Origin of the sequence: Flavobacterium faecale, assembly GCF_048320115.1 — a bacterium.
GTDB lineage: Bacteria > Bacteroidota > Bacteroidia > Flavobacteriales > Flavobacteriaceae > Flavobacterium > Flavobacterium faecale_A.
On record NZ_CP182943.1, the window covers coordinates 57,672 to 115,342 of the forward strand.

The 57,671-nt window shown below is 34.0% G+C and carries 52 protein-coding genes and 3 tRNA genes (2 of these 55 cut by a window edge); 14 read left to right on the top strand and 41 right to left on the bottom strand.

What is annotated here, in order from left to right; genetic code table 11:
• Both ACNH59_RS00200 and ACNH59_RS00205 read right to left on the bottom strand, forming a co-directional pair.
• A protein-coding gene (locus tag ACNH59_RS00200) for a hypothetical protein (RefSeq protein ID WP_418263455.1) crosses the window boundary here: on the bottom strand, positions 1-29 show its start. 844 nt of this gene lie to the left of the window's left edge; the window shows 29 of its 873 coding nt (coding positions 1-29); the start codon lies at positions 27-29; its stop codon lies beyond the left edge, outside the window.
• Between the two features lie 16 nt (positions 30-45).
• Positions 46-1,110 carry a hypothetical protein gene (locus ACNH59_RS00205; RefSeq protein WP_418263456.1) on the bottom strand — a complete coding sequence of 355 codons (1,065 nt, stop codon included), beginning with the start codon at positions 1,108-1,110 and terminating at the stop codon, positions 46-48.
• A gap of 497 nt (positions 1,111-1,607) precedes the next feature.
• Between ACNH59_RS00205 and ACNH59_RS00210 the strand changes: the two genes are divergently transcribed.
• Positions 1,608-2,057, top strand: a complete 450-nt coding sequence (locus tag ACNH59_RS00210; protein WP_418263457.1) for a response regulator — start codon at positions 1,608-1,610, stop codon at positions 2,055-2,057.
• 241 nt (positions 2,058-2,298) lie between these two features.
• The gene (locus ACNH59_RS00215; RefSeq protein ID WP_418263458.1) at positions 2,299-7,251 is read left to right on the top strand and encodes a T9SS type B sorting domain-containing protein; all 4,953 of its coding nucleotides are present in this window, start codon (positions 2,299-2,301) and stop codon (positions 7,249-7,251) included.
• A 132-nt stretch (positions 7,252-7,383) separates the two neighbouring features.
• Here the strand turns inward: ACNH59_RS00215 and typA are convergent, their stop codons facing one another.
• Positions 7,384-9,180 (bottom strand): translational GTPase TypA, encoded by a 1,797-nt coding sequence (gene typA / locus ACNH59_RS00220; RefSeq protein ID WP_418263459.1) that lies wholly within the window; start codon positions 9,178-9,180, stop codon positions 7,384-7,386.
• A gap of 170 nt (positions 9,181-9,350) precedes the next feature.
• On the opposite strand from typA, the gene ACNH59_RS00225 reads away from it, so the two are divergent.
• Both ACNH59_RS00225 and ACNH59_RS00230 read left to right on the top strand, forming a co-directional pair.
• Positions 9,351-11,063 (top strand): PAS domain-containing sensor histidine kinase, encoded by a 1,713-nt coding sequence (locus ACNH59_RS00225; RefSeq protein WP_418263460.1) that lies wholly within the window; start codon positions 9,351-9,353, stop codon positions 11,061-11,063.
• Between the two features lies 1 nt (position 11,064).
• Positions 11,065-11,466, top strand: a complete 402-nt coding sequence (locus ACNH59_RS00230; RefSeq protein ID WP_418263461.1) for a response regulator — start codon at positions 11,065-11,067, stop codon at positions 11,464-11,466.
• Positions 11,467-11,867: 401 nt separating this feature from the next.
• Here ACNH59_RS00230 and rpsT read toward each other — a convergent pair whose 3' ends face one another.
• The 5 genes from rpsT to proS form a co-directional block, all read right to left on the bottom strand.
• A complete protein-coding gene (gene rpsT / locus ACNH59_RS00235; protein WP_418263462.1) occupies positions 11,868-12,119 on the bottom strand; it encodes a 30S ribosomal protein S20 in 252 nt (83 codons plus the stop codon).
• Positions 12,120-12,156: 37 nt separating this feature from the next.
• Positions 12,157-12,228: transfer RNA gene (locus ACNH59_RS00240), tRNA-Glu, on the bottom strand.
• A gap of 52 nt (positions 12,229-12,280) precedes the next feature.
• Positions 12,281-12,352: transfer RNA gene (locus tag ACNH59_RS00245), tRNA-Glu, on the bottom strand.
• Between the two features lie 46 nt (positions 12,353-12,398).
• Positions 12,399-12,470, bottom strand: a tRNA-Glu gene (locus ACNH59_RS00250).
• A gap of 76 nt (positions 12,471-12,546) precedes the next feature.
• Positions 12,547-14,025 carry a proline--tRNA ligase gene (gene proS, locus ACNH59_RS00255; RefSeq protein WP_418263463.1) on the bottom strand — a complete coding sequence of 493 codons (1,479 nt, stop codon included), beginning with the start codon at positions 14,023-14,025 and terminating at the stop codon, positions 12,547-12,549.
• 100 nt (positions 14,026-14,125) lie between these two features.
• On the opposite strand from proS, the gene ACNH59_RS00260 reads away from it, so the two are divergent.
• The 5 genes from ACNH59_RS00260 to ACNH59_RS00280 all read left to right on the top strand — a co-directional run bounded on the left by ACNH59_RS00260 (position 14,126) and on the right by ACNH59_RS00280 (position 19,574).
• Positions 14,126-15,055, top strand: coding sequence for a hypothetical protein (locus tag ACNH59_RS00260; protein ID WP_418263464.1), 930 nt, complete (start codon positions 14,126-14,128; stop codon positions 15,053-15,055).
• Between the two features lie 46 nt (positions 15,056-15,101).
• Complete coding sequence (locus ACNH59_RS00265) at positions 15,102-16,604, top strand: OmpP1/FadL family transporter (protein WP_418263465.1); 1,503 nt, start codon at positions 15,102-15,104, stop codon at positions 16,602-16,604.
• A gap of 207 nt (positions 16,605-16,811) precedes the next feature.
• Positions 16,812-18,125, top strand: coding sequence for a 30S ribosomal protein S12 methylthiotransferase RimO (gene rimO / locus ACNH59_RS00270; protein ID WP_418263466.1), 1,314 nt, complete (start codon positions 16,812-16,814; stop codon positions 18,123-18,125).
• A 44-nt stretch (positions 18,126-18,169) separates the two neighbouring features.
• Complete coding sequence (locus tag ACNH59_RS00275) at positions 18,170-18,634, top strand: hypothetical protein (protein WP_418263467.1); 465 nt, start codon at positions 18,170-18,172, stop codon at positions 18,632-18,634.
• A 37-nt stretch (positions 18,635-18,671) separates the two neighbouring features.
• Positions 18,672-19,574: an N-acetylmuramoyl-L-alanine amidase gene (locus tag ACNH59_RS00280; protein WP_418263468.1), complete on the top strand. Its 903-nt coding sequence runs from the start codon at positions 18,672-18,674 to the stop codon at positions 19,572-19,574.
• 606 nt (positions 19,575-20,180) lie between these two features.
• Here the strand turns inward: ACNH59_RS00280 and ACNH59_RS00285 are convergent.
• From ACNH59_RS00285 to ACNH59_RS00295, 3 genes are all read right to left on the bottom strand, one after another.
• Positions 20,181-21,215, bottom strand: coding sequence for an outer membrane beta-barrel protein (locus tag ACNH59_RS00285; RefSeq protein ID WP_418263469.1), 1,035 nt, complete (start codon positions 21,213-21,215; stop codon positions 20,181-20,183).
• Positions 21,216-21,759: 544 nt separating this feature from the next.
• Complete coding sequence (locus ACNH59_RS00290) at positions 21,760-22,719, bottom strand: aldo/keto reductase (protein WP_418263470.1); 960 nt, start codon at positions 22,717-22,719, stop codon at positions 21,760-21,762.
• Between the two features lie 4 nt (positions 22,720-22,723).
• Positions 22,724-24,958, bottom strand: coding sequence for a B12-binding domain-containing radical SAM protein (locus tag ACNH59_RS00295; protein WP_418263471.1), 2,235 nt, complete (start codon positions 24,956-24,958; stop codon positions 22,724-22,726).
• A 139-nt stretch (positions 24,959-25,097) separates the two neighbouring features.
• On the opposite strand from ACNH59_RS00295, the gene bshC reads away from it, so the two are divergent.
• Complete coding sequence (gene bshC / locus ACNH59_RS00300) at positions 25,098-26,687, top strand: bacillithiol biosynthesis cysteine-adding enzyme BshC (protein WP_418263472.1); 1,590 nt, start codon at positions 25,098-25,100, stop codon at positions 26,685-26,687.
• A gap of 80 nt (positions 26,688-26,767) precedes the next feature.
• Complete coding sequence (locus tag ACNH59_RS00305; RefSeq protein ID WP_418263473.1) at positions 26,768-27,187, top strand: nucleoside-diphosphate kinase; 420 nt, start codon at positions 26,768-26,770, stop codon at positions 27,185-27,187.
• 77 nt (positions 27,188-27,264) lie between these two features.
• On the opposite strand, the gene ACNH59_RS00310 is transcribed toward ACNH59_RS00305, so the two are convergent.
• The gene (locus tag ACNH59_RS00310) at positions 27,265-27,561 is read right to left on the bottom strand and encodes a DUF721 domain-containing protein (RefSeq protein ID WP_418263474.1); all 297 of its coding nucleotides are present in this window, start codon (positions 27,559-27,561) and stop codon (positions 27,265-27,267) included.
• On the bottom strand, positions 27,542-27,982 hold the full coding sequence (locus tag ACNH59_RS00315; RefSeq protein ID WP_418263475.1) for a lipocalin family protein: 441 nt from the start codon (positions 27,980-27,982) through the stop codon (positions 27,542-27,544). Before ACNH59_RS00315 ends, ACNH59_RS00310 begins: the two co-directional genes overlap by 20 nt.
• Positions 27,983-28,268: 286 nt before the next feature.
• On the opposite strand from ACNH59_RS00315, the gene ACNH59_RS00320 reads away from it, so the two are divergent.
• Positions 28,269-29,327, top strand: a complete 1,059-nt coding sequence (locus ACNH59_RS00320) for a serine hydrolase domain-containing protein (protein WP_418263476.1) — start codon at positions 28,269-28,271, stop codon at positions 29,325-29,327.
• A gap of 216 nt (positions 29,328-29,543) precedes the next feature.
• Entirely contained in the window at positions 29,544-29,984 is a 441-nt protein-coding gene (locus ACNH59_RS00325) for a hypothetical protein (RefSeq protein WP_418263477.1), read from the top strand.
• 523 nt (positions 29,985-30,507) lie between these two features.
• Here ACNH59_RS00325 and ftsY read toward each other — a convergent pair.
• The 10 genes from ftsY to ACNH59_RS00375 all read right to left on the bottom strand — a co-directional run bounded on the left by ftsY (position 30,508) and on the right by ACNH59_RS00375 (position 38,229).
• On the bottom strand, positions 30,508-31,488 hold the full coding sequence (gene ftsY / locus ACNH59_RS00330; protein WP_418263478.1) for a signal recognition particle-docking protein FtsY: 981 nt from the start codon (positions 31,486-31,488) through the stop codon (positions 30,508-30,510).
• Between the two features lie 99 nt (positions 31,489-31,587).
• On the bottom strand, positions 31,588-31,740 hold the full coding sequence (locus tag ACNH59_RS00335; RefSeq protein ID WP_073244765.1) for a DUF4295 domain-containing protein: 153 nt from the start codon (positions 31,738-31,740) through the stop codon (positions 31,588-31,590).
• A 41-nt stretch (positions 31,741-31,781) separates the two neighbouring features.
• Positions 31,782-31,964 (bottom strand): 50S ribosomal protein L33, encoded by a 183-nt coding sequence (rpmG, locus tag ACNH59_RS00340; protein ID WP_007805817.1) that lies wholly within the window; start codon positions 31,962-31,964, stop codon positions 31,782-31,784.
• A gap of 29 nt (positions 31,965-31,993) precedes the next feature.
• Positions 31,994-32,230, bottom strand: a complete 237-nt coding sequence (rpmB, locus tag ACNH59_RS00345) for a 50S ribosomal protein L28 (protein WP_320889499.1) — start codon at positions 32,228-32,230, stop codon at positions 31,994-31,996.
• A gap of 75 nt (positions 32,231-32,305) precedes the next feature.
• Positions 32,306-33,556 (bottom strand): competence/damage-inducible protein A, encoded by a 1,251-nt coding sequence (locus ACNH59_RS00350; RefSeq protein ID WP_418263479.1) that lies wholly within the window; start codon positions 33,554-33,556, stop codon positions 32,306-32,308.
• A gap of 92 nt (positions 33,557-33,648) precedes the next feature.
• Complete coding sequence (locus tag ACNH59_RS00355; RefSeq protein ID WP_418263480.1) at positions 33,649-34,002, bottom strand: Hpt domain-containing protein; 354 nt, start codon at positions 34,000-34,002, stop codon at positions 33,649-33,651.
• On the bottom strand, positions 34,002-34,613 hold the full coding sequence (locus ACNH59_RS00360) for a fumarylacetoacetate hydrolase family protein (RefSeq protein ID WP_418263481.1): 612 nt from the start codon (positions 34,611-34,613) through the stop codon (positions 34,002-34,004). The genes ACNH59_RS00355 and ACNH59_RS00360 overlap by 1 nt, the downstream gene beginning before the upstream one ends.
• A gap of 90 nt (positions 34,614-34,703) precedes the next feature.
• Positions 34,704-35,474, bottom strand: coding sequence for an exonuclease domain-containing protein (locus tag ACNH59_RS00365; RefSeq protein ID WP_418263482.1), 771 nt, complete (start codon positions 35,472-35,474; stop codon positions 34,704-34,706).
• Between the two features lie 185 nt (positions 35,475-35,659).
• Positions 35,660-36,979 carry a dihydrolipoamide acetyltransferase family protein gene (locus ACNH59_RS00370; RefSeq protein WP_418263483.1) on the bottom strand — a complete coding sequence of 440 codons (1,320 nt, stop codon included), beginning with the start codon at positions 36,977-36,979 and terminating at the stop codon, positions 35,660-35,662.
• Positions 36,980-37,062: 83 nt separating this feature from the next.
• Positions 37,063-38,229, bottom strand: a complete 1,167-nt coding sequence (locus ACNH59_RS00375) for a glycosyltransferase family 2 protein (RefSeq protein ID WP_418263484.1) — start codon at positions 38,227-38,229, stop codon at positions 37,063-37,065.
• 72 nt (positions 38,230-38,301) lie between these two features.
• On the opposite strand from ACNH59_RS00375, the gene ACNH59_RS00380 reads away from it, so the two are divergent.
• Complete coding sequence (locus ACNH59_RS00380) at positions 38,302-39,255, top strand: T9SS C-terminal target domain-containing protein (protein WP_418263485.1); 954 nt, start codon at positions 38,302-38,304, stop codon at positions 39,253-39,255.
• 217 nt (positions 39,256-39,472) lie between these two features.
• On the opposite strand, the gene fbp is transcribed toward ACNH59_RS00380, so the two are convergent.
• From fbp to ACNH59_RS00470, 18 genes are all read right to left on the bottom strand, one after another.
• On the bottom strand, positions 39,473-40,510 hold the full coding sequence (fbp, locus tag ACNH59_RS00385) for a class 1 fructose-bisphosphatase (protein ID WP_418263486.1): 1,038 nt from the start codon (positions 40,508-40,510) through the stop codon (positions 39,473-39,475).
• 385 nt (positions 40,511-40,895) lie between these two features.
• Positions 40,896-42,293, bottom strand: a complete 1,398-nt coding sequence (locus ACNH59_RS00390) for an exopolysaccharide biosynthesis polyprenyl glycosylphosphotransferase (protein ID WP_418263487.1) — start codon at positions 42,291-42,293, stop codon at positions 40,896-40,898.
• A 3-nt stretch (positions 42,294-42,296) separates the two neighbouring features.
• Positions 42,297-42,710: a VanZ family protein gene (locus ACNH59_RS00395; RefSeq protein ID WP_418263488.1), complete on the bottom strand. Its 414-nt coding sequence runs from the start codon at positions 42,708-42,710 to the stop codon at positions 42,297-42,299.
• A 70-nt stretch (positions 42,711-42,780) separates the two neighbouring features.
• Positions 42,781-45,102 carry a polysaccharide biosynthesis tyrosine autokinase gene (locus ACNH59_RS00400; RefSeq protein WP_418263489.1) on the bottom strand — a complete coding sequence of 774 codons (2,322 nt, stop codon included), beginning with the start codon at positions 45,100-45,102 and terminating at the stop codon, positions 42,781-42,783.
• A gap of 13 nt (positions 45,103-45,115) precedes the next feature.
• A complete protein-coding gene (locus ACNH59_RS00405; protein ID WP_418263490.1) occupies positions 45,116-45,877 on the bottom strand; it encodes a polysaccharide biosynthesis/export family protein in 762 nt (253 codons plus the stop codon).
• Between the two features lie 44 nt (positions 45,878-45,921).
• On the bottom strand, positions 45,922-46,668 hold the full coding sequence (locus ACNH59_RS00410) for a glycosyltransferase family 2 protein (RefSeq protein ID WP_220764382.1): 747 nt from the start codon (positions 46,666-46,668) through the stop codon (positions 45,922-45,924).
• A 241-nt stretch (positions 46,669-46,909) separates the two neighbouring features.
• Positions 46,910-47,851 (bottom strand): UDP-glucuronic acid decarboxylase family protein, encoded by a 942-nt coding sequence (locus tag ACNH59_RS00415; protein ID WP_220764384.1) that lies wholly within the window; start codon positions 47,849-47,851, stop codon positions 46,910-46,912.
• A gap of 7 nt (positions 47,852-47,858) precedes the next feature.
• On the bottom strand, positions 47,859-48,677 hold the full coding sequence (locus ACNH59_RS00420; RefSeq protein WP_418263491.1) for a glycosyltransferase family 2 protein: 819 nt from the start codon (positions 48,675-48,677) through the stop codon (positions 47,859-47,861).
• Positions 48,670-49,209, bottom strand: a complete 540-nt coding sequence (locus ACNH59_RS00425; RefSeq protein WP_418263492.1) for a putative colanic acid biosynthesis acetyltransferase — start codon at positions 49,207-49,209, stop codon at positions 48,670-48,672. The genes ACNH59_RS00420 and ACNH59_RS00425 overlap by 8 nt, the downstream gene beginning before the upstream one ends.
• A gap of 100 nt (positions 49,210-49,309) precedes the next feature.
• Positions 49,310-50,086 (bottom strand): hypothetical protein, encoded by a 777-nt coding sequence (locus ACNH59_RS00430; RefSeq protein ID WP_220764390.1) that lies wholly within the window; start codon positions 50,084-50,086, stop codon positions 49,310-49,312.
• Between the two features lie 110 nt (positions 50,087-50,196).
• The gene (locus ACNH59_RS00435; protein ID WP_418263493.1) at positions 50,197-51,276 is read right to left on the bottom strand and encodes a glycosyltransferase; all 1,080 of its coding nucleotides are present in this window, start codon (positions 51,274-51,276) and stop codon (positions 50,197-50,199) included.
• A gap of 63 nt (positions 51,277-51,339) precedes the next feature.
• Positions 51,340-52,506, bottom strand: coding sequence for a glycosyltransferase (locus tag ACNH59_RS00440; protein ID WP_220764394.1), 1,167 nt, complete (start codon positions 52,504-52,506; stop codon positions 51,340-51,342).
• A complete protein-coding gene (locus ACNH59_RS00445) occupies positions 52,507-53,799 on the bottom strand; it encodes a hypothetical protein (RefSeq protein ID WP_418263494.1) in 1,293 nt (430 codons plus the stop codon).
• A 13-nt stretch (positions 53,800-53,812) separates the two neighbouring features.
• Positions 53,813-55,054, bottom strand: a complete 1,242-nt coding sequence (locus ACNH59_RS00450; protein WP_418263495.1) for a glycosyltransferase family 4 protein — start codon at positions 55,052-55,054, stop codon at positions 53,813-53,815.
• Positions 55,051-55,641, bottom strand: coding sequence for an acyltransferase (locus ACNH59_RS00455; RefSeq protein WP_418263496.1), 591 nt, complete (start codon positions 55,639-55,641; stop codon positions 55,051-55,053). The genes ACNH59_RS00450 and ACNH59_RS00455 overlap by 4 nt, the downstream gene beginning before the upstream one ends.
• Positions 55,629-56,765 (bottom strand): hypothetical protein, encoded by a 1,137-nt coding sequence (locus ACNH59_RS00460; RefSeq protein WP_418263497.1) that lies wholly within the window; start codon positions 56,763-56,765, stop codon positions 55,629-55,631. The genes ACNH59_RS00455 and ACNH59_RS00460 overlap by 13 nt, the downstream gene beginning before the upstream one ends.
• A 58-nt stretch (positions 56,766-56,823) precedes the next feature.
• Entirely contained in the window at positions 56,824-57,102 is a 279-nt protein-coding gene (locus ACNH59_RS00465; RefSeq protein ID WP_418263498.1) for a hypothetical protein, read from the bottom strand.
• A gap of 91 nt (positions 57,103-57,193) precedes the next feature.
• Positions 57,194-57,671, bottom strand: partial view of a hypothetical protein gene (locus ACNH59_RS00470; protein WP_418263499.1) — the 3' portion only. 56 nt of this gene lie beyond the right edge of the window; 478 of the gene's 534 nt are visible here — the last part of the coding sequence; the start codon falls outside the window, past its right edge; the stop codon is at positions 57,194-57,196.

Sequence of the window (57,671 nt, forward strand, 5' to 3'; positions counted from 1 at the left end):
ACCAAAAAGAGTTTACAATATTTTTTCATTGATTGTAAATAAAAATCAAAAACCAGTTTTAAAAACATTAGCATTTTTATAATTTCTGGAAACAAATTCAAAAGCTGCTTCTAACACTTTTCCCATTGAGGCGGCATTTTTGAAATTCAAATCATTCGTATATCGGTACAATTCTAATTTCAACCTTTTGATATGCTCATCAGGTGCAATGACATCTTTACTCATAATTTGCAACAATCTATTTATTCGTTTGTTGGCAGAGTGTAATCTTTTGGCCAGAGCGGCTCGTTCTTCATTTTTATATTGTTCGATGGAAGAATCTTGTAATTTGGTTTTTACCAATTGTACCATGGGATTGTTTTCTTTAAAAAACTGTGGTCGGTAAATTTTAAAATTTCCTTCATAACATTGCTGATCAAAATCGATTGGTCTAATTTTATAGACAACTTGATCAAAATCGTGAATAGGCAACACCACATAATTATAAGCACGCATATCTCCTAATAACCGAATCATACAACGTTCATTGAATTTCACAAACTCTTTGGCAATTTGAGATTTTTCGGTTTCGGTACAGTTTTTCAATATGGTTTCCATAAAAACATCTCCCGGAATACCAATAATATGTTCCTCAATCAAGGTATCGTTATAAACCAAAAAATTTATTTTATCAGGTGATAGTATATCTTCCAATTCTAACCCATAAATACGAGAGGCATCTGCTTTCTTGATATAAAAATGCACATAATTATCGTTGAGTATGTTTCGTACTTTGATTCGAAAAGGCTTCGAATTCCCAAACGTACAATAATCAATAGCGTCAATATTCAAAAACTTGGTGATTTCCAAATTACCATCAGAATGCAATAGCGTATAGATTTTTTTTAAATTTAAATCAATTTCTTTTCTTTCAAATTCACTGTAATACACTCTTACCCATAATGTATCTTGATCGTTTTTATCAAACACACTAATCGATCCTGAAAAACGCAATAAGTCGTCATAACAAATAGAAACGCTAGAAATACGATCAAAGCGTTCTAAATAACCAGATAATGCGTCGTTAATTGGATAAGTAGGTTTTTTAAATAATACAGAAGAGTCGCTCATGGTCATTGGGTATTTGATACAAATTTACATTAATTAAATTAAAGCGTAATTAATTTGCAAAAAGCATTACTATCTAAACATCTACCATATTGCAGTTAAATCTTTCAAAAAACATCCATATTTATTAAAAAAAAGACTTTCATCGATAAAATTTGCTTTTAAACCTTTTTACAACGTATTCTTGTGAAAATAAATTTAAACATAAGTATTTTTACTTACTATAAATCTGTATTTTTATATAAATACTTACAACTAACATTTAGTAGAGACTGACAAAAGTTAATAAATTAATAATCAAATAAATTATTAACAATTTATTTCATACAGTTACAGTAATTAGTTTTAAATTTATAGTATTATTAGGATTAATTATAACTATGAATGGATTTTAAAAAAACAAGCTTAAACATGATAGCAAAGCCATTAAATTAGCTAAGATAGGAGTTTGAATACGATATTCGTTAAAACCCGATTGAATGGGATGATGAATCGAAAAATTGAAATTACAAGCAAAGAAGGAATTGGGACAACACTTAAATGATACTTTCATGAAAAATAAAATCACCTACATCATTGACGATGATAAATTAACTTTAAAGCTAACAAGTATCATTATCAATAAAAATAATTTCTGCAAAGAAGCAATCCCTTTTAGCAACCCACAAATAGCATTAGACAGGCTAAAAGAGAACTTCAACGATGCATTAAACTTACCTGATATTATATTTTTAGATTTAAATATGCCTATCATAGATGGATGGCAATTTCTAAATGAATTCATTCAAATTCCATTTATTAAAGAAATTGCAGTTTTTATTGTTTCCTCATCAATAGATCCAGCCGATATCGAAAGGGCAAGAAATTATAAAATTGTAAAAAATTATATAGCAAAACCTTTGACTGCTAATAAATTAAAAGAAACATCAGAACTACTACTTGTCATCTAAATCGAAACTCAAGTACCAACCTTAAGAGGTACTTACAAAAATTCAATTATATAAAAACAACTAGCTCTCTATGGTATTATGTTTTATTGTTTCCTTTTTTTTTTACAGAATTAACATAACACACTAATTTTAACACTAAAAAGATTATTTACAAAAGATTATTTTTTTTTCATAACTAATATCTCAATTAATAGTGGTTTTTTTTATCATATAGAAAAAAAATTATTATTAATTTTATCATATGAAAAAAATACCACTAGTATTACTAATACTATTATCAATTAGTGCTTTTGCACAATTTAGTAAAACGCATTACATACCACCTATAAGTTGTAACAATAATTTAGCTTACGACCACTATTTTTACATATCTACTCCAAGTACTACCAATGTCAATTTCAAAATTATTGAAATAGGAGGCTCTACAATAAATGGCTTTGTGAGTAGCAGTACTCCTTACATCTACACTATAGGATCAGGAGCTAACACACAATTAATGACCCCTAAGACTGTCATTGGAAAAATCTCAAACAAAGGTTTTATTATAGAAGCCGATGACTTAGTATATGTAAGTATGAGAATCAATTCAGCCTTAAACAATAACAACACTGCTTTTAACCACGCAGGAGGATTAGTCTCCAAAGGAAATAGCGCACTAGGAACAACATTTAGATTAGGAGCTATGTTTAATCCCGTTTATGACAGCTCGGTACTAAATTTCTCATCTATTCTGGCTACTGAAAACAATACCAAAGTTACTATTTCCAACATTCCTGCTGGGGCCATTCTTACAGACGGAACCGTAGTTAGCGGTCCCATTGTGGTTAATTTAAATAAAAATGAAAGTTACGTCATAGCGTTAGAAAACTACACAAACACTACCTCTAATAGTTCTAACTTAATAGGTGGATTAGTTCAAACCGATAAGCCAGTAGTTGTTAACTCAGGTTCATTTGCAGGAAATAATAGTACCTCTTCAGGAAGAGATGTGGGTTTTGACCAAATTGTTTCATTTGAAAAAACAGGTAAAGAATACATTTTCGTTAAAGGACTAGGAACAAATGAATTAGAAAGAGTCCTTTTAATTGCACACAAAGACAATACCTCCATTTACATCAACGGAAGTAGCACTCCTTTCAAGACAATAAATGCAGGACAATATGCTGACATCAATGGAAGTTATTTTAATAACGGAAATTTATACATCACGACTACCGAGCCCGTTTTTGCATACCAGAGCATCGGAGGAACAAATAGTGCTGCCAATCAAAATTTATTTTTTGTACCGCCAATAAATTGTACGACTCCAAGAACAGTTAACAATATCCCTTTAATACAATCCATTGGAACCGTAACTTACACAGGAGGACTCAATATTGTCACAGAAACTGGAGCAACAGTCACTATCAACAACAATACAATTAGCTCTAGCCCAGTACCCGTTACAGGTAACCCAGGCTTTGAAAGGTATACCGTAAATGGACTTTCTGGTAATATCACTGTAATATCAACCAAACAAGTTTATGTTTCTTACTTTGGAACAAATAATGCTGCCACTTATGGAGGATACTACTCTGGTTTTGACACCAAACCTGAAGTGGTTTCTAATAAAATATCAACAACAAACTCTTCCTGCATTCCAAATATTGTCTTACAAACCAGTACTGTTTCGTCATACGATGCCTTTCAATGGTTTTTTAATGGCAACCCAATCATCGGAGCAATCAGCAATATTTACACCCCTACTTCTCCTGGTTATTACAATGTACAAGGAAGCATCTCAGGTTGTCCCAGTACTGCGCCCTTACTTTCTGACAAGATACCAGTGAGTGAATGTCCATCAGATCACGATGGAGACAACATCAATGATAATAAAGACCTTGACAACGACAATGATGGTATCTCAAATTGTACCGAATCCTACGGAAATCAAAACCTAAACTTATCTAGCAACAGTGGTGTAGTTGCTGTAGGATCCTATTCCAATTCATTCACAGGAAACACAACCACTTCTATTGCCACATCGCCAACACCCTATTTAGGAAATTCTGACGGTAGTTTTACCACTGAAATCCCTACTGGTCTAAATAGTTTCATGACACGCACCCTAACTTTTAACCAACCCATAACTATTGGTATGGAATATATTGAAACGGGAAACAGTGCTGATTTGATAAATGCCGATGCAGAATACATAGTAAACTCAGATATCAACAAAACTATAACCGTAACCAACCCATCAAACCAACTTTTAATTGACACCAATTATGACGGCATATACGAAAGTGGTGTAACAGAATATTCATCATTTGAAATCCGCTTCAGACTCAATAGCACCACTCCCCTAGCAGCTGGAACCGGTGATTTTAAATTTTCATCTTATCTAACCAATACATTCAGCATCACTCATAAAAATTTATCAGAAACTAATAGCAATAAATCCTCATTTAAACTTTTTGCTATTTGCGTACCTAAAGATACCGATGGCGATGGAATCCCAGACCAAATTGACGAAGACAGTGATAACGATGGAATCCCAGACCGAATTGAAGCTCAAGCTAACACACCTTTAGCATTGACCAATGCAGACACTAATAAAGACGGCATAGACAACGCTTTTGGCAATGGCTTAACACCAATTGATACTGATAATGATGGCGTTCCTGATTACCTAGATTGGGATAGTGATAACGATGGCATCAATGATATAAATGAATCAGGAACTAACGCCACCAATCCAGACATTGATAATGATGGAATAAAAAATTACAGAGAACTCGACAGCGATAAGGACCTCTGTTTTGATGTAATTGAAGCAGGTTATCTTGACCCAAACAGTGATGGTATACTTGGAAACGGCCCGATCTCAATTAATTCAAAAGGACAAGTTACTAGCGCTGTAGGCTATACCATCCCTAACAACAATTATACAATAGCCGCTCCAATACTTATTACAAATCAACCTCTTGCACCAGCTACATGTGAACTAGAACCCGCTCAGATAAGCATCACTGATAACGGAGACAGTTACCAATGGGAAATTTCAACCAATGGGACTACATGGACTACACTAACTAACAATACAACTTATAACGGAACAACTACCAATAGTTTAAGCATTTCGACTGTTGCAAATAATATGAATGGTTACAAATACCGAGTATTCATTAATAAAAACGGCAATAGTTGCGGGTTAATGTCTGCCGAAACAAGTTTGACTGTTTATACTTTACCTAGTACCAATAACATTACCATAGTACAATGTGACGATGATCTAGACGGTTTTACAGCATTTAATCTTACGGTAAAAAACAATGACATTTCAGCCAATGCTACCAACGAAACCTTTACATATTACACTTCCCAATTGGGTGCAAGTACCGCTAATTCTGCTGAATTGATAGCAAACCCATTAAGTTTCACAAACACAACTCCAAGCACAATGAATGTATGGGCACGTGTAACTAATTCAAATAATTGCTTCAAAATTTCACAAATCACTCTAAAAGTTATCGCAACTCAAATCCCTTTAACTTTCAACAGAACTTTTCAAAACTGCGATGACTTTCTTGACACCAATGGCAATAACAACGCTAACAACAACAAAAGAGATGGGATTGCGACATTTGATTTTAGTAGTGCTGAAACAGATATCAAATCACTATTACCAGTTGGAAATTACACTGTACGTTTTTACAAAAATCAAAATGACGCCTTAGCCGAAATCGACCCTATTGCCAACACAAATAATTATAGAAATATTGGCTACCCTGACACACAACAAATTTGGACAAGAGTAGATAGCGATACTGATAACGCTTGCTTTGGTTTAGGCCCTTACGTAACCTTAAATGTTGAAAAAAATCCATTTGCCAATCCAGTCATTATCCCCAGACAATGTGACGACAATCAAGACGGTATATTTATTTTTAACACTACAACCTTAGAATCTACACTACTCAATGGACAAGTTAATAAAACAGTTTCCTATTTTGATAGTTCAAACAATCCATTGAGAGATTCAAATGGAAACTTGATTACAAGTCCTTTTCCAAATTCATTTTCTACACAATCACAAACAATTAAGGCAGTTGTCACCAATAACTCTACGCTAAAATGTTCTGAAGAGACCACAATTGAGTTTATCGTTGACAAATTACCACAAGTATTTCCTATACCAAACTCATTAACAATTTCTTGTGACGACGAAACTGACCCTTTGCTTCAAGACGGTAAATTTGGCTTTGACAGCTCCACTTTTGAATCAACCCTACTAGGTTCACAAACAGGAATGATCGTAAAATATTATGATCAAAATGGAAATGCATTACCAAGTCCTTTACCAAATCCATTTATTACGAGTTCACAAAATATAACAGTAAAAGTCGAAAATCCTATAAATCCAAATTGTACAGCAGTTATAACAATTCCGTTCATTGTTCACCCGCTTCCTAAAATCAACATTAACATTGACGGAAACGAAGATGAGTTAATTTGTTCTAATCTGCCAACTTTTTATGTACAATTGAATGCGGGCATTAAAGATGGCTCATCAACTTCAAACTATACTTACAAATGGTATAAAGACAATATCGCTTTATCAAATCAAACACCTACACTAGACGTCAATTCAGAAGGAGTTTACACAGTCGAAGTCACAACCAAAACAACGGGTTGCAGCAGGACTCGCAGTATGTTAGTAACTCCATCAGATATTGCTACAATCAGCTCAATAGAAATAAATGATTTAGCAGATAGTAATTCTGTTACCATTAATGCTACAGGTTTAGGAGATTATGAATACAGCATTGATGACCCTAATAATTCATTCCAAACTTCCAACCTTTTCAATGATGTAACATCAGGAATACACACTGTATACATTCGAGACATCAACGGATGTGGAACTGTGAATAAAGTCATTTCAGTAATTGGAATCCCTAAATTTTTCACCCCTAACGGAGATGGACACAATGATTTCTGGAATATCAAAGGAGTTAATTCTAGTTTTAATTCGAAAACAATTGTTTACATATTTGATCGATACGGTAAACTACTCAAACAAATTAACCCACTAGATCAAGGCTGGGATGGCACATACAACAACAACCAACTTCCTGCTGACGATTATTGGTTTAGCATTAAACTTGAAGATGGACGTGAAGCTAAGGGGCATTTTACTTTAAAAAGGTAACAACAAGTTTCAATTGTATTTAAAGAATTGTCTAGTTGACATCATTAAAAAAGGAACCTATTTCCCTAAATAAAAGCACAAAAAAAGCCATTCTAAAAAAATAGAATGGCTTTTTTAAATATTTATAAAAGATTAAAATTTATATCTTTTTCTGTCTGTTTCAGATAAATAAATTTTTCTTAAACGAATAGACTTTGGTGTTACCTCAACATATTCATCTTTTTGAATGTACTCTAATGCTTCCTCTAAAGAGAATTTGATAGCTGGAATAATTTTTGCTTTATCATCAGCTCCTGACGAACGTACGTTAGATAATTTCTTAGTTTTAGTAACGTTTACAGTCATATCATCGCTACGAGTGTTCTCACCAATTACTTGACCTTCGTAGATATCTTCATTTGGATCAACAAAGAATTTTCCACGATCTTGTAGTTTATCAATAGAGTAAGGAATTGCTTTTCCGTTTTCCATAGAAATTAACGATCCATTATTTCTTCCTGGAATTTCACCTTTGTAAGGTTCGTAACCAATAAAACGGTGTGACATAATTGCTTCACCAGCAGTAGCAGTCAACAATTGATTACGCAATCCAATAATTCCACGAGATGGGATATTAAATTTCACAATCATTCGCTCACCTTTACCTTCCATAGAAAGCATTTCACCTTTACGGATAGATACGAATTCTACAGCTCTACCTGAAAGATTTTCTGGTAAATCGATAGTTAATTCCTCAACTGGCTCACATTTCACACCATCAACTTCTTTGATAATTACTTGAGGTTGTCCAATTTGTAATTCATACCCTTCTCTTCGCATTGTTTCGATAAGTACAGACAAGTGTAATACACCACGACCAAAAACCATAAACTTATCAGCTGAATCAGTTTCACCCAATTTCATTGCTAAGTTTTTCTCTAACTCTTTCGTCAATCTTTCTCTAATATGTCTAGAGGTTACAAATTTACCTTCTTTTCCAAAGAAAGGAGAGTCATTAATTGTGAACAACATACTCATTGTAGGCTCATCAATTGCAATAGTCTGTAAAGCTTCTGGGTTTTCGTAATCAGCAATAGTATCACCAATTTCAAATCCTTCAACACCAACAATTGCACAGATATCACCTGCAACAACTTGCTCTACTTTTTTACGACCTAAACCTTCAAAAGTATGCAATTCTTTAATTCTTGATTTGATTACTTTACCATCTCTTTTTACCAAAGAAATTGGCATTCCTTCTTTCAAAACTCCTCTTTCTAAACGACCAATAGCGATACGTCCTGTAAATGATGAGAAATCTAATGAAGTAATTAACATTTGAGGAGTACCCTCAGATACTTTTGGTGCAGGTACATTTGCAATAACCATATCCAAAAGTGGCTCTATATTTTCTGTTTGATTTTTCCAATCATCTGACATCCAGTTATTCTTAGCTGACCCATAAACAGTTGGAAAATCCAATTGCCATTCTTGAGCACCTAATTCAAACATTAAGTCAAAAACTTTTTCATGAACTTCTTCAGGAGTACAGTTTTCTTTATCTACTTTATTGATAACTACACATGGTTTCAATCCTAAGTCAATTGCTTTTTGAAGTACAAAACGTGTTTGCGGCATTGGGCCTTCAAAAGCATCAACAAGAAGACATACTCCATCAGCCATATTCAATACACGCTCTACTTCTCCACCAAAATCGGCGTGACCAGGAGTGTCAATAATGTTGATTTTTGTTCCTTTGTATTGAACAGAAACGTTCTTTGAAGTAATTGTGATACCTCTTTCACGCTCTAAATCATTGTTATCAAGAATTAAATCTCCTGTGTTTTCGTTATCACGAAATAACTGACAGTGATACATAATTTTATCAACCAAAGTAGTTTTACCGTGATCGACGTGAGCAATAATTGCAATATTTCTAATTGATTCCATCTGTAATTTTTAATGGGTGCAAAGGTACACTTTATTTCGATATAAAAAACATTTCGTCAATAGTTTACCTTTTTGACAACTTGAAATACCATTAAAAATTCTTCTAAACAAACTTTTAAATTAATTAATCAGAAATTTTATAATTAACAATATTTAACTACATTTGGGTAATGAAAAGCAAAATAAACCAAATAACCATAGTATATCTACTGATTGCAATGTTTGCAGTTATTGTTTTTCACAAACTTTCCTTAAAGTATATACTAAACGAAAATTACCCTATTTTCAATTTCTCCAAAGACCTCTTATTGGTAACATTCACAGGATTAATATTTAGATATATATTGACCGAAAATGAAAACAAAAGCAAAGCCATTTTTGAAAAACTAAAAAAGACTAATAATGAAATAAAAGAGTCCAATGACAAATACGATATTGTAGCCAAAGCTACCAGTGACACCATTTGGGATTGGAACATTGCCGAAGACAAACTACAATGGAACAAGGGGATTAAAGGTATTTTCGGATACAACCTAGATGAGGTAGGCGAAAGTTCAAGCTGGTGGTTTCAAAACATACACCCAGAAGACAGTATCAAAATGTCTATTAAACTGTATTCTTTTATAGAACAAAAAATAGAAAATTGGCAAGACGAATACCGCTTTAAATGCGCAGACAATACCTATAAATATGTTCTTGACAGAGGTTTTCTTTTAAAAGACGAAAACGGAAAAGCAATCCGTATGATCGGAGCCATACAAGACATCACAAAAAGAAAAGAAGAAGAACTCAGACTAAAATTACTTGAAACAGTAATTCTTCAAACCAAAGACTCAATAATCATCACCGAGGCTCATTTTAACAAAAATAAATTACCAAAAATAGTATACGCCAATCCTGCTTTTACTACCATGACAGGCTATAACGAAGAAGAAATACTTCACAAATCTCCTGATTTTTTACGAGGATCAAATACTGAAATAAAACTCATAAAAAAACTCATAAAAGCTATCAAAAACCGTGAAGAATGCGTCATTGAAATGATTTGCCGCAAAAAAAATGGAGAAGAATTCTGGCTCCACTTTTCAATGATACCAATTTACAATTCTGACCAAGAGCTATCACACTGGATATCCATACAAAGAGACATAACCGAAGAAAAGAGACAAGAAAAAGAAAGAGAACAATTAATCCTTGAACTAACAAGAAACAACAAAGATCTTAAGCAATTTTCATACATTACATCACACAACCTAAGAGCCCCAATATCAAATCTAACAGGACTATTAGCATTAATTGAAGACATCACTATAGAAGACATTGAACTTAAGGAAATCTTATATGGCTTCAACAAGTCAACACATTTATTAAATGAAACCATCAATGACTTAACCAAAGTCATGATAATCAAAGACAACACATCTACCCTCAAAGAACCAATCTCACTTAGAGAGGTTTTTGAAAATGTTTTCAATCAGTTATCTTTTCAATTTGACTTGCATAGACCTATACTAAAAATTAGCTTTGAAAAAGCACCCACCGTAATAGCTAATAAATCCTATATCGAAAGCATATTACTCAACCTACTATCCAACTCACTGAAATACAAATCAGAAAAAAGAAATCTAAAAATTTCCATTTCAACCGAATTAAACAACAATCATGTTACTTTGAAATTCAAAGACAACGGAATCGGCATTGATTTAACCCGAAATAAAGATAAAATTTTTGGCCTTTACCAACGTTTTCATGATTACCCTGACAGCAAAGGACTAGGACTCTACCTGGTAAAATCTCAAATTGACGCCATGGAAGGAACTATAAAAGTAGACAGCGAAGTTGACAAAGGAACTACTTTCACTTTAACTTTCAAAAACAAATAAAATGTTAGATAAAATATTGTGTATTGATGACGACCCAATAACACTAATGTTATGCAAAAAAGTGATTTCTAAAACAGGATTTTCAAAAGAAACTGACACGGCGCATAACGGCGAAGAAGCCCTAAACTACTTCAAAAATTTAAAAGAAAACAAATCCGAAGACCTAATACTCCCTAAACTAATCTTCCTAGACCTAAATATGCCTATAATGGGCGGCTGGGAGTTCCTAGACTACTTTAGCACAAAGGAATACCAAGATTTCAATCAAACCAAGATAATCGTTCTCTCCTCTACAATTGACCCTGAGGATTTAGAAAAAACTAAAAAATACCCAATGGTAATTGATTTTTTACCAAAACCAATATCCATCTCCATGCTTGAATATTTAACCGCCAAGCTTTAAAAAAACTCAACAGGAAGGGAAGGCTAATTGTCTCTCTACAGATTTTAGGATTGATCCGCTAATTTTAGGATTGATCCCAACTTTTGAACTTGATCCTTTAGAAGTCAATTTAGAGGAGTTCGAAAAATTGATTTCTTCCTGTTTAGATTATCCAATCTTTTTGCCTAATCCCCAACTTTTGAACTTGATCCAAGATTTTCCAATTCGTGGACACCAAATGTACCTACACTAATTTATTTTTAGCAAATATCTATATTTTTATTAAATCCTCCCCAAGTTTTGCTCCTGATCCAGTTTTAGGATTGATCCTTGATCCCTCACCTATTTTTTAACAATAAGAAAAACAAAAAAAGCCCCTTTTAAAAAAGAGGCTTTATATATAAGATATAAAAAGGCAATTATTACAATTTTGCAACAAATTTAGTCAACTTAGATTTTAAGTTTGAAGCTTTATTATCATGAATAATATTCTTCTTAGCTAATTTATCAATCATAGAAATAACGTTTGACAACTTAGAACTAGCATCTGCTTTATCAGTAGCTATTCTTAATGCTTTGATTGCATTACGAGTAGTTTTGTGCTGATATCTATTTAACACTCTTTTCTTTTCGTTGCTTCTAATTCTTTTTAATGCTGACTTGTGATTTGCCATTTTATTATATTTTTTATCTTTTATTATTTTTTCATTGTAGTCCGTAAGGGAATCGAACCCCTGTTACCAAGACGAAATCTTGGCGTCCTAACCCCTAGACGAACGGACCATTATCACCTAGTTAGTCATCAATCTCAAATAGTAACTTAAAGATTAATTTGTAGTCCGTGGGGGAATCGAACCCCCCTTACCAGGATGAAAACCTGGCGTCCTAACCGATAGACGAACGGACCATAATTTCCAAGAAAAAAGGAAATCTTTTATTTTAACAGTATTTTGTAGTCCGTGGGGGAATCGAACCCCCCTTACCAGGATGAAAACCTGGCGTCCTAACCGATAGACGAACGGACCGTGCTTCTGTATTGCGGATGCAAAGATACAACTCTTTTTCTGTTACGCAATAGCAAATGCAAAAAAAATTTAAAATTTAATATGCCTTTGCAAACAGCACTCTCTTAGTTGACTGATTCCCAGTAAACACACAGGTTCCCAGCTCCTCTTTCGCATCCAAAGGAACACATCTAATCGTTGCTTTTGTCAAATCTTTTATCTTCTCTTCCGTCTCTGCCGAACCGTCCCAATGTGCCGAAATAAAGCCTCCTTTACCTTCTAAAACTTGTTTAAATTCTTCAAAATCATTCACTTCCGTAATATGAGAATTTCTATACTCAAAAGCTTTATCAAATAAATCCTTTTGAATTTGTTCTAACAAGGTTTTTATATATTCTGCAATTCCTTCTTTTGATTTCGTCTCTTTGGTCAAAGTATCTCGTCGAGCCACCTCAAATGTACCGTTCTCTAAATCTTTCGGACCTACAGCTATTCGCACAGGAACCCCTTTTAATTCCCATTCTGCAAATTTAAAACCTGGCTTTTGAGTGGTTCTATCATCAAATTTAAGCGTAACCCCTAACTTCCTTAAATCAGCCATCAAAACAGCTACTGCATCAGCTATTGCCGCTAGTTGTTCATCTGACTTATATATAGGAACAATTACAACCTGTATAGGTGCTAAATTAGGAGGCAACACCAAACCTTGGTCATCTGAGTGCGTCATCACTAAAGCCCCCATCAATCGTGTTGACACTCCCCAAGAGGTCCCCCACACATATTCTTGCTTCCCTTCAGCATTCGCAAATTTCACATCAAAAGCTTCTGCAAAGTTTTGACCTAAGAAATGTGAAGTTCCTGCCTGCAATGCTTTTCCGTCTTGCATTAAAGCTTCAATACAGTAGGTTTCTTCGGCACCAGCAAAACGCTCCGACTCTGTCTTCAATCCTTTTACAACCGGAATAGCCATGAAGTTTTGCGCAAAATCAGCATATACATTCATCATTTTCTCTGACTCCTCAATAGCTTCTTGTCGTGTTGCATGAGCCGTATGCCCTTCTTGCCACAAGAACTCAGCGGTTCTTAAAAACAAACGGGTACGCATTTCCCAACGCACAACATTTGCCCATTGATTAATTAACAATGGTAAGTCTCTATAAGATTGCACCCAACCTTTATAAGTTGACCAAATAATAGCTTCAGATGTTGGACGCACAATCAACTCTTCCTCTAATTTCGCATTAGGATCCACCATTAATTTCCCTGGTCTATCAGGATCATTTTTCAATCGATAATGAGTAACTACAGCACATTCTTTAGCAAATCCTTCTGCATTCTTCTCCTCTGCCTCAAACATACTTTTAGGAACAAACAAAGGAAAATAAGCATTCTGATGTCCTGTTTCTTTAAACATTCGATCTAATTCTGCTTGCATTTTTTCCCAAATTGCATAACCGTAGGGTTTTATCACCATACAGCCTCTAACCCCCGAATTTTCAGCTAAATCAGCTTTTACAACTAGCTCGTTATACCATTTTGAATAATCTTCGGATCGTGTGGTAAGGTTCTTACTCATATTGAATAGTTTGGCACAAATTTTGTTTTATTATTTTAACTAAATAGTTTGGCAAAACTAACTATTTTTGTAATGTGCAACAATAAAAAACCATATAGATATGAAAACTTCTAATTTTTCACTAAAAAAAGCATCGCTATACCTAGTATTTGGCGTTAGCAGCATTTTACTATCTTCTTGTGGTTCTTATCAAAATAGCTCCTATTATGACAATGACGGCATATATGGTGATTCTCGTGTGCAACGAACTGAAGTAACTGAAAGAACTAATCCTAACAATCCTTATAAAGATTATTTCAATTCATTGCAAAATGAATATGAATCCGATCAAATATTTACCGACATAGAAAGTTACAACAACTTTGATAACAACCAAAATTCAGACAGACAATATGCTGGATGGGGAAGTAATGCATCAAAAACAGACATTAATATTTACCCAAACTACAACTGGGGTCTATCATTTGGATTTGGATACCCTTACAACAGATGGGGATACTCAAATTTTGGATGGGGAGGATACGGATGGAACAACTTCGGATGGAATAACTTTGGATGGAACTCACCTTACTATGGATGGGGATGGGGAAACTACAACTATCCTTACTACTACGGAAACCGCAATTTCTACAACAGCAATCACTCCTACAACTATGGAAGAAGGGGTGAAACATATAGAAGAGGCGAATCATACAACAATTCAAATTACAACAACAACTTGAATAACTCCAGAAGTTCGCAAGGCAACACCACCATCGGTCGAAGATTTTCGTCTGATAATGAACGCTTTAACAGAAACTCAACAAATAACAATAGCACTCCTAATTTCTCAAGAAGAACAGAGTCTCAAAACCAATATAATTCAGACAATAGTAAATCCAGATCAACAACTAGTCCAAGATACGAAAGCAACACCCCAACTAGAAGCTACAGCCCTAGTAATAACAACTACAGCCCTTCTAGATCTAGCTCACCAAGCGGAAGCTACGGTGGCTCATCAGGTTCAAGCAGAAGAGGTGGAGGACGATAATCTTCGAATCACTATCTTATTTACAAAACCTTTTATTTAAGAAAAAATGAAAAAATCACTCATCATACTAATTACAGGACTAACCTTTGGCTTAGCTCAAGCACAAGAGTCTGTTGACGCCATTCGTTATTCTCAAGACAACCTAACAGGAACGGCTCGTTATCGTGCCATGAGCGGTGCTTTTGGAGCACTTGGAGGTGATCTTTCTTCCTTAAACTCTAATCCAGCAGGTAGTGCAGTGTTTTCAAACAACCAAATGGGATTCACACTAAGTAATTTTGACACAAAGAATGAATCTAATTATTACAACACAAATTACATTGAAAAGAATGATAAAATTAAATTAAACCAAGGAGGAGTTGTTTTTGTATTCCACAATCAAAACCCTAAAAATGACTGGAAAAAGTTCTCATTAGCCATCAACTATGAAAACACTAATAATTTCGACAATTCAATTGTTTCGGTAGGAACTAACCCAACACGTTCGATAGGTGACTACTTTTTACATTATGCCAATGGAGTTACGTTAAACACATTAGAAAACGGCAACTACAGAAACTTGCTACACGGAGAACAACAGGCCTATTTAGGTTACCAAGCCTATATGATAAACCCTGTTTCAACGTCCCCAAATAACACTCAATACAATTCAAATGTGGCAGCTGGAGGTAATTACTACCAAGAAAACTCTGTTTATTCAACAGGATACAATGGAAAACTCTCTTTTAATGCTGCAACCTCATACAAAAACAAACTGTATCTTGGAATTAACTTAAATACCCATTTTCTGGACTACAGACAGTCTTCTTTATTTTACGAAGACAACAACAACAACTTGAACAACGACTACAGAGTCACTCAAGCTGAATTCAGTAACGAATTATATTCTTACGGTTCTGGTTTCTCATTTCAATTAGGAGCAATTGCTAAAATAACTAATGAAGTGCGATTAGGTTTAACATACGAATCACCAACATGGTACAACATCTACGATGAGTTTTCACAAAAATTGATAGCCGTTAGTAGCAATTCAAGTGGTAACCTCCCAGCAGATGTAGTTAATCCTAATGCTACTAATATATACGACCCTTACAAACTTCAAACGCCAAGCAAGGTAACTGGTAGCTTTGCTTATGTTTTTGGAAAAAAAGGACTTTTCAGCATCGATTACGCTCTAAAAGATTACAGCAGTACAAAGTTCAAACCTGAAAACGACCCGTACTTTAGTGGCTTAAATTCATTCATGACAAATACTTTCAGTAGCACGCAAGAATTAAGAATTGGTGGTGAATACAAAATTGAAGCTCTAAGCTTGCGAGCAGGATATCGCTTTGAAGAAAGCCCTTATAAAAACAACAGCACAATTGGTGATTTAAAAGGCTATTCAGCAGGTATTGGCTATAATTTTGGTAATACCAAATTAGATTTATCATACGCTACCTCACAAAGAAATTCACAACAAGGTTTTTTTACTCAAGGATTTACTGATAGTGCCAAAATCAACACTAAAATAGATACTATTACCCTTACCTTATTATTCGAATTATAGTATTTCAATATCATGATGAATCCGTTTCATGAATTTGGGACGGATTTTTTTTAGCCCTGATCGCAGCGGCATCCTCTTGTGAAACGATAGTGAAACAAGAGATACAGCGAAGAGCAGGAATCAGCTCCTAAAAAACTTCCTAAAACCCAATAAAACGAACGCGGTTTGGATAAAAAAGTGTAATTTTGCACTCCAATTTACAAAACTATGAGAACCAAGTCTTTAAAAAAGAATAAAATCAACGTTATCACCCTTGGGTGTTCCAAAAACATATACGATAGTGAAGTCCTTATGGGACAACTTCGTGCCAATGGAAAAGATGTCGAACACGAAGCTCCTGCTGAAAAAGAAGGAAACATCATTGTGATAAATACCTGTGGTTTTATTGATAATGCAAAAGCTGAATCCGTAAATATGATTTTAGAATATGCCGATAAAAAAGACAAAGGTTTGGTTGACAAGGTTTTTGTAACTGGATGCTTATCTGAACGCTACAGACCTGATTTGGAAAAAGAAATTCCTAATGTAGATCAGTTTTTTGGGACTACCGAATTGCCTCAATTATTAAAAGCTTTAGGAGCTGATTATAAGCATGAATTATTAGGAGAACGTTTAACTACAACACCTAAAAATTACGCCTATTTAAAAATTGCCGAAGGTTGTGATAGACCTTGTAGTTTTTGTGCTATTCCGATTATGAGAGGAAAACACGTTTCACAACCTATTGAAAAACTAGTCAAAGAAGCAGAAGGTTTAGCAAAAGATGGAGTTAAGGAGTTAATTCTAATCGCTCAAGACTTGACTTATTATGGTCTTGATATTTATAAAAAAAGAAATCTTGCGGAGTTACTGGAAGCATTGGCAGCTGTTGAAGGAATCGAATGGATTCGCTTGCATTATGCCTTCCCTACTGGATTCCCGATGGATGTGTTGGATTTAATGAAACGCGAGCCTAAGATTTGTAATTATATTGATATTCCATTACAACACATATCGGATTCTATTTTGAAATCAATGCGTCGTGGAACTACTCAAGCTAAGACGACTCAATTACTTAAAGATTTTAGAGCTGCCGTTCCTGGAATGGCAATTCGTACTACCCTAATCGTAGGTTATCCAGGTGAAACCCAAGAGGATTTTGAAATCTTGAAGGATTTTGTTCAAGAAATGAAATTTGACCGTATGGGCTGTTTTGCGTATTCTCACGAAGAAAACACACATGCTTACTTATTAGAAGACAATGTTCCTGATGATGTGAAGCAAGCTCGTGCTAATGAAATTATGGAATTGCAGTCTCAAATTTCTTGGGATCTAAACCAAGAAAAAGTAGGACAAGTATTCAAATGTATTATCGATCGTAAAGAAGGACAACATTTTGTAGGAAGAACAGAATTTGACAGTCCAGATGTTGATAACGAAGTATTAATTGATGCTTCTTTACATTATTTAAAAACTGGCGATTTTGCTATGATTAAAATCACGGATGCCACTGAATTTGACCTCTACGGAGAACCTGCTTAATTTATATTATTTTGCCTTAGTAGTAATAACTTTAATCAATAATCATGATAACTAAACCAAGTTCTATACTTTCTTTCATAGCTTTTTTACTAACAGTTTGTTCTGCAAATGCACAATATGGTTACGGAAATGGTTATGGAAACGGATACGGAAACGGATACGGCCGAATGAATAGAGATAGTCAATTACAAGACACTCCTGACAAGCCAAAGGAAATTCCTGTAGAAGTTACGGTAGGTGAAATCATGAAAAGAATGAAACCAGAAATAAAACTGGATGCATTACAAGAAATTGCCATTGCAAATGTTTTAAAAGAAAGCATTCGTGACCAAGGAATTATTATGAAAGATGAAAACGTTGGCAATGAACAAAAAGGCAAAGAAATCCAAGCATTAGCAGAAACTACAACTCGAAAAATAAATGAGTTCTTGAACCCAGATCAAAAAGAACTTTACAAAAAATGGATTGAGGAAAAACCAAGTTCAAAAAAATCAAAACGCAATAAATAATCAATTCTATACTACAATTTAAGAAGTCCCAGAAAAAATGAAAAATTACTTTTATTTATTGATTGTGACCTTATTGCTTACAGCATGCGGGCCAAAACCTTATAAGGCTTCGGAAAAAATATATAACGAAAAATTAAAAACTTTCAAAGAAGAGATTTCTGTAAAAGAACCAAAACCTTTACCTATTGTAACCACTACAACATTAATTATTGACTCTTCCTATACGCACCGACTATACAAATTTAGTGATGCCATCACCAAAATTGAAGAAAAATCACTAGATCACGGCATTCAAACGGAATGGATTGGGACTGTTAATTTCAATTTACGCAAACCACACTTCATAATTTTACACCATACCGCACAAGATTCTATTGAGCAAACTATACGTACATTTACATTAACCAGAACTCAAGTAAGTGCTCATTATGTAATTGGTGATAACGGGAGAGTGGTACAAATGCTCAATGACTATTTACGTGCTTGGCATGCAGGGAATGGTTCTTGGGGAAAAAATAAAGACATCAACTCCTGTTCCATCGGAATTGAGTTAGACAACAATGGCAGTGAACCTTTTTCGGAAGCTCAAATAACAAGTTTGCTGGCACTATTAACAAAATTAAAGAAAGACTACGACATCCCTAAAGAAAACATCTTGGGGCATGCAGATATTGCTCCTTCACGAAAAATAGATCCAAGTCCCTTATTTCCTTGGCGAACTTTAGCCGAAAACGGCTTTGGATTGTGGAAAGATGACATTTTAGAACCTGCACCTGCAAATTTCAATGTTGAGCAAGCTTTACGCATCATAGGTTATGATACAAAAAACCTAAAAGCAGCCATTTCTGCTTTTAAACTACATTTTATCCAAACGGAAGTTGATAGCGTGTTAGATGAGAAAACCATCAACACCATTTACAGTATTTACAAAAAGAGCTAATTCAAGACTCAAAAAGCAATAATCAAATTTCAATTTCAAAGGTCAAATTTCAAAGGTCAAATTTCAAAACTTTGAAAACCTTTAAATTTATTTGTGGCTTTGCTATCCAAATAATAAGCTAAAAATATCAAAGCTTTTAAAAATATAACGAACTGCACAAATTTAGCTTCTGCAGGTTATTCAAAAATCGTTAATCCACAATCTTCAATCGTTATACAATCTTTATAAGCTTTGTGCATTCTTTGTATTTTCGTGGTTAAACTTATTCAAAAGTCAAAAAGCAAATTTCAATTTTCAAAACCTTGAAAACTTTTAAACTTATTTGTGGCTTTGCTATCCAGATATTAAACTGAGAATCTCAAAGTTTTTAAAAATATAACAAACTGCACAATTTTAGCTTCTACAGGTAATTCAAAAATCGTTAATCCCTAATCTTCAATCGTTATACAATCTTTATAAGCTTTGTGCATTCTTTGTGTCTTCGGGGTTCAACCATAATTATGGTTATAAATAAAAAAACTGTCAAAACATCCGCAATGAATGTCTTGACAGTAAAAAAAATGTTTTTTAAATATTCTTAGCAATCACTTGCTATAATTGTACTTATTAGAATCCGTAAACACAAGCTACTGAAAATTGAGAAGCTGATTTCGTTGGAGTAATCATATCAGACTTAACGAAATTATTGTTCTTTGCACTATCCAATCTAAATTCTGGAATAAAAGTAAATCCACCCGCTTTTAGGTTTGCCGATAAAGTCAATGCTGTAACAGAATTGTCTGCAGTTAAACCTATCATAGAATCATCTTTTTTAGCTTTAAAATATTCAGCACGTAATCCTAAACCAAAATTATCCGTTACAGACACTGAAGGATACAATGCCACTCCTGTATAACCTACATCTCCACTTCCTGGCGCAGTCCAATCAGCAGCATTCAAACCTAAAGTGAATTTATCTGACAATGCAAACGTAGCAGTCAAATCAATAATTGTTCCACTATCAGCACCATCCATAAAGTTGATATATGCACTCACTCCTTCAGCAGGTGCCAATGATAATTGCGCTCCAATTGCGTTTAAACCTCTTAATGGTTCCGCAGAATACACATTCCATTCATTATTAAAGGCTCCAACCATCAAACCAACTTTATCAGAGAAAGCATAGTTCGCCTTTACCCCTGCATTTTGGAATGGTCCGTTAGTAAATAAATAAGAAGTAGAATAGTGGAAGTTAGCCAAAGGTGAAATCACTTCATATCCAACAAATGTTCCCATGAAACCTGCTGTTAAAGTTAATTTATCTGAAACTGCATAATTAACATATAAATTTTGAATATTAAATGTATTTCCATCTGCATCTGCTCCATCTCCATTTAAAATAGATTGGTACTGTCCTCTAGGTCCAAAAGAAAGCTCTCCTACAAAAGATGCTTTACCAGTAGTTTTCTTTAAAGCAATATCAATCATCCCTAAAGACAATGAATTCTGATCAGATGCAAAACTTGTTCCAATATTTGCTGTTTTAGCAAAATCATACTTATAGTACAAGTCTGCAGATCCAGAAATTTCTAATGGTGTGTCTTGAGCAAATGTCATGTTCCCTGTTAGCGCTAAAGCTAAAATAATAATTACTTTCTTCATGTTTAATTTTGTTTTGGTTTAATAATTAATGTACCCTGTTTTTTCCTATTCTTTATTATTAGAATCAATCAAATCCTAATTTTTATTTTGTTTCAAAAAACACAAATACACTTCATTTATTTATTTTTCTGTAGCGAATATATTAAGTTAAAATTAACTAAAACAACAAAAGCTTTATTTTTTGATTCATTTTTTGTCGTTTTATTAATAATAAAAAATCAAAAACAAAAAAATGGTCTTTCTTCACAAATTACACATAAAAAATACACTATTCATAATTGATTTTTTTACCCATACCCCTGTTTTTTCAATATATCAAATATAAAAAACCACTACAAAACCCATAAAAAACCAATAAAACATATAAAAAAAACAACTTACCCCTAAAACAACAGGGGTAGTCTCAAAAAATAAAAACACAAACCAACAATCAAAAAACACGATTTAGAAACTAAAAGAAATGAAAAACTAATAATTAAAAACAAAAAAAGGTCTCAAATGCTATTTTGAGACCTTTTCCATACTTCTTAATAATATGTTAATTCTAACTTTCTAAAACATGGGCTATCCTATTAATTTCATCTGCACTAAATATTAAATTTTGTAAACTATCGAGATTATTATTCAATTGCCCTACCGAACTGGCACCAATCAACACCGAGGTAATTCTATTGTCTTTCATCAACCACACCAAAGCCATCTGAGCCAAGGATTGATTTCTGTTTTTCGCAATTTCATTCAACTGAATTAATTTTTGAATCTTCTCATCCGTAACTTCTTCTCTTTTCAAATGTCCATTAGGATTAGATGCTCTTGATTTTTCAGGAATTCCTTTTAAATATTTATCTGTTAATAATCCTTGTGCCAAAGGTGAAAAAGCAATACAGCCAACCCCTTTATCTTCTAAGACATCAAGCAACCCCTCCTCTACCCAACGCTGCAACATAGAATATTTGGCTTGATGAATCAAACATGGCGTTCCTAATTCCTTTAAAACTGCAACAGCAACCTTAGTTTGCTCTGCAGAATAATTACTAATCCCAACATACAACGCTTTACCCGAACGAACCGCATGGTCTAAAGCCATCATGGTCTCTTCGATGGGCGTTTCGGGATCGGGGCGATGAGAATAAAATATATCTACATAATCCAAATCCATTCGTTTCAAACTTTGATCTAGACTGGACAACAAATACTTCCTGCCCCCCCAATCCCCATAAGGCCCTTCCCACATGGTGTAACCAGCCTTGGTCGAAATTACCATTTGATCGCGTAAATTCCCTTGGAAATTGTTTTTCATGATTTTTCCAAAATTGGTTTCTGCTGAACCAGGTTCTGGTCCGTAATTGTTGGCCAAATCAAAATGAGTAATCCCTTTATCAAAAGCTTCTTTAACTATACTTTCTCCATTTTCAAAATTATCGACTGAGCCAAAATTGTGCCATAGTCCCAACGAAATTTGCGGCAACAACAAGCCACTTTTTCCACATCTATTGTATTCCATATTTTTATAATGTTAATAGTCCATAACTCCTTAATATATGTATGGGTTTTGAATACCAAAACAATTCAAAATCTTCAAATTGTTTTTCAAAGTCATTTTTCAACTCTTGAAAAGTATATACCTTATTATTAGCAATTGAAATTCGGCTTAAAATACCAACCAACCACTCTCCCTCTTCTTTATTGGTTTGGACTGTAAAACTTTCTTTTTTATCATGAAAAGTCAAACGCATCATATCCCAACTTCTTCCTTTTTTAGACTTTGTAAAATATTCCACTTCTGGTTTACCGCCTAACCATACTATTTTAGCAGTGGGTTTGGTAGTGATTTCATTATCCAAAGTCAAAGCATTTTCAATAAAGTCGGCTGTAATTTTGGTTTTAGGGATTTTAAAATCAAACCAATCTTGCAATTCGTAATCCAAACAGATTCCGTGCATGAAGTTAAACAAGGATTTTTTGAGTCCAAAACTAAATTGATCGTGGTTAATTCCTGTTTTGTCTTTATAATCGATATCATTGTTTGCAAAAACAGCCTCTTTAAATTTACCCAAAGAAGGTGCAATTGGGATAACTCCAAAAGCTTCAGGATCTAAACCCACAGGGGAATGTGCCGTCATGGCAAATTGATGCCAAAAACCCGATTGCAACACCCCGGCTTCGAACAACTGCCGAACCATTTCAAGACTATCCACGGTTTCTTGTACCGTTTGCGTAGGGTAACCATACATTAAATAAGCATGAACCATAATTCCTGCTTGGGTAAAATGCTGTGTTACTTTAGCGACCTGCTCCACCGTTACCCCTTTGTCTATTAATTTCAAAAGTCTATCTGATGCCACTTCAAGACCGCCAGAAACGGCAATACAGCCCGAAGCTTTGAGCAATAAACACAAATCTGCAGTAAAACTTTTTTCGAATCGAATGTTTGTCCACCAAGTAATTGAAATTTTCCGTCTCAAAATTTCGACTGCCAAAGCTCGCATCAAAGCTGGTGGTGCAGCTTCATCTACAAAATGAAAACCTGTTTGCCCCGTTTGTGCCACCATTTCTTCAATTCGGTCACATAGCAAATTTGCCGCAACAGGTTCGTATACCTTAATATAGTCTAAGGAAATATCACAAAAGGTACATTTTGCCCAATAACATCCGTGAGCCATAGTGAGTTTGTTCCAGCGACCGTCACTCCACATACGATGCATAGGATTGACAATTTCGATAACAGAAATATATTTATCTAACAATAAATCGGAGTAATCTGGTGTTCCCACTTGAGCCTGTTTGTAATCTGGTTTTGTCGAATTGTTTTTATAAACCACTTTTTCATCCTCTAAAAGAAAAGTACGTTTATACTTCTTTTCAACACCGCATTGCATCTCGACTTCGCTCGATCTGACAGCATTTATAAGCTCTTCAATAGGAGCTTCCCCATCATCCAGTGTAATAAAATCAAAAAACTCAAATACACGAGCATCCGAAAGTGAGCGCAATTCAGTATTCGGAAAACCACCACCCATAGAAATTTTGATTTCTGGATAATGAGCTTTTACCCATTGCGCCGAACGGAATGCACTATATAAATTCCCAGGGAAAGGCACCGAAATTAAAAATAAATTAGGCTGAACACTTTCAATTCGCTCTTCTAAAATTGAAATTAGCAGGTTATCAATATAAGTAGGCTCTTGTTGTAAAGCTTGATACAATTCGTCAAAAGAATTGGCCGAACGTCCCAAACGTTCCGCATATCGACTAAAACCAAAATTGGCATCAATGCATTCAACAATATAATCAGATATATCTTCTAGGTATAAAGTCGCCAAATGTTTGGCTTTGTCTTGTGTTCCCATCAATCCAAAAGCCCAATCCAGTTCTTCCAAAGAAGCAAAACGAGAGGCTTCGGGTAAATAATCTTCTTGGCAAATTTGGAGTGCCAAAGTTGGATTCTTTCCTTGTAAAAAAGCAATTACGGACTCAATCGTTTTAACATACTCCTCTTGTAATGCAAAAATACGTTTGGAATTATCTGAAATGTCACCAACTTGAAGCTTTGAAGTTTGAACTTGAAACAAATCTGTTAAACCTTCTTTCGAAAACAATTTCAAAATTACTTCGATACCCAAATCCGCTTGTACAGATTCTATAGAAATGGTATTCAAAAAACCTTTAATATATGCCGTTGCAGGATAAGGCGTATTGAGTTGTGTGAAAGGCGGGGTAATGAGTAATAATTTTGGTTTCAAAATGAATGATTTTATGCAAAAATAAGGGATAATTAATTAATAGCTCAATCAAGTCAACATACATTTACTAAACATTTCTTAATCATTAAAAATATCACTTTAGTTTTCTTATTTTAGCAGTAAATTAAGACTCTCAAACATGCCTACCGACTGTATTAGTTATCAAAATTCTGGATATTTTAGCCCTTTAATGAACGATTATTTGAACCAAAAATCAAATCTTCAACCCTTATACAATCGTTTTCCCACTATTGAAAATTTCGAGAAGCAAATTCTTGAAAAACAGGCAAATTTTGACTCGAATACGAGAAACACACTAGTAACCGTATTACACGAACAATATAGTACTATTGGAATTTCCAATCTTACTCATCAAAATATTGAGGCATTAGGAACAGCCAATACCTTTACAGTAACTACAGGACATCAGCTTAATTTGTTTAGTGGTCCTCTGTACTTTTTGTACAAAATCATTTCGACTATTAATTTGACTAACGAATTAAAAGCCACTTATCCAGCTTATAATTTTGTCCCCGTTTACTGGATGGCTACCGAAGATCATGATTTTGACGAAATCAATTATTTTAATTTTAAAGGAAAAAAACTTCGCTGGAATACGGAAAGCTCTGGTCCTGTTGGACGTTTAAGTACAGAAGGATTAGAGGATTTTTTCAAAATATTTGCTTTAGAATTAGGACATACCACCAATGCTAACAAACTTAAAACAATCTTTGAACGCGCCTACTTAGAGCACTCTAATCTGGCTGACGCTACAAGACATTTGGCGAATACACTATTTGGGGAGTTTGGTTTAGTAATTATTGACGCAGATAATAAAGATTTAAAACAACTTTTCAATCCCTATATCAAAGAAGAACTCACAAAGCAAACTTCGTATAAAGCGGTTACTGAAACGATACAAAAACTAAGTGAATACACTATTCAGGTCAACCCTCGTGAAATTAATTTGTTTTTCATAGAAGACAACTTGCGCGAACGTATTATTTTTGAAAAAGACAAATACTTGGTCAACAATACTGAGATTACATTTTCAGAAAAAGAAATCCTAGATTTAGTTAATACCAATCCAGAGAAATTTAGTCCAAACGTAATTATGCGTCCGCTCTACCAAGAAGTCATCCTACCTAACCTTTGTTATATTGGCGGTGGCGGAGAAATTGCGTATTGGCTCGAATTAAAATCTTTTTTTGATGCAGTTCATGTTAGCTTCCCAATCTTACTAGTTCGCAACTCTGTTCTATTAGCAACAGACAAACAAGTTTCTAAAGCAGATAAATTAGAACTTACATGGGCAAATTTATTTGCTAAACAAACGGATTTAGAAAATCAACTAGCTGAAAAATTATCTTCATTCTCTATTGACCTAACACCGCAGAAAGAACAATTACAAAAGCAATTCAAGGATCTCTTTGAAATTGCGGAGCAAACAGACAAATCCTTTGTTGGCGCTGTAAAAGCACAGGAAAAGAAACAAATAAAAGGACTCGAAAAACTCGAAAAACGATTATTAAAAGCACAAAAAAGAAAATTAAAAGACCAATTAGAGCGAGCCACAGATTTACAAAACGAATTGTTTCCTAATCATGGCCTGCAAGAACGTCAAAACAATTTTTCTGAATTTTATTTGGCCGAGGGGAATCATTTAATCTCAAAACTACAACATAACCTAAAACCCTTAGAGCAAAACTTTGACATTATCATCATATAAATCATAATAAAAACAATTAATTTACTTACTTTCGCAAGTATTAATTACGTATAATTACCTATAAAAAATAACACTTTATAATGACTACTAACAAAACCTTTACCATGATAAAACCAGATGCAGTTGCTAATGGTCATATCGGAAACATTCTTGCCATGATTACCAATGCAGGATTTAAAATAGTATCTTTAAAATTGACACAACTTACAGTAGCTGATGCTCAAGCTTTTTACGCTGTTCATGCTGAAAGACCATTCTACGGAGAGTTGGTAAACTTCATGTCAAGTGGACCAATTGTCGCTGCTATTTTAGAAAAAGAAAATGCCGTTGCTGATTTTAGAACTTTAATTGGAGCTACAAATCCAGCTGAAGCTGCAGAAGGAACTATCCGTAAATTATACGCTACTTCTATGGGAGAAAATGCGGTTCACGGTTCTGATAGTGATGAAAATGCTGCTATTGAAGGTGCTTTTCATTTTTCTGGAAGAGAGCAATTCTAAAAATTAAAAAATTTGGATTTTTTTATTTAGGATTTACATTCCTAAATCCTAAATAAAAAATCCTGAATTTTAAATTATTACCTCAAAACTACATTTGTTACAACATCACGTCCTATTTCTTCATTAATCATTTTAATAATCTTGGATTTTCCTAGACTCAATTCCTCTCGTAATACCGAAGAAGTTAATTCAACATACAAAGTACTGTTTTTCAAAACTACGTTTTGTGTATAGCTATTTACACCGTTCCCCATCAAACTTACCCATGCTTCTTTTACGCTTATTTGATCCATACCAGGTTGCAATTTATTCCCCTGAATAATTTGTTTCAACACATCCCCTACTGTACTTTGATTATTTAGTCGTTTTGCCATTTCCTGTCAAGTTTATTGCTCCCGTTTTTTTATAGTAATACTCTTTGTTTTCTTCATTTTTCACAACCAATTTTTCATCCGTCAAGGTGATTACTTCCTCGGACCATTTGGCAAAATCAGTCGAATAATCAAGATATAATTTGTCGTTTTCAAAACGAATCTTAACATTTTCATAGGTATCATTCACTACAAAAGTACCATCTAATTGTGGTTTTACTTTCTTTCGAATCCCTTGATTGTCTTTGATTTCAAAATAATCAAAAAACTCATTAATTTTATAATTCTTATCCTCTCCATCTTCCACATCTACCTTTTCAATTTCCCAGTAACCGTTGAGCTTTACTACATCAGTAGGCTCAATATTCTGTTTACAGCTCACAAAGACTATAGCAATCAACACAATTTTAAATATTTTCTTCATCTATTATTTTTTTTAGAACTTTATCCTACTGTCCGTAATATCTTTTTATTTTGCCTTTTTGTGCAAAACAAAAAGGCACCCTTGGAATGCTTTGAGACCAACAGGGTTAGTACATAAGACAAACAACCTATTTTTTATACCACACAAAGTTACTCTTTATTAATCCATTCAAAAGAAAAAAAACTAAAACAGATTAAACTTTTTAGCCTACTTTTAATCAAAAGAATCATAAACATTTCATGCCCAAATGACTAATCGAACAAATTATCCATCAAAACGATTTCATATGAAACCCCTATACAACCGCTTAACTATAATGCTCATTCTCTTGTTAGCAAGTTGTAGCAAAGACAATCCAACTCCAATCGAATCAACCTATTTCCCACCTATTATAGGTACTTCTTGGGAAACCAAATCCATTACCGAATTAGGATGGAATTCCAATGCTGTGCAACCACTATTAGATTTTTTAGCACTAAAAAACACCAAATCTTTCATTATTCTTGTCGATGGACGCATTGTCATGGAAAATTATTTTGATGGTCATGACGCATCCAAAGGTTGGTATTGGGCCAGTGCAGGGAAAACCTTAACCGCAGCCGTTACAGGAATCGCGGAACAGGAAGGCTATATAAACACCAACAACAAAGTTTCTGATTACTTAGGAAACGGCTGGACCAGCTTACCTCTTTCTAAAGAAAATTTGATTACAAACAAACATTTATTAAACATGACCTCTGGCTTAGATGACAGCGATGACTGTGTCACACCCGACTGTCTTATCTACAAAGCTGATGCTGGAACCCGTTGGGGATATCATAATGTTTATGTAAAATTACAAGATGTAGTCGCAAAGGCCACTAATCAAACATGGAGCGACTATTTTAACACCAAATTAAGAAACAAAATAGGTATGGAAGGGAGTTGGGTTCAATTAGGAAATAACTCTGTATATTTCAGTACAACACGCTCAATGGCAAGATTTGGTCTGCTGATTTCCAACAAAGGAAAATGGGAAAACAACCCAATCATAAACGAAAACTACTGCACTTTAGCCACCAACAGCTCTCAAAGCATCAATTTAAGTTATGGCTATTTATGGTGGCTTAATGGAAAAAGCAGTTACCATCTGCCACAATCACAACTCCAATTTCCAGGTAGCTTAATTCCATCTGCTCCAAATGATATGTATATGGCTTTAGGAAAAAATGATCAAAAAATTTATATAGTTCCAAGTAAAAAAATGGTCGTCATCCGTATGGGCAACTCCGCCGACGAATCTAATTTTGCTTTATCTAATTTTGATGATGAATTGTGGAAAAAGTTGAAGGTATTGTATCAATAACAAATCTTTTTTTGAATCGGAACTTTCAGTAGACTCCCTATGTCATTCAAAAAGATTCATTCACTTAACATATTTATTCCACCAAACTTCTGCAGCAAAAACTTATTTCCATAACCATTTATATCAACAAAAATAAGCCGTACTATTATTTGTTATTTTTATGCCCAATAAAAAATAAAAAGTCACAATCAAATATAACTAATAAATCTTACTTATATGAAAAAAATTATTTTACTTGCTTTTACTTTCAACACTATGTTGCTTTCTGCACAAGAATATGAATACAAACTAGTTACTTGCATTGAGTCTATTGTACCTAATGGTCTTGGTCGTTCTAGAATCATTGACGTTCAAGACAAAAGGAATTTTAAAGATTATACTTCAGGACATACTGATGGTCGAAACAAAAGTGATCGATCAGATATTAGAGTAGAAAATTTTGAGGAAACTAAACTTTTAAATTTTTACAATCTTGGTGGCATTCGATTTGAGAACATTGCTTCAAATGATGCCGTGATTAGCTCTAAAATTAACAGTTTAGCTACTGAAGGCTGGGAATTAATGCAAGTGGTCAGTGGCGTGGAAAGCGATGCCGGCACTAATGACGGACAAGGAATCTATATCACCCGTATCATTTTCAAAAAGAAAAAACAATAAACTCACTTTCAGCATTGTTCCCCAAAAAACATCAACTGATTGGATTGAAAAAGCTGTGTAAAGTTTACCAATTTTACACAGCTTTTTTTATTCACATTAAAAATTAGAAGACCAAAATATTCTATTGTATTCCTAAGTTTAGTTCTTATGAAAACCAATTGCAATTTATAGCCCTGATGGAAGTAAAAATCCTTATGGTGGCTAATTCCTACTCTTTGAGTTACCACCACAAGATTACTTCACTATATTTTTATTTTCATAGGAGTTCAGCGAACTGTGTTTGTAACGGACAGCAGGAGTAAATGCTCTTATAACCACGAACGTTAAGCCCCAAAAAACAACTCATCTTATTTGCTTTTAATACGTTTAGTCAAACCTAAAATAAAACAAATCACACCAAAGACTAAAAACACATAATACCCTTCGATGCTGTTGTTTCGAATTAAGTTTGCACCAACAAAACACAAAATACTTAAAAGATATAGATTGAGTGGTGTTAATTTATGGAAAAAATTCATATTTATTATTTAAAGAAACTATCTACAAATTCAAATTTATTGAAGACTTGTAAATCTTCAATTCCTTCACCTACTCCAATATATTTTACTGGAATTTGGAATTGATCTGAAATCCCAATTACCACACCGCCTTTGGCCGTACCGTCAAGTTTAGTCACTGCTAATGAAGTTACTTCGGTAGCTGCTGTAAACTGTTTGGCTTGCTCAAAAGCATTTTGACCTGTTGAACCATCCAAAACTAATAATACATCATGAGGCGCATCGGCAACTACTTTTTGCATTACGCGTTTCACTTTTGAAAGTTCATTCATCAAATTCACTTTATTATGCAAACGACCTGCAGTGTCAATAATCACGACATCCGCATTTTGTGCCACAGCAGATTGTAAAGTATCAAAAGCAACTGAGGCAGGATCACTGCCCATCTCCTGACGTACTATTGGAACTCCCACTCTATCTGCCCAAATTTGCAATTGATCAATCGCTGCAGCTCTAAAAGTATCCGCAGCACCTAATACTACATTGTGACCTGCTTTCTTAAATTGATAGGCTAATTTACCAATTGTAGTGGTCTTACCCACTCCATTCACCCCTACAACCATCAAAACATAGGGTTTGGATTGTACTGGAATTACATAATCTGTTGCTTCACCAGAATTAGTTTCAGACAATAGACCTGCTATTTCTTCTTGCAAAATACGGTTCAACTCTTCTGTACCCAAATATTTATCTTCAGCTACACGTTTTTCAATTCGAGTAATGATTTTTAAAGTGGTATCTACTCCCACATCTGAAGAAACTAGAATCTCTTCCAAATTATCCAATACATCATCATCCACTTTTGCTTTACCAGCAACAGCCTTGGTCAATTTAGTAAAAAAAGATGTTTTAGATTTTTCCAAGCCTTTGTCCAATACTTGCTTCTCTTGCTCAGTAAGACTTTGGTCTTTTTTATCAGATGAAAATATTCTTTTGAAAAAACTCATAGTAGGAATTGTAATAAATTCGTATGTATTATAGGATAAAGATAAAAATAAAAAAGCTACTTCCGATAGAAAGTAGCTTTTTTATATAATGTCTTTTAATTACTTCTTTTTCAAGAACTCATCAACTAGTTCAGGAGCTAAAATAGTTTCCACGAAAGTATAAGCGCCAGTTTTTGGAGATTTCACCATTTTGATGGCTTTTGATAATCTCTTAGAAGATGTTTGTAACGATGCTACTGTTTTCTTTGCCATGTCTGATTATTTTTTGAAATTTTTAAAATAAAAATTTCTAATTATTTAATTTCTTTATGAACAGTAACTCTTTTCAAGATTGGATTAAATTTTTTAATCTCTAATCTGTCTGGAGTATTTTTTTTGTTCTTAGTTGTTATATATCTAGAAGTTCCTGCAACACCTGTAGTTTTGTGCTCAGTACATTCTAAAATCACCTGAATTCTATTACCTTTCTTTGCCATCTTGCTGTATATTTAATATTGGAAAAAGATTATTTAATAAATCCGTTTGACTGTGCTTTTTTCAAAACAGCTGCAATTCCATTTTTGTTAATTGTTTTTATCGTAGATGCTGCTACTCTAAGAGTAATCCATCTATCTTCCTCTGGAAGATAAAAACGCTTCTTAACTAAGTTTACAGAAAATTTTCTCTTAGTTTTATTCATAGCGTGAGAAACGTTATTTCCTACCATCGCTCTTTTACCTGTAAGGTCACAAACTCTTGACATTATATATATCTTTTAATCGTTATTCAAAATCAGGGTGCAAAGAAAAGAAAAATAAACGTATCAAACAAAATTTTACTACACAAATTTCATAATTTCTTTTTGCAATATTTCTAAACTTTTGTAGACAGCTCTATCTATCACTTTTTCACGGGGTTGACCAAAATTAAACTCCTCAACAACAACCTCATCAGGAGTAGCTAGTGCAATAAAAACCGTACCAATTTCTGCATCACCCTCCCCTTTTGTTGGACCAGCGTTCCCTGTCGTTGCAATTGCATAATCTGTTTTCATTAACTTTTTCACACCCAAAGCCATCGCTTTGGCTACTTCGGCACTCACGACAGAATGTTGTTCAATTAATTGCGCATCAACAGACAAAACCCCCACTTTAGTTTCTGTAGCATACGAAACAACACTCCCTTTAAAATAAGCAGAAGATCCTGGCACAGTGGTCAACAAAGATGCAATAGCACCTCCTGTACAACTTTCAGCGGTAGCTATGGTGGCGTTTTCTTTTTTCAGCATATTACCCACAACCACCTCAATGGTTTCCTCTTCACCAAAGCCAACAATAATATCATTAATAATTGCAGTCAATAAAATTACTTGTTTTGCAATTTCATCATCTATTTTTTCCTTATCAAATCCTCTTGCCGTCAATCGCAATCGTACTCTTCCCGGACTTGGCAAATAAGCCAGTTTCACAAACTCTGGCAAATTATTCTCCCATTCTTCAAGTCTTTCCGCCACCATACTTTCACCTTGTCCGTATGTCAGTATGGTTTTATGTAAAATATAAGGACGTTTGTACTCTTTAACTACTTTGGGTATCAATTCATGTTCTACTAAATATTTCATTTCATAAGGCACACCTGGTAAAGACACAAAAACGGTTTGTTCCTTTTGCATCCACATTCCTGGAGCAGTACCCACTTGATTGTGCAATACAGTGCAGCGTGAAGGCACTAAAGCCTGATCTTTATTGATTTGCGTAATCGTTCTTTTGTAAAAGCCTTCAATCAACTCGGTAACATGAGCCAACACCTTTGTATCGACGACCAATTGATCATTAAAATAATCACAAAATGTTTTTTTAGTTACATCATCTTTGGTAGGCCCTAAACCTCCAGTAACAATTACCAAATCTACCTTGTTTTGTAATTTCTTAAAAGTATCTAAAATATGTTGTTTATCATCGCTGATTGAAATCATTTCATAGGTTTCAACCCCTATTTTATCCAAAGCCTTCGAAATATAGGCCGAATTGGTATCTACAATTTGCCCAATTAAAATCTCATCTCCAATAGTAACTATACTAGCTTTCATTTTTTTTTTATCTAACTATATTATAGAAAAAAATTCAACACCTAGACCTATGCCAAATGTTGAATTTCATTGTTCTAATAAATTCCTCAGTATTACCCCTGTGGTAAATCAAAATCTTTATTAATCTCTTTGATAGCGTCTTCAATCTGCTTTTTCACACTCTTGAAAGTATCAACAATATCCTTTTTCTTTCCTTCCGCTTTTGTCCATGCCTCAATTTGAAGAATTTCTTCAAAAGCCACATTTAAACCTAACAAATCCAATGTAGGCTTAATTTTATGTGCATAAGCATAAGCGTGCTTATGGTCTTTCTTTTTTATCCCCTCTTTAATTTGAACTAAATCTTCGGGTACTTCAGTCACAAACAAAGTCAAAACATCATTGACAAAATCTTGATCATTATCTGAAAGTTCGTAAACTTTGGAAAGGTTGTAATGTAATGCCATTATTTTACTTGTATTCTAAATAGTTTTTGCCCTTCTAAAAATCCTTCCAAGACATCATCTGGTTTTACAGCTGCTACCCCCTCTGGAGTTCCTGTAAAAATAATATCTCCTATTTTCAATGTAAAAAACTGCGAAACATAAGATATAATTTCGTCAATTTTCCACAACATATGGGCAGAATTACCTTTTTGAACGGTACTATTATTGTTAGTTAATTCAAATGTAATATTTTCTAGTGAACTAAATTGTTTTTTTGACAAAAATTCTCCTATGACTGCAGAGCCATCAAACCCCTTGGCTATTTCCCAAGGCAGCCCCTTCTCTTTTAACTTTGATTGTAAATCCCTAGCAGTAAAATCAATACCCACACTAATTTCGTCATAATACTTATTGGCAAATTTCGTATCAATATACTTCCCTACTTTGTTAATTTTTACAATCAACTCTACTTCATGATGAATTTCTTCAGAAAATTCTGGAATCACAAAAGGATGTTGCTTCAATAAAACTGCCGAATCTGGCTTCATAAAAATCACAGGCTCAGTAGGACGCTCGTTTTTTAATTCCTCAATATGCTTGGCATAATTACGACCAATACAGATTATTTTCATTTTTTAAAAAGTTGCTAAGGTTCTAAGACGCTAAGGCTCTAAGATGAAAGCTATAAAAAACTCAGTATCTTAGAACTCTACCCCAAAACCTTATTTAGTATTTAATTTTCTAAGTTTAATCGCCGTCAAAACCTTCTTAGTATACAATGGAAAATCTGCATTTTGAATCCAATTGTAATAGCCTGGTTCCGTTTCTAAAATTTTATCTACTTTAACGCCTTTGTGTTTTCCAAAAGCAAAAACTTCTTCTCCATCTTTATCAAAGGCAATCATTCCAGCAAAATCAGCTATTTTTTTTCGAGTAGAAAATTCAGCTAAGGATTTTACATCATTTTCTAAATCATCATATCGTTCTATTTGTGCTTTCAAAATTTCGTAAGTTGCCTTAGTATCTGCTTCAGCAGAATGGGCATTTTCCAAACTCTCGCCGCAATAAAATTTATAAGCCGCACTCAATGTACGTTCTTCTTTTTTATGAAAAATAGTTTGAACATCAACCGATACTCGATTTTTCATATCAAAATCTACACCTGCTCTCAACAACTCCTCCGCTAATAATGGAATATCAAAACGATCTGAATTGAACCCTCCCAAATCACTATCCTTAATCATATTGTAGACTTGTGGTGCTAATTCGTTAAAAGTAGGTTCGTTCGCTACTTTATCATCAGTAATTCCGTGAACTGCGGTTGTTTGTGGTGGAATTGGAATTGTTGGGTTCACCAACCATGTTTTACTTTCTTTGTTCCCGTTAGGATATACTTTAAAAATTGATATTTCAACAATTCTATCTTTTCCTATATCAATTCCAGTGGTTTCAAGATCGAAAAAGCAAATTGGCTTATTTAGTTTTAATTCCATTATATTTTTTTGAATGAGTTACAAATATACTTTTTTAAGTGTACGATTTATGTGCCAAAGCGATGATTATTTCAATTTTATAAAATAATAAAATAATGTTTCAAACCTTAATCCACAAAGAAAACTAAAAAGAAAACCCTCAAAATCAACATTATTTTGAGGGCTCTACTATTATTTTAATTTATTTAAAAATCCCTATGAACATCAAAAGACTCCAAATATTCCGCTACTCGTTTTACAAACATGCCACCAAGAGCTCCATCAATTACTCGGTGGTCATAGCTATGCGTTAAGAACATTTTTTGACGAATACCTATAAAATCACCTTCAGGCGTTTCAATAACCGCAGGTACTTTTCGAATAGCCCCTAAAGCCAAAATCCCCACCTCAGGTTGATTGATAATTGGCGTCCCAAAAACACTGCCAAACGAACCGACATTGGTAACCGTATAAGTCCCTCCTTTAGTATCATCAGGTTTTAATTTCCCTTGTTTTGCACGGTTTCCTAAATCGTTAACCGCTTTGGCCATACCCACTAAATTCAGCTGATCTGCATTTTTTATAACAGGAACAATTAAATTTCCGTTAGGTAAAGCTGCTGCCATACCTAAGTTGATATTTTTCTTTTTTATGATATAATCTCCATCAATGGATATATTCATTCCTGGATAATCCTTCAATGCTTTTGCAACAGCCTCCATAAAAATTGGGGTAAAAGTCAATTTTTCCCCTTCTCTTTTTTCGAATTCGTTTTTATGTTGATCGCGCCATTTTACAATATTCGTCACATCGACCTCAATAAAAGATTGTACATGAACCGATGTTTGAATAGAGGCCACCATATAGCCTGCAATCAATTTACGCATTCTGTCCATCTCTACAATTTCATCTCCACCATTGATAGAAATTGGATTCGAAACGGGCTGTGGAACCGACAAAGGTTTCGTAAGATTAGACTGCGCTACCTCTACTGGATTAATACCATTCTCTTTGCGTCTTTCTATATAAGCTAATATATCATCCTTTGTAACACGATGATCTTTACCTGTCCCTATAATCATATCTAATTCCTGAACAGTAACCCCTTCAGTAATCGCAATATTCTTAACAAGTGGTGAATAAAATTTCTCTGATTCCGAATAGTCGGTAGAAAAATTTGCTGGAGCCGAAACCATTTCTTTGGCTACATCTACTGATTTAGCTACTTGTTCGATAAATTCTGGAGCAACAGCATCCTGACTGTTCTCTTGACCATCTGCAATATCAGCTGTTTCTATAATAGCAATAGTTTGTCCTACTTGTACTAAGTCATCTTTAGCAAAAAGTTGTTCCACTAAAACACCCGACACTTCACTAGGAACTTCACTATCTACTTTATCTGTTGCGACTTCAATTACCGCTTCATCAGCCTCAATGGTATCACCAACGGATTTTAACCAGTTCGTAATAGTTGCTTCTGCGACGCTTTCTCCCATTCTTGGAAGTTTTAATTCAAATCTTGCCATATCATTAACCTAGTATTAGGTGTCTTTTATTTTAGTTTGCGAAATTAGTGATTTTTTGAAACATACATTTGATTAAACCAAATTTATACTCCAAACTTTACAATCGTTCCTCTTTCATTAGAATTATCACTCCCTATTAAGAAATCACTGTTTTTCAGCATTATTTTAAAAGTGTACTTGTTATTTTTTGCCGATTCCATAAATTTAATACATTCTTTAAACGAAATGAATTCGTTGTCGAATATAATTTCTACTGTACCTTTATACTGCAACAACAGATTTATAGTCAATTTTTCAATAGTCAAATCTACAAAATCAACTTCAGGTTTTAGAATCTCAGACAGTTTAATACTTAATTCTTTATTTTTAGAAACAAGCACATACTGCTCTTTCTCTGGTTTTAATTGGGACTTTCCTTGAAACATTTTGACAAAAGAAAAGAACAAAATTCCGAGTTTCATAAAAATAGAAAACAAGCTCGAAACTTTGAAATGTTTCTTATAAAAAAAGTTCATAGCTTCTTGAAAACGCTTCATATAAGTCTCATCCTTAATAGTACTTTCTCCTTTGTAATGTATCACGGTGGTTTCGTGAAAGTAGAAGTTGCTTTTGCCTTTTTGTAAAACCATATAGGACAAATCTATATCGTCTGAATACATAAAACAATCTTCGTCAAAGCCCCCAATTTCAAGGTATAAATCTCGCTGCATTACCATGAAGGCCCCTACCAAAATTTCAACCTGCCCCGTTTGGTTTTCATTCAGATGGCTAGCGTAGTACTTTCCAAATGACTTTACTTTTGGAAACAGTTTATACAAAGCGGCAATTTTAGTAAAAGCAACCCAAGGCGTAGGAATCCCTCTTTTACTTTCAGGCAAAAACTTACCCGCACCATCAATAAGTTTAACACCTACAATCCCTAGTTTTTTTTGCCTTTCGGCGAAAGCTAAAACTTTGACAAAAGTATCTTCGGCCACAACCGTATCGGGATTGAGGATGCAAATGTATTTCCCTTTGGCTTGGGCTACGCCAATGTTATTGCCTTTGGGAAAACCCGAATTCTCTTTGTTTTCGATGAGTTTCACGGCTGGAAAACGTTCTTTCATCATTTTACAACTATCATCCGAAGAATTATTATCAACAACAATAATCTCAGCGTCTATATTTTCAATTGCCGATTGAACGCTCAAAACACAGAGTTCTAGAAAATACCGAACGTTATAATTAAGGATGATTACTGATAGTTGCATGTCACAAATATAAAGAGATAAACGGGCTACAAAAATTATTTTAAATTACTTTTGGTTTCAAATTCAAAAAAAATGAAAGTCACTTTTATCTTTTTTATTATTTGCATTACGAGTTCTTGGAGTCAAATTTCAGGTTGCACTGACCCCTTGGCTAAAAATCACAACCCGAAAGCTAATGTAAACGATGGAAGTTGTTGTTACAAAAGAACAAAAATTAAACCTATTTTCTCAGCCAACCTCAGCGATTCTATAGTTGAAACTTCGAGTCTGATTCATTATGACGGACTTTTATGGACGGCAAATGACGATACTGATGCGACAGTCTACGGCATGGATTTTAATGGCGTTATCAAGAAAAAAATCAATATAAACGGTTTAAAAAACAAAGAATGGGAAGAAATTTCACAAGACAGTACTTTTATTTATCTTGGTGATTTTGGCAATAACTTCCAAGGCAACCGAAAGGATTTACGCATTTTACGCTTACGCAAAAGTGAATTATATTCCGTAAAACCAACTATAGATACCATCGCTTTTTCGTATGCCAATCAAACCGACTTTAGCATTCAAAAACCAAATAAAACCAATTTTGATTGCGAAGCTTTTATCGTCTCTCAAGACAGTATTTTTCTTTTTACCAAACATTTCAACGACAATAAAACAACAGTCTATTCACTGCCTAAAACATCTGGTACTTTTATTGCCAAAGAAAAAGAAACCTATAAAGTTAAAGGCTTGATTACAGGTGCGACTTATGTAGAAGCGAAAAAATTAATTGTTCTTACAGGCTACAACAAACATCTCAAACCCTTTATTTATCTACTTGATGATTTTGAAGGAAATCATTTTTTCTCTGGCAACAAACGTAAAATTAAACTCAAACTCCCTTTTCATCAAGTGGAAGGAATTACAACAAGCGACGGTTTGCATTTTTATATTACCAACGAAAAAGCGGTTCGAAAACCTTTTTTTAATGTCTCCCAACAATTGCATCAGGTTGACTTGAATTCGTATTTGAAAAACTAAACACAGATTGCACAGATTAGCACAGATTTTTATAAATATAAAATTGTATTGCACTAATTTTGACTTCAAATAGCAACTTCGTGAAATTCAAACACCACTATTTTCGTGTAAATCTGCTTAATTTAAATTACCCCATTTAGAACCAAAAAAGGCATAAAAAAAGCAGATTTACACTGCCTTTTTTTATGCCTTTATTTCACTACAAACAACTTAACCCTCACAAAGGATTGACTCCACACATTGTTTCCTTATTTGCCATAGCGATAAATTCTTCAACTTTTTCAACCATATTAACACTTCCTGCATAAAAAGGTACTCGTTCGTGTAAACTCGTAGGTTTAATTTCAAGTATTCTGGAATATCCATTAGAGGCTTTGCCTCCAGCCTGCTCTATTATAAACGCCATGGGGTTGCATTCGTACAAAAGTCTTAATTTTCCGTTGGTGTTTTTTGTACTGGTGGGATATAGATAAACGCCTCCTTTGAGCATGTTTCTATGGATATCTGAAACTAAACTACCTATATATCTTGAGGTATAGGGACGATTCCCTTCTTGCATTTGACAGTATTTAATATAATTCTTAACTCCTTGTGAAAAATGAACATAATTTCCTTCGTTTACAGAATATATAGACCCATCTACAGGAAATTTAATTTTGGGGTGAGACAAATAGAATGTCCCAATAGCTGGATTTAATGTAAAGCCATTTACCCCATGACCTGTTGTATATACAAGCATTGTAGATGTTCCATAGATGATATATCCCGCAGCAACTTGTCTCGTACCTGGTTGTAGAAAGTCTTCTAAAGTAACGGGGGTACCTCTTTTAGATATTCTTGCATAGACTGAAAATATGGTACCTACTGAAACATTTACATCAATATTTGAAGAACCATCCAATGGATCCATCAAAAGGACATATTTATTATTGTTGGCTTTATCATTTCCTTGTACCGTGATAAAGTCATCATTTTCTTCCGAAACAATTCCGCAGACAATTTCTCTATTAATTAAAGTTTCAATAAATACTTCATTGGCATAAACATCTAATTTTTGCTGGTCTTCTCCCTGAATATTTTTATCACCTACTCCTCCAATGATATCAATTAAACCCGCTTTTTTGACTTTATAACTCACTACTTTAGCGGCTAATTTCATAGAATTAAATATACGGGATAACTCTCCTGAGGAATTTTTAAATTCATATTGATTTTCAATTATAAATTCACCTAATGTTTTCTTTTGTGCTTCCATATCTAGTTTGATTTAAATTAAAATAAGCTTGTCTTTTCTTAGGCTAATAATAAATTCACAGGGTGTCATTTTTAAACTAATTTCATGAAACAACATTATTCCATTTTCTTCCTATTTATTGAAATTTATTTGATGATGGGTTCGTTTTCTTAAAAAGACGATGCTACTCTTAGACCTTTATTCTTGTTTTTTTTGGAGATTCAAAATTCTTTAGTTTTTTAATTTTGTCATTTAATTTTAATATTCGACTCAATTGCTTCTGTTGAATAGTATATTTAGTATAATACCTATACCATGCTTTTCCAACAAAAAATGCTGTCAAAGAGACACCTGTGAGTAATCCAATTAAGTAATTAGTAATTTCCATAATTTCTATTTTTTAAATTTAAAAAGCATTTTCATCCCCCTTTAGGGTTACAATCACGGTTAGTAAACAAATTTTTATATCCATAATTAGACTCCATTCCTGTAAATACTTGATATCAGCCATTACCCTTCGTTTCATATCCGATACTTTTTTAGTTTCACCTCTAAGACCTGAAACCTGAGCTAAACCTGTAATTCCAGGTTTCACAAAATGACGTACCATAAAGTTGTTGATGTGTCCATTGTAATCTGTAGTATGTTTTAACATGTGTGGACGTGGTCCTACAACACTCATTTTTCCCATAAAAACATTAAAAAACTGAGGCATTTCGTCTAAACTGGTGCGGCGTAAAAACTTACCTATGGGTGTCACTCTAGAATCGCCTCTCTTGGCTTGCTCTGTTTCGTCTCCCACATTTACATACATGCTTCGGAATTTATAACACCAAAAAGGTTCATTCTTTTTACCAGTTCGCATTTGTTTATACAAAACGGGGCCTGGACTTTGTCTTTTAATTAAAATTGCCATTAAAGGATACAGCCATGACAGGATGAATACAATAACCATTAAACTAAAAGTAAGGTCAAAGACTCTTTTTACCAATCTATTGTAAGCATTTTGTAACGGTTCAAATCGAGGTTTAATGACATGAAATTGTTCTAAATTACTGATATTGAAATGCTCTTTGGAAATCAAAGATAAATCTGGGATAAATTTCAATCGCATACAATACTTATCACCCAGTTCAAAAAATATATTCAATTCAGTAATAAAATCTGGCTGTGCTACAATGTACAATTCATTGATATTGTCTTCTGATGCCTTATGTATGGCATTTATCAGTGCATGGCTGAATTCTTCTCTGGTGGTATAAATTTCAGATGAATTTTCATTAAGAATCCCTACAAACTGAATAAAATAAGAATGGTGTTCTAAATATGAAGCCAGATCAATACTGGTTTTATTAAATCCCCAAATCCCGACATTAAAACGTCTGAACCATCTTTTGATTTTTAAAATGACAAGTGTAAATAAGACTCTTGACAGAAAAAAATAAGTGAGTAAAAAACTCAATTGAATCAGAAAAACTTTGCCACGTCCAAAACTAAAATTGTCATTATTAAAAATATAAATATAGCTGTACCATAAAATTTGTTGTGTAAAAAAAGCACGCCAACTATTTGCGAAAAATACCTCTAAATTAAATAGAACTCCTACTTGATACAATTTAAAATAGCTGATTGAAAACAACCACGTCAAAATGGTAATTGGAATTATTTTATTTAAAAACAACGCATTCCAAGCCATCTGCTCCTCTATAGCAAAATTCAAAAATATCATTGTACCAAGTACCATGGCAATTAAATCTCCGATAGCACAACAAATTATGAAAGTGAATTTATGTCTATTTCTCATTTCTTATCTATTAGAGTTAAACAACATTGAAAACATATAATATCCTAATCCTCCAATTAAACTTCCTATAGTCGCATAGAATACATCCATCAAATCTGGACTTCGACTCTGAATAAGAAATTGTCCTCCTTCAGCAACAAACGCGATAATTGTTGCTATCCCTATATTTTGAAAAAAACTGGCTTTTTGATTGTAATTCATTTCATAAATTCCCTTGTATTGTGAATACGCTTCTAGTAAAAAGCCTACCGCCAAAAAAGGAATAGCTGTACGTAAATTATAATATTCATTACTCCATTTTAGAAGCCATTGTGGCAAGTATGTATTATTTTCCAAACTAGGATCTGATTGCCATGAATAATAAAAGACGATTGCAATAGTAACAAGTAAAAGAAATAGAATAATTTTTTTTGACATCATTTTACTTATTAAGTTTAGTAAAAATCTTTTGTTTAGTATCGATTAATTTCAGCATCAAAATCAGGTTTTACGCTCCTTTTAGCCAAGATTTTTTTTCCTTTTTTTCAGTATATTGATACCCATAACTAGCGCCATAAGTAAAAGATTTTAACCCTTTCGAACTTACACTGTTGATAAGAACCCCTACATTTTTTAATTGGTCTTTTTTGATGAAATTATTGATTTGAGTTAAGGTTCTTTTATCCGTATAGTTATACCGCAATACAAACAAAGTCACATCGGCCAGATGGCTAAAATTTAGGGTGTCAGAAACCAGTTGAACGGGAGCCGAATCTATAATGATAAAATCATAAAGTGGTTTGGCCTCATCAATTAAACTTTGAAAATTAGAATTACTCAATAATTGAGTGGGATTAGGAGAGATTTCTCCTGAGAAAATCGTGTCAAGATTATCCGAAAGATTTGGGTCTTTAACTAATAATTCTCTCCAATTATCTGCTTTATTAGACAGATAGTTCGTTAATCCCAATTCGTTTTTTTTGACGCTAAAAAATGAATCTAATTGAGGATTCCTTAAATCAGCACCAATTAATAACACTTTTTTATTAAGATTGCTGATAGTTGCCGCCATATGAAACGCGCAAAACGATTTTCCTTCACCTTGTATAGCAGAGGTAAACAAAAGTACATTTGCTGTATTCACATTTTTTCTAGGTAATAAAAAACCTAAATTAGAAAATAAGATTCGTGAGGCTTCGGCGAGAACTGTTCGTGAATTTGGCGAATTGTCTATTTTTTTATAATCATCAACTTTAGGTAATATTCCAAGAAAAGGGATGTGTGAGAATTCTTTAGCAATATCATCTTCACTATAAATTTTACTATCTAAAAGCAAACTTAGAAATATAATTCCCAAAGGAATCAACAAACCAAATAGAAATGCTCCCAACATAAAGGATTTGGGTTGCGGAAAAATAGCCGAATAATTCGTTTGAGGAGGACTTACCGTTGTTAAATTAGAGGCTAAAATGGCACTGTTCAATATTGCTTCTTCTCTTTTTTGCAATAAATCCAAGTAAATTTCCTCTTTTAAATTAATGTTGGTATTAATATTTCCTAAATCTTTATCCTTAGTGGGAATACTTCTCGCCTCTATGTTTGCGGTATATTGTTCGGATTGATTTGCAGCATTACTTTTGTAAAGTGTGTTTAAATAACCTTCTAAACTATTCAAAATGACTTGTTTTTGCATAGCAAGTTGGAGTTGCAAACTAACATAAGTGGGATTATTTTTTTGAGCTCGTTGTAAGATTAACTGACTCTCTAAAATACTCGCATTATACGCTGTAATCAACTGATTTACTGTAGGCATCTCTAAATTATACCCTGTTCCTAAAGCTGAAGTACTAGGAGTTCTTTTGATATCATTAATGGCAAACTTAGTCAACTCAATTTGTCTTGCATTGAGCATCGAATTTTCCTTTTTAACGTTCTTTACATTCGTTTTATCAGCAATAAATTTATCTAAGACTAAGATGTCATTATTTTTCAAATACTTTTCCTTTACCCCTTGAATGGAATCCCTCTCTTTTAAAAAAACAGCTATTCGTTGATTTAAATAATCGATTTTACTTTTAACCATTTTTTGTTTATTAAACACAATATTTTTATCTAGTAAGGAAATAATTTCATCCAAAATTTTTCTAGAACGCACTGGATCTGTGCCTACATGAGTCAATCTTAAATGGGTATTTGTATCCTCAAAGGGTTGAACATTTAATACCGACTTTAAATGATTTACAGCAGTAGTAGTTGATTCAAAAGTCAGTACATACTCCTTTGATAAATAAGCCGCCACATTTTTCCTAGCCAAAGGGGTTAATTGAATTGTAAAAGGTAAGTCCTTGGCTGTGTTAACCGAATTATAGCCGTGAATTAAATAGGTCTTTGAAGTAAATGTATTAGTGATAAAGAATCCTTCATTTACTACTTTAACCTCATATTTTACATCAGGTAAGGAATCATTGGGCAGGTTTGTATGAATTACAAACGGAATATCGTCTGACAATTTATGATGCAGAAAATGTTTTTCAAAATAATTAATATTCAAATTTAAATTATTAACTGCTTTCGATAATAAATCAGTTGAGGTTGCGAGTGCAATTTCGTCCTGTAAATCAATTTCTTTTTTCTTTTCATAATCCTTACTAAAAGGGCTTATTTTGGCGCTTTCTTCTTGTTTTTTATCGATGTTAATGACTGCTGCTGTTTGATAAGTCGTATCTGCTGTTTTTATAAAAACATAGGCTGCCCCCACACTTAATAGTAAACTAACTAAAATCCAAGGCCAATACTGGAAATACTTTAAAAATTCTTTCTTAAAATCCATATTCTTATTTTTTTTATTTAGATATCAATAAAATAATAGCAAGTAACGAAGCTATTACTCCTATAACTTGTAGCGGATCTTTGATCAATCCTCCACTATTTACTTTTAGTTTATTAGGCACCACAATGATGACATCATTTTGTCTTATTTGAAAATCGGGATTAGACATCCAAGCGGCCGTGGTTAAATCAATGTGATAAACCATACGCTTTCCGTTTGTTTCTCTTAGTAACTGTATGTCTTTACGAATGGCAGAATAAGTTAAATCTCCCGCCATACCTATTGCATCTAATAAGCTTATTGATTCTTCTGTAAAGGGATAAACTCCTGGTGAACGCACTTCTCCCAGAATGGTAAACTTATTATTGAGAACCCGAACTTGTACCGTAGGGTTTACTAAATACCCTTCATCGATTAAGCGATTTTTAATAACACTTTCAATTTTTGAAGGAGACAAACCTACTACACTGATTTCATTAAGAATAGGCATTGTTATAGTACCCTCAGGAGTTACTAAATAGCCTGACAATTCCATCATTTGAACTGAGGAAGAACCAGAGCCTACATTTAAATTAAATGGTGCTGCTACTACTGGATTGAGATCACTTACATCAATTTTCAAGATATCATTAGGTTGTATTTTAGTCATTACAAAAGATAAATTCTTATTGGAATGAGCATCCATATCTTGCAAATACAACATATCTTTCTTAGTGGTACACGATTGTGTTACCAGTAAAAGCAAAAAAATTATTGAAGCAACGTTTTTTTTCATAATGGGTATAATTTAGATTGGTAAATGGGGTGTTGATGAAAAAATTAGTGAACCAAATATTGGCGTAAAGCATTCGTTTTTTTAAGAAATACCACTAAAAAAGCCGTTAGGCCGTGAAATTTGTAAATTTTATAATCTTCATATAAAACTTCAAAAACGCGTTTGATATTCGTACTCATACCTCCCATTCTCATTTTTACGATGTAGGTATTGATGTAACTCATCTTAATTTTATATTTATACAAATAGCGAAGTAAAAATTCGGTGTCTGATGCAATTTTAAAATCTAGATTGTAAAGACCGTATTGATCTATTATCGTTTTTTTTAAGTAAACGGTAGGATGAAGTGGCAACCACCCTGCTTTGATTTTTTGTAAACTAAAAGCTCCTCCTATTCGGTTTCTAATGAGTCGCTCCTCGGTATCATTCGAAACATAAATACCATCACCATACACACCGTCAATGTTTTTTTCAAAATTAAAACGCTTAACAATCGTACTAATTACTTTTTCATCATAAAACTCATCGTCAGAGTGCATTAAGCCAATAACATCTCCTGTTGCTAAATGCAATCCTTTATTAATGGCATCATACATACCTTTATCAGGCTCCGAAATATATTGACTTAACCTATCGCGGTACTTTTCGATGATTTTTTGGGTTCCATCTGTAGAATTCCCATCAATAATGATGTACTCGATATTTTGATAATTCTGATTCAAAACACTTTTAATTGCTTTTTCAATGGTCGAGCTTCGATTGTAACAAACGGTTATTATGGTAATTCTCATAAAAATTCATTTTAGAATTAAAAAAACGGCATCGAAATTAAAGTGCATTCAGCAATCTTCTCCTCCTTTTAAAATGGGCAGAAAACTTTCTAATGAAATGACAAGCAAAGCGTTTTTTGTAATTGGGTGAGTTTTAGAAAAAAACGCCCGTGAAAGGTTGTTTAGGTAGTGGAGCAGAAAATATTTTAGTACAATCGGCTTTTTTTCTGGCAATTGATTGCAGTGTAAACACGTTTTATTTTTACGCTTTTAGTAGGTCATCAAAATAATTAATGGTAGTAATTAAGCCTTCACGCAATTGTGTTTGGGGTTGCCAACCATCAAGTTTTTCTTTTGCCAAAGAAATATCTGGTTGTCTTTGTTTGGGATCATCTTGCGGTAGTTCAAGGTGTATTATTTTTGACTTAGATCCTGTTAACTCAATTATTGCATTTGCTAATTCAAGCATCGTAAATTCGTTAGGGTTTCCTAAGTTTACTGGACCTAAAAAGCTAGGTTCTGAAGCCATCATTCGTACCATACCTTCCACCAAATCATCTACATATTGAAACGAACGAGTTTGCAAACCATCACCAAAAATAGTGATATCTTTTCCTTGAAGTGCTTGTACAATAAAGTTTGAGACGACACGACCATCAGCAGGATTCATATTAGGACCGTACGTATTAAAAATTCGGATAATTTTGATAGCTACTTTATTTTGATTGTGATAATCCATAAATAAGGTCTCAGCACAACGTTTTCCTTCGTCATAACAAGAACGAATTCCAATTGGGTTTACATGTCCCCAATAACTTTCTGTTTGTGGATGCACCAGAGGGTCACCATATACTTCACTAGTACTGGCTTGTAATACTTTGGCTCTTACTCTTTTTGCCAGTCCTAATACATTTATAGCTCCCATTACCGATGTTTTTACCGTTTTAATGGGATTGTATTGATAGTGAACTGGTGATGCTGGACAAGCCAAATTATAAATTTCATCCACCTCAGCATAATACGGTTCCGTAATATCATGTCGAACCAATTCAAAATAAGGATGATCTAATAGTTCGATAATATTGGATTTAGCCCCTGTAAAGTAATTGTCTAAGCAAATGATCTCATTTCCTTCGTTTAATAATCTTTTACACAAATGAGACCCTACAAATCCCGCTCCGCCAGTTATTAATATTTTTTTCATACCAATCTTATTTATTTTTTAATAATTGCACTTTTGTTTGAATTTGGAAAAAGTAATGTGATTTGTAACACGCTAAATAAAACCCCTCTTTGCCATCTAAAAAACCTAGTTTTAAAACATAAGCTCCAAAAAAATAAACGATAGGAAGCAAACCCGTATTAAGTAGGTTGTATTTAATTTTTTGATTTAAGGATAAAAGGTAATTTTTTGATTGTTTTAGTTGTAAATAGCGTTGCGCTTCCCAAGAAGAATAAGCATTGTGTTTGGCTATATAATGGTCTAAATCTTTAAAATCTTTATGCACGACCTTGGCATGAATCAACCCTACTTTCCCTTCTATGATTGGATGTTCATGCACTTCCATATCTAGGTGGCTCCACATATCCTCTTCAACTTTTTCATAAGCCCCTTTTGATTTCCTAAAAAGTGCCGATTTTTGAAATCCATACCCATATTTCAATTTCTTACCCATGAAATAATTTTGAAACTGAATCGTAAAGCCATTATAAGTAGGGTCTTGTATTTTAATGGCAACTTCTTCAACAAAGGCTTTGGTAACAAATTCATCTGCATCTAAAAACAAAACCCATTCATGATGAAGCCTTGCGTTTTGTAAAGCCCAATTGCGTTTTTTAGGAAATTTACCATTCCATTTGAATTCTATTACTTCGGCACCCATGCTTAAAGCAATGTTTTGGGTACCATCAGTACTTCCTGAATCCACGACAATAATCTGGGCAAACTGCATTAGTTTTTCTAGGCAAGAAGGCAAATTTAAAGCCTCATTTTTTACAGAAACAATAACCGTTACGGGTATTTTATTCATAATTTCTCACTTTTAAATTTCTTGCTGGGTTTCCACCAACGATTGTATTTTTTTCCACATTTTTTACAACTACTGCACAAGCAGCAACCACAGCATGATTTTCAATAATAACTCCAGGCCCTATAAAAGCATTAGCAGCGACCCAAACTCCATTCCCAATTGTGATTGGTTTGAGAAGAAGCGGAAAATCTTTTTGGTTGTAATCATGGGTCGAAGCACACATATACGTCTTTTGAGAAATTATGGTATTCGCTCCAATAGTTATTTTTCCTTGGTTGTAGCAATCTACATGAGGTCCTAAGGTGGAATTGTAAGCGATTTGTAAATTCCAAGGAGCCCAAATTTTTGCAGAAGCATATATGTTGCTAGACCATTCAATTTTAGCTCCAAAACATTTTAAAACAAAAACGCGCCATATTATAAAAAATCGGGAAGCAAAGGGTCTAAACAAAATGATGTAACATACATTCCAAACTAATCTTGAAATTTTGTTTTTCAAACTAAATGAATGACTGTAAGTAGCTAAATCCAAAGAACGATTACGTTTAAATTAATAAATTGGTATAAATTGCTGATTTCTGGGACACTTCTGCCTTTGAAAAAATCCATTATTAAAAGTTGGGTGAATAGGATTAAATCCAAAAATTGGGCGCTATTTTCCTAAACGTGGCTCTGATTGTATTCATTAAGGTATTTTTCAAAGAGCCATAATTTTTATTAGAATGTGCCCCAATACCTATGGGGTTTAGATTAAAAGGAAAACGTAAGAGTGCATGTTGAACTTTCTCGTATAATAATTCAACCAATAACGTTTCAAAAAGCGAATGAGTTAAATCCTTCATCTTCCCTTTTTGGTTGAATATATATTTTTGGTAAAAATCCACTCGGCAAATAAATACGGTAGTCAAAATATGTTTGTTTTGCAACCCAAAAAAATTGTAAATCCTACTATCCGCCACAAATAAATAATGGGGAATCGTAACCAATATCAACTTTGAAAGTTCAGGAAAATACAACCTACCGGTCACTTTTATAAAATAATCCTCAGTACTTGCAAAAGGATATTTCTCAAATACATAATCCAGGAGTTCTAATTCGGAATAGCCATAATGGAATCCCTCAGGTGCTGGTGTTTCTTCTTTTTGGATTAAATGGTATTTTCTATTGTAACTATTTTCAAGTTCAAAAATTTGCTTGATTTCAGTTAAATCATAACCTGAATTTTCAGCAAATATGATTTCAGTGATGTTAGCGTCTTTGTGATGCAACCAGAATTTTAATGCCTTCTTATAGTCTTCTAATCTCGTTTTAACATCATTTCTTTCAATACTGTTTTTAAACTGTTTAGGTGCTATAGATGCTGTTAAAAGCAAAATCATATTTTTATTTCCAGTTGCACTGTTTTTCATCTTTCTTTTGTTCCTTTTTTTGGCCGCCTGAACGTGCTTTACAATGTCGTTCAACAATCATTTTACAACAATTGCAACACCCCAATCTTACAAAAGTCACCCCTTATTCTTTATGTAAGTATCTTTTGGTACAATTGTAAAAGCTGATTTGTAGTCACCTTGATTTCGTATTTTTCAGCCACTAATTGCCTTCCTCTTTCCCCCATAATTTGTAACTGTTCAGCAGGGGTGTTAATCGCTTTTGCGATGGTTTTTTCTAAATTGGCAACCGATAGTGGAATCCACCAACCGCATTGGTATGTTTCTAAATCATTCCAAGGTGTGCCTTGAGTGGTTATAACAGGAATGCCCAAAGCCAAAGCTTCGGCCACTACAATTCCAAAATTTTCACTATGTGTAGGCAATACCATCACATCAGCCGATTTTAAAAATTTCCATTTGGCTTCCCCATATTTAGCACCTACAAAATGTACATTTTTTAATCCTAAGGCACTTTCATTCAGTTGGGCAACATACTTATCCTCCCCATTGCCTGCAATTTCTAACAACCATCCATTTGTATTGCATTTGCTCCAAGCTTCTAACAATAATTCAATTCCTTTTTTTGGATGAATGCGAGAAATAAATACCATTTTTCGGCTTCCATATTGTGTTTTGGTTTCCAATACTTCTTGCAAATCGATACCATTTGGAATGATAGAAATCGGATTTTTAAAACCTAATGTTTGAATATTATCGGCTTCCATTTGAGCAGTAGCATGTAGGTACTGTGATTGCATAAGGGCTTTACGCTGGTATAAAAACAAGGCTATTTTTTTTTTAACGGGATTGTTTTTCATAATCCAAGGCTCCAGCATGCCGTGTGGTGAAACAATAACTTTAATTCCCAAGTTTTGAGCGGCTTTTTGAAAAGCCCAGTTTTGAGGGTTCCAAACTCCATTGATATGCACCAAATTGGGTTTTTCTTTTTTTAAAAAAAGGGAAAACTCCTTAGTGTTAAAAAACCACCTTACAATTTTGGTATTAAAAAAATGGACTCTTACCCCTTTAATTTCTACAGGATGAGGGGAAAAACCAGTAGCAATTATTAATTCTACATGATTTTTTAATGCAGAACTCAATAAACGCATGTACTCCGCAGTGCCTCCTTCTGATTTATCAATATGAGCAATAAAGTGAATGACTTTCATGTGTAGTTTTTTTTAGAAGAAAAGGAACTTAATAATCTTCATTAAAATGTATGACTAATTCCTTTATTCAACGGAATGAATCATTTTATAAACAGTTTCAATTGCATTCAAGGAATATTCCGAGGAGAACATATTGGAGTGTTGCAATGATTTTTCTATCGCTTTTTTTCTATCAGCAGCTTGTAAGGAAACCACTTTTTCCAGTACCGTTGCTGCCTCTTTTTTCCATTGTCCGAGTGATGCTTTGTCATTGGGCATGGGCTCAATGTAATAAGCGGCTGTACCCCCTACTTCATTCATAGGTGCTTTATTGACCGTTATGACGGGACAACCCGAGGCCATAGCCTCAATTATTGGCCATCCAAAACCTTCATCTAGAGAAGGAAACAACAAACATTTAGCTCCTGAATAGGCACTATTAATGTATTCATCTGACACATCAGAAATGAAATAAATATCGTTATTAAATGCTGATTTTTCCCGTTGGATCAGTAATTCGTCCGAAGGCTTTTCTCCTATTAAAAGCAAAGGAATTTTTGTATGGTAATTTGCTCTCCACGTATTGTAAATCTCCATTACCCCTTTTCTGTTTTTATAATACATATTGCCTCCAATATGCATGATATATCCTTGTGTTAGACTTAATCTTAATTTAGTTTCCACTAATTTAATCGACTGACTTTCTGATAAGTAATAAAAAGGACGGCTTAAACCATTATAACAAACCGAAGAACTTTCGATATTTCCTTGATGAAATTGCTGTAAATCTTGTTCTGTTTTTTTCGAAATTGAAATAAAGTTTTTGCCTTTTGAAAATCCTTTTCGAATATAATTTTGATACTGTTTTCCTGTAAAGGATGTTGGGTTTTCTGGAATCATTCCTAAAGCAGATTTTAGAGCCAAAAAATCATGACAATGCACGATGTGTTTTCTGTTTTTCACCAGTGGAACCCATGGCCCTAAAGCTTGATCGGCAAAAACAAAAAGCGTGTCTTTTGAACATTTTTTTAATTTAAATTTTACTTCAATAGGAAACAAAACATACTGATCAATATAACCCATCCATTTTTTTAAAGAGGACACCAAAGGGATTTTATAAAACCGAGCTTTGGGACTCCAAATGACTACTTGATGCCCTTTATCTTCCATTCCCTTTTGCAACATACTAGCGTAGCGTGGCATGCTTTGATGCGCTAAAAAAGTAGGATGTGTAAACAGTATAATTTTCATCTAATCTGTTTCTAATTTGATATTAAGGCTTGCTATTAATAAACCCGAAGCGATAATCGAAGCGCCCAAAATGCTGGGTTGCGCCCACTGTCCTTGCGTAATCAAGAATAAAGCTGTCCCACAAAATGTGAGGGGTAATAATTTTAAGTTACTTGGTAATCGTATGGATTGGACAAATAACGAACAGGCAAAAAACAATCGTAAAACAATGAGTCCTCCTCCTAAAACAATGCCTTGTTCACCACTCAAACGACCCAACTCCCCCTCGGATATTAAAAATTTTGTACTCCCACTTAACATCTGTGCCCCTGCATTTGTACCCATTCCTAGTTTACCAGCAAATAAAGGCTCGTTTAACAAACTCACTATGGGTTGTGTAAATCCTTCAATGGTTCGCATGACAATCGACCCTCCTTCCTGACCATTGGCAGTATCCACTCGATTCATAAAAACCTCTGTACCCAAACTGAAAATTGTGGTCGTTTTTTGTAATACAATAACTAAAATAAAAATAACCGTAATCGTAAGTAGTAATCGCATTATGGATTTGGCACTGGTAGAAGAACCTAAGAATGCAAAAAAACCAACTAAAAACACACCCAAAACAGCTGTTCTACTTACAGTTAAAGGAATCGCTATCAACAATGCTATTGTACTCGAAATAAGCAATGCCTTGGAACATGGCTCATTTGACAACCAAAAATAAAAGATATATACCGACACCAAAATATAAAAAGCCGATAAACCCGATATAAATGAAAACGTTCCAGATGGACGAAAATACCCCATGGCGCCATCAAAACCAGCACTTCCTTCTCCTCCTATACCCACATTAATATAAGCTGTTTGTGGACTGATGAATTGAAAATAGATAATCAAAGTCATCAGAATTGTAAGAGCTAACATGACACGTCCTACTTTAAGAATATCTTCTTTGTTCAATACTTCCCCCATAATAAAAATCAAAGGAAAATGAAGTAACATTATTCGTGCACCATAAAGTCCCACAAATAGATTCCCATGTCCGAAGGTTAGCGTAATGGCCAGTCCTAATAAGGTAAAAATACCCCCCAACACTACATAGGTATTTATGAATTTTACATTAACATAAAGTGCTCTTGCAATAATGTAAATTGCAATAGGGTCACGTACAATTAATAAGGGAGTTGCTAGGCCAGGCAAAATCCATTTGCGTAAAGCTCCTTCGAAAATCCAAAGTAAAAAATACAACCAAATAGCAATTTTTAAAGAATTGTTCGTGGAATTTTTCACTTTTTTATTTACTACCTCCATGAATATCTGTTGTTTATAAAATCTTTGATGATAAAATAGCGTCAGCCATTTCTTGTGCATATACGGACCAAGGTCGGGTTTGTGCTTTGCGTTGGGCAGCAAGCCCATATTGTTGTACTACTTGGGGGGCTTCCAGTATTTTTTCCAAGACTTCTTTAATTGCTGATGCGGAACCCGCTGGTACAATCCATCCATCTTCTCCCTCGGTAATCAAATCAGGCCCTGCGGTTCGCTCAGTGGTTATGACAGGAATCCCTTGCGACATGGCCTCAGTAATTACCAAACCAAAACCTTCAAAAAGAGAAGGGAAGACAAAAACATCATGTTCGCGCATACAAGCTAAAACTTGATGATGTGGTAAAGTAGGAATCCAATGGTGTTGCTCTAAAGCTTGATTCAACGCACTACAATTAGCTACTGATTTATGCCCCACAACGGTCAGTTCTACTTGTTCTCGCAATCCAGCAACTGCTTCAAACAAATAGGAGATTCCTTTGCGCTGCGACAAGCCCCCCACAAATAAAATTTTGAGTTTTCGGCCTTCGAGTGAGCGGTATTCTTTTTTGAAATTTACCTCTGGAAAACCATAGGGAATTACTTTTATTTCGGCTAGCTTTCCGGAATAGGCTGTCAAAGTTTGTTTTGTAAAACTACTAGCCACATAAATCACATCAGCTAATGCTAACTCCTGATCTTTTTTCTGCAATTTTGCTACAGAATCATTAAAACCTGTTAAGGTGCTAGCCCATTCAGGATTGAGTTCAAATTCCTTTTGCATTAATAAACGTGCCATTCTCCAATATCCTATGGGCAAATCGTAAATGCATTTTATGCCCAATTGTTTTGCTTTGGTAAAAGTGGCAAACGCACCATCTTCGTAAGCATACACGCCAGTCACACCTTCCTTTTTTGCTTTTGCTAATGTGGTTGCTACCCAATGATCGTGTTTTTGATATACCCGATCGATACAAAAGAATCCTTTTTCATGTCTCGTTAAAGGCTCTAATTGTAATTTTGATGCTATTAAACGTCCAAACTCAAAAAATGAATTTACTTCCGTAAATTTTTGCCATCTTTTATCCAAACGTCTTCGTTTTAAATCTTTTAGTTTAGGATTAACCCCTAACTTGTACAATACTTGCCCTTTAAAAATAGCTACACAAGTGTATAATTTATATAAGATTTTATTTTTAAATAAACCTTGAATCAATGCTTTTGCATTTGCATTTAATGTAGGATGTGAAAATACGATCATTTTAACCAGGCGTTATTTGTTGCAAGAAATTCACAAGGATTGTAATTCAATGACTCTGTTCTCTTTTTATTTATTTCTTTTGCAGGATTACCCGTGACAATGGCGTATTCGTTTACATCTTTACTAACCACTGCTCCTGCTCCTACTACTGCCCCTTTACCAATCTTTACTCCTGGTAAAAGAATAGCATTTGTAGCAATCCAGGCATAATCTCCAATAGTGATAGGCGCTTTTTTATGACGCCATAAGGGGTCTAAAACATCGTGAGAAGCACTCAAGATGATTACGCCATCATTGATACACACATTATTTCCAATCGTTACTTTATCATGTAAAGCAATTTCGACCCTACCCAACGTACTAAAATCGCCAATGACTAAATTGTCCTTTTTTCCATTTATGACTACTAAGCCTATCTCAGCCGTGGGCGCTATGGTTGCTCCTTTACGGATTAAAGCAGTTCTTCTCCTATTGCTTTTGAGTAACTCTGGAAAAGTCAATAAACGCTTGGCCCAACTCTTGAAAAAAGGGGCACTAAACCTTCGCGATTGAAGTCGGTTTTGCCATAAATAGTTTAAACTTGCCATACAACCTCCCCTTGATTTAATCCCAATAAAAATTGATGGGCTATGCTTGCTATCTGATTCTCGTTTGAGCTTATAAACTTTTTATCCATCAAAGTTTTTATCGATTCTTGGTTTTTATACTGTATCAAATTCAAAAAATTTTCTTGTTTAAACCCTTTTACTTCCCAGTCTCTGGCTACGCATATCGCTGGTAATTCGTGATCAAACATGGCAGCTAAACTTCCGCTTTTTTGATTTAAAATATAAGGAGTGGTTGAAATTCCGTAGTGACAACTTGATAGCATGCGGCTTATTTCTTCGTCATTGACAAATCCAGTCTCTTCATAATCGATGGAGTGCGCTTCTAATTGCTCTTTCCATTTTGCTATCTCCGCTCCGCAACTTCCTATGAATATAAACTTCAATTCTTTTTTCTCTTTCAAACCTAATACAACCTGCTTTAAATCAGTAATAAATCTTTGAATTGGCGCTCCGTAGTGAATACTTCCAAAAAGACAAAATCGCAATTCGGAATCCTTTGATGCAAGCGCTATATTTGATGTTTCATTTTTAATAATGTTACTAAACAAAGGCAGAAGCGTTATTTTATATCCCTGAGCAGCTATTTGGTACTGATACAAATCAATTTGGGTATTGAGTATTTTTTTTTCTACTGCATCTAAAATTTTTAGAACTAATTGTTTTTGCAAAACACCAATACATTTATTTTTCAAAGAAACATTGGAATCCATTCCAATCCATAATTCATGGAACATAATATGCCACTGATGATTTCCTTTTATCTTTTTTAAAAAAGAGGGCAACCAAAAAGGCAATCCTTTGGGATGAAAACTATAAGGAACATATTGCAACGAAATCCAATCGGGTTTAAAATCATTTAAAATAGTGTGTAACCAAGCTAATCTTTGGCTAGGAGTACTCGCTTTCGGAATTCTATTTGCTATTATAGTCACTCCCTCAACCTCTTGGTTTTCTTTACTAAAAGTTGTAGCATGATGATCCCATAAAGAAGCCATTTGAGTAACAACACCTTGACGCAATAAGGCTCCACACAACCTACGACTGTAATCGCCTACCCCATCACGACCAGGCTCTAGAGAACCACATATAAAAAATATTTTCATGAATTGTTATTCTTTTAGTTGCTTCGAAGCACTCTTTAAAACACTCCTAACAAATTCATTAACCTATGATTCTACCCAAAATAGAAGCGGCTTTGATGTTGCTTTTTTTGAGCCTCAATTGCGATTTTGTATAAATTTCAATAGGATTTTGGCAATAGTTAAAAAACAATTTAGCAGCCCTGCTCGGTTTATGTCCGTTAACTACCATTTGTTTGATGAAATTATTTTTCCAAGGTTTTACACTTTCAACGGCATGAGCCATCAAATAAACAGGATCCGTAAATCCCATTCCTTCGGTTCCAATGATACTAAAAGTAAGGTCTGACGAGACGGTCATGCTGGCATTCAATAAATCTTGATCTCCCTTAAAAGCACGAAAACCGTCTTTTTCAAAAAGAGATAAATCTCCTTTATTGGCTTTGTATTTTTCAGCTGAAGGCTATCCATCTGTTTAGCAATATAAAACTGTCTTTGTGGATACCTATAAAACCACTATTTACATAGTAATTCAACTCACATTTTTGATTATTATCGGCCAATTTTTGCCACTCTTTCCGCCACGGATGGTTGTGATGAACCATAGGAAAACAATTATCCAAACAAACTGCCACTCCTATATCTGTCCATGAGGAAATAAAATGCCAAGGTGCAGTGACTACAATATCAGGATCAAAATAATAGATGTTCGATACCTGAGGATGTTCTTGGATTACCTTTTTCATGAAAGAAGGCTTATAATACCCAAAATGCATATCAATATCTAACAACATAAAAACAACTGAAATCCCATCGCCAACTGTATAACCTTTGGCTGTTTTTTGCAATTGATTGACCCAAGTAGGCAAACTTCCTCGATAACCAATACAAATTTTTCCTTTAAAAGAGGATTGCACTAAAGAGTTTATT

What these genes read in the sequence shown, in the direction of transcription:
- ACNH59_RS00205 (WP_418263456.1), bottom strand. Translation starts at nt 1,110, where the DNA reads ATGAGCGACTCTTCTGTATTATTTAAAAAACCTACTTATCCAATTAAC.
- ACNH59_RS00215 (WP_418263458.1), top strand. Translation starts at nt 2,299, where the DNA reads ATGAAAAAAATACCACTAGTATTACTAATACTATTATCAATTAGTGCT.
- typA (WP_418263459.1), bottom strand. Translation starts at nt 9,180, where the DNA reads ATGGAATCAATTAGAAATATTGCAATTATTGCTCACGTCGATCACGGT.
- ACNH59_RS00225 (WP_418263460.1), top strand. Translation starts at nt 9,351, where the DNA reads ATGAAAAGCAAAATAAACCAAATAACCATAGTATATCTACTGATTGCA.
- ACNH59_RS00230 (WP_418263461.1), top strand. Translation starts at nt 11,065, where the DNA reads ATGTTAGATAAAATATTGTGTATTGATGACGACCCAATAACACTAATG.
- rpsT (WP_418263462.1), bottom strand. Translation starts at nt 12,119, where the DNA reads ATGGCAAATCACAAGTCAGCATTAAAAAGAATTAGAAGCAACGAAAAG.
- proS (WP_418263463.1), bottom strand. Translation starts at nt 14,025, where the DNA reads ATGAGTAAGAACCTTACCACACGATCCGAAGATTATTCAAAATGGTAT.
- ACNH59_RS00260 (WP_418263464.1), top strand. Translation starts at nt 14,126, where the DNA reads ATGAAAACTTCTAATTTTTCACTAAAAAAAGCATCGCTATACCTAGTA.
- ACNH59_RS00265 (WP_418263465.1), top strand. Translation starts at nt 15,102, where the DNA reads ATGAAAAAATCACTCATCATACTAATTACAGGACTAACCTTTGGCTTA.
- rimO (WP_418263466.1), top strand. Translation starts at nt 16,812, where the DNA reads ATGAGAACCAAGTCTTTAAAAAAGAATAAAATCAACGTTATCACCCTT.
- ACNH59_RS00275 (WP_418263467.1), top strand. Translation starts at nt 18,170, where the DNA reads ATGATAACTAAACCAAGTTCTATACTTTCTTTCATAGCTTTTTTACTA.
- ACNH59_RS00280 (WP_418263468.1), top strand. Translation starts at nt 18,672, where the DNA reads ATGAAAAATTACTTTTATTTATTGATTGTGACCTTATTGCTTACAGCA.
- ACNH59_RS00285 (WP_418263469.1), bottom strand. Translation starts at nt 21,215, where the DNA reads ATGAAGAAAGTAATTATTATTTTAGCTTTAGCGCTAACAGGGAACATG.
- ACNH59_RS00290 (WP_418263470.1), bottom strand. Translation starts at nt 22,719, where the DNA reads ATGGAATACAATAGATGTGGAAAAAGTGGCTTGTTGTTGCCGCAAATT.
- bshC (WP_418263472.1), top strand. Translation starts at nt 25,098, where the DNA reads ATGCCTACCGACTGTATTAGTTATCAAAATTCTGGATATTTTAGCCCT.
- ACNH59_RS00305 (WP_418263473.1), top strand. Translation starts at nt 26,768, where the DNA reads ATGACTACTAACAAAACCTTTACCATGATAAAACCAGATGCAGTTGCT.
- ACNH59_RS00310 (WP_418263474.1), bottom strand. Translation starts at nt 27,561, where the DNA reads ATGGCAAAACGACTAAATAATCAAAGTACAGTAGGGGATGTGTTGAAA.
- ACNH59_RS00315 (WP_418263475.1), bottom strand. Translation starts at nt 27,982, where the DNA reads ATGAAGAAAATATTTAAAATTGTGTTGATTGCTATAGTCTTTGTGAGC.
- ACNH59_RS00320 (WP_418263476.1), top strand. Translation starts at nt 28,269, where the DNA reads ATGAAACCCCTATACAACCGCTTAACTATAATGCTCATTCTCTTGTTA.
- ACNH59_RS00325 (WP_418263477.1), top strand. Translation starts at nt 29,544, where the DNA reads ATGAAAAAAATTATTTTACTTGCTTTTACTTTCAACACTATGTTGCTT.
- ftsY (WP_418263478.1), bottom strand. Translation starts at nt 31,488, where the DNA reads ATGAGTTTTTTCAAAAGAATATTTTCATCTGATAAAAAAGACCAAAGT.
- ACNH59_RS00335 (WP_073244765.1), bottom strand. Translation starts at nt 31,740, where the DNA reads ATGGCAAAGAAAACAGTAGCATCGTTACAAACATCTTCTAAGAGATTA.
- rpmG (WP_007805817.1), bottom strand. Translation starts at nt 31,964, where the DNA reads ATGGCAAAGAAAGGTAATAGAATTCAGGTGATTTTAGAATGTACTGAG.
- rpmB (WP_320889499.1), bottom strand. Translation starts at nt 32,230, where the DNA reads ATGTCAAGAGTTTGTGACCTTACAGGTAAAAGAGCGATGGTAGGAAAT.
- ACNH59_RS00350 (WP_418263479.1), bottom strand. Translation starts at nt 33,556, where the DNA reads ATGAAAGCTAGTATAGTTACTATTGGAGATGAGATTTTAATTGGGCAA.
- ACNH59_RS00355 (WP_418263480.1), bottom strand. Translation starts at nt 34,002, where the DNA reads ATGGCATTACATTACAACCTTTCCAAAGTTTACGAACTTTCAGATAAT.
- ACNH59_RS00360 (WP_418263481.1), bottom strand. Translation starts at nt 34,613, where the DNA reads ATGAAAATAATCTGTATTGGTCGTAATTATGCCAAGCATATTGAGGAA.
- ACNH59_RS00365 (WP_418263482.1), bottom strand. Translation starts at nt 35,474, where the DNA reads ATGGAATTAAAACTAAATAAGCCAATTTGCTTTTTCGATCTTGAAACC.
- ACNH59_RS00370 (WP_418263483.1), bottom strand. Translation starts at nt 36,979, where the DNA reads ATGGCAAGATTTGAATTAAAACTTCCAAGAATGGGAGAAAGCGTCGCA.
- ACNH59_RS00375 (WP_418263484.1), bottom strand. Translation starts at nt 38,229, where the DNA reads ATGCAACTATCAGTAATCATCCTTAATTATAACGTTCGGTATTTTCTA.
- ACNH59_RS00380 (WP_418263485.1), top strand. Translation starts at nt 38,302, where the DNA reads ATGAAAGTCACTTTTATCTTTTTTATTATTTGCATTACGAGTTCTTGG.
- fbp (WP_418263486.1), bottom strand. Translation starts at nt 40,510, where the DNA reads ATGGAAGCACAAAAGAAAACATTAGGTGAATTTATAATTGAAAATCAA.
- ACNH59_RS00390 (WP_418263487.1), bottom strand. Translation starts at nt 42,293, where the DNA reads ATGAGAAATAGACATAAATTCACTTTCATAATTTGTTGTGCTATCGGA.
- ACNH59_RS00395 (WP_418263488.1), bottom strand. Translation starts at nt 42,710, where the DNA reads ATGTCAAAAAAAATTATTCTATTTCTTTTACTTGTTACTATTGCAATC.
- ACNH59_RS00400 (WP_418263489.1), bottom strand. Translation starts at nt 45,102, where the DNA reads ATGGATTTTAAGAAAGAATTTTTAAAGTATTTCCAGTATTGGCCTTGG.
- ACNH59_RS00405 (WP_418263490.1), bottom strand. Translation starts at nt 45,877, where the DNA reads ATGAAAAAAAACGTTGCTTCAATAATTTTTTTGCTTTTACTGGTAACA.
- ACNH59_RS00410 (WP_220764382.1), bottom strand. Translation starts at nt 46,668, where the DNA reads ATGAGAATTACCATAATAACCGTTTGTTACAATCGAAGCTCGACCATT.
- ACNH59_RS00415 (WP_220764384.1), bottom strand. Translation starts at nt 47,851, where the DNA reads ATGAAAAAAATATTAATAACTGGCGGAGCGGGATTTGTAGGGTCTCAT.
- ACNH59_RS00420 (WP_418263491.1), bottom strand. Translation starts at nt 48,677, where the DNA reads ATGAATAAAATACCCGTAACGGTTATTGTTTCTGTAAAAAATGAGGCT.
- ACNH59_RS00430 (WP_220764390.1), bottom strand. Translation starts at nt 50,086, where the DNA reads ATGAAAAACAGTGCAACTGGAAATAAAAATATGATTTTGCTTTTAACA.
- ACNH59_RS00435 (WP_418263493.1), bottom strand. Translation starts at nt 51,276, where the DNA reads ATGAAAGTCATTCACTTTATTGCTCATATTGATAAATCAGAAGGAGGC.
- ACNH59_RS00440 (WP_220764394.1), bottom strand. Translation starts at nt 52,506, where the DNA reads ATGAAAATTATACTGTTTACACATCCTACTTTTTTAGCGCATCAAAGC.
- ACNH59_RS00445 (WP_418263494.1), bottom strand. Translation starts at nt 53,799, where the DNA reads ATGGAGGTAGTAAATAAAAAAGTGAAAAATTCCACGAACAATTCTTTA.
- ACNH59_RS00450 (WP_418263495.1), bottom strand. Translation starts at nt 55,054, where the DNA reads ATGATCGTATTTTCACATCCTACATTAAATGCAAATGCAAAAGCATTG.
- ACNH59_RS00455 (WP_418263496.1), bottom strand. Translation starts at nt 55,641, where the DNA reads ATGGCAAGTTTAAACTATTTATGGCAAAACCGACTTCAATCGCGAAGG.
- ACNH59_RS00460 (WP_418263497.1), bottom strand. Translation starts at nt 56,765, where the DNA reads ATGAAAATATTTTTTATATGTGGTTCTCTAGAGCCTGGTCGTGATGGG.
- ACNH59_RS00465 (WP_418263498.1), bottom strand. Translation starts at nt 57,102, where the DNA reads ATGACCGTCTCGTCAGACCTTACTTTTAGTATCATTGGAACCGAAGGA.